The organism is Calderihabitans maritimus (assembly GCF_002207765.1).
Classification (GTDB): domain Bacteria; phylum Bacillota; class KKC1; order Calderihabitantales; family Calderihabitantaceae; genus Calderihabitans; species Calderihabitans maritimus.
The window spans coordinates 2,755-53,953 of record NZ_BDGJ01000087.1 but is presented as its reverse complement, the minus strand read 5'-3'; the positions used below and the strand labels follow the sequence as shown (position 1 = coordinate 53,953).

Sequence of the window (51,199 nt, the reverse complement as noted above, 5' to 3'; positions counted from 1 at the left end):
TTGATAGCCGGTCCCGAGAGACCTCCAAATATGTTGGCCAGTACCGGACGGCGAGAATTAATATCAATAGCCATCCCCAAAAGGGTGTTGATCATGGAAAGGACATCCGCACCCGCCGCGACACATGCTTCAGCAATAGCCACCGGATCCGTCACATTGGGCGATAACTTGGCAATAACCGGAAGAGAGGTATTGGCCCTGACTGCAGCAACCACCTCGGCTGCCAGGACCGGATCTACACCGAAAGCCATACCTCCCTTTTTCACGTTGGGACAGGAAATGTTAACTTCCAGAGCGGCTATTGTTTTTACCCGGTCTAAACGCCGCGCAATTTCAGCATACTCATCCACCGTGTTTCCCGCAATATTGACGATGATAGCCGTGTCAAAGTTTTCTAACCGAGGGAGGATGCAATTAATTACTTCTTCTACCCCCGGGTTCTGCAGGCCTATGGCGTTGAGCATTCCGGCCGGTGTTTCCACTACGCGGGGAGGGGGATTACCTTCTCTCGGTTCCAGGGTGGTTCCCTTAACTATCACGCCTCCCAAGGCATTCAAGTCGACATAAGTGGCATACTCTAACCCGTAGCCAAATGTTCCGGAAGCAGTAAGTACCGGGTTCTTGAGCTTCAAACCACCCAACTGTACCGCCAACTTCACCTTACTCATCGTCCCATAACACCTCCTCGCTGTCGAACACCGGTCCTTCCCGGCATATTCGGGCATAATTTTTGCCGTTTCTCCGGGTACGACAAACACAACTGAGGCAGGCTCCTACCCCGCATGCCATAGCCCTATCCAGAGAAACCTGGCAGGGAACATCCTTCCCCCGGCAGGCAACAGCCACTTTTTTCAGCATCGGCCAGGGTCCGCATGCATAAACCAGCGAAACAGCAATCCTTTCCAACACCTTTTCCAGCAGATCGGTTACGTAGCCACGATGTCCTTGACTACCATCATCAGTAGCTACCTGCACCTCAGCCCCTAAAGCCTCGAATTCCTGCCGGCAAAGCACTTGTTCACCGGTAGCTGCTCCTAAAAGAACGGTTAGCGAATAACCCCTCTCTTTCAAAGTCCGGGCCAAAAATAACAACGGGGCAACACCAATTCCCCCTCCTACCAGCACTGTCTTGGCCGGTTTTTCGGGTAGATAAAATCCTTTTCCCAGGGGACCCATAATATCCAATTGTTCGCCTTCCTTGATCTGGGACAGCAATTGGGTACCTTTTCCCCTAATCTGATACAGAAAACTAACCGTACCTGCTTCGGCATCGATATCATGAAAACTAAAAGGTCTTCGCAGTAGAGGGTCAAAGGTAGAACTGCAGCGAATTAGAGCAAACTGGCCAGGTTTCGCCTGCCGGGCTAGAGATTCTGCTGCAATTCTTACCCGGTAAAAGCCTTCCACTAATTTTTCGTGGGAAATTACTTTACCGGTTAGCAACTGAGACAATACCGGCACTCCTTTCTACCCCTATATATTCCTGCAGAGACTTGATCTCCAACTTTTCTCCTTTAGAGATCGAACGGAGAACTTGAAGTAAAATCCGGGTAGTGTCCAGGGAGGTAAGGCACGGAACACCGTGCTCCACTGCCGCCCGCCGGATCTTAAAGCCATCTCGTTCCGGCATTTTCCCTTTGGTTAAAGTATTGATAACGAAATGGATTTTGTCGGATCGTATCAAGTCAATGATGTGCGGTGATCCCTCCCGGATTTTATTGACCTGTTCTACTTCCAGACCGGCCTCCCGGATTTTTCGGGCTGTTCCGGCTGTAGCACAGAGACGGTAGCCAAGCTCAGCAAATCCACGGAGTAGTGGAAGCGCTTCTTCTTTATCCTTATCGGCAATAGTAGCCAAAATAGTACCCTGGAGTGGAATATCACAGCCCGCCGCCACCAGGCCTTTGTACAAAGCCCGGGACAAAGTCCGGTCTAATCCAATAACTTCACCGGTAGACTTCATTTCCGGACCCAGGGACGTATCAACCTGGTGCAATTTGGCAAAAGAAAACACGGGAACTTTTACCGCCACGTAATCCGGCGGTTCCACCAACCCCGTTCCGTATCCTTGCTGGGCTAACGACTGACCTAAAATAATGCGAGTGGCTATCTTTACCATAGGAATACCGGTAATCTTGCTCAAGTATGGGACTGTCCGGCTGGAGCGGGGATTAACTTCCAAAACATAAACTTTATTCTGGTGAACCACATATTGAATATTTAAAAGCCCCTTGATCTTCAATGCCCGGGCTAACCGGGTAGTGTACTCAACAATTTGACCGATAACTTCCGGTTTGAGGGAAAAAGTCGGATATACGGCAATGCTGTCCCCTGAATGTACCCCAGCTCGCTCAATATGTTCCATAATGCCGGGGATCAATACATCGTAGCCATCGGAGATGGCATCTACTTCAACTTCGGTCCCTACTATATATTTATCTATGAGAACGGGATGCCGTGGCGAAACCTTGACAGCTGAAATCATATAAGACAACAATTCTTCTTCGTTATATACGATTTCCATGGCCCGTCCGCCCAACACGTAGGAGGGACGTACCAAGACGGGAAAGCCAATTTCTTCTGCAATTTGCCTGGCTTCCTCCACGGAGGTGGCCGTCTTGCCGGCCGGCCTTGGAATATTCAATTGGTTTAGAAGTTGGTCGAATTTATCTCTATCTTCGGCCCGGTCGATATCTTCAACCGTAGTACCTAAAATTCGGAAACCGGCCTTGGCCAACGGCTCGGCCAGATTAATAGCGGTCTGTCCGCCAAACTGGGCAATTACACCTTCCGGTTTTTCATGTTCCAGCACATTAATTACATCTTCCGGCACCAGCGGTTCAAAATAAAGGCGGTCGGAAGTATCAAAATCAGTGCTCACCGTTTCTGGATTGTTGTTAATGATGACCGATTCTACCCCGGCCTCTCGCAATGCCCAAACGGAATGAACGGAGCAGTAATCGAACTCTATCCCCTGCCCAATCCGGATGGGGCCGGACCCTAAAACTACTACTTTTCTTCCCTGACCCGCTTCGGCTTCGTTTTCATCCTCGTAGGTTGAATAGTAATAGGGGGTCAATGCTTCAAACTCCGCAGCGCAGGTGTCCACCATTTTATAGACAGGGGTAATGCCCTGTTCCTTTCGAAGGGCACGCACTTCCTCCTCCGTTACTCCCAGAAGCTGGGCTAGCTGCGCATCGGCAAAGCCCATTCTCTTTGCTTCCCTTAAGATTTCCCGTGGCACCTGACCCTTTACCTTACGCAATTCTTCCTCCATAGCAACGATCCGGGCAATTTTATGCAGGAAAAAGCGGTCGATCCGAGTAACGTCGTGAAGCCACTCCACTGTCTTCCCGCGCCGCAACGCCTCCGCTACTATAAAAAGTCTTTCATCGTCAGCCGTCCTTAATCTTTCTTCGAGTTCTTCCGTAGAGAGTTTTCTCCAAGCATCGGCAATTAATCCATCGAGACCTACTTCCAGCGAACGGACAGCCTTCAACAGGGCGCCTTCAAAAGTACGGTCAATAGCCATAACTTCTCCGGTAGCTTTCATCTGGGTACCTAAGGTCCGGTCGGCAGAAGCAAATTTGTCGAAAGGGAAACGGGGTATTTTTACTACTACATAGTCTAAAGCAGGTTCAAAGCAGGCATAGGTTTTACCAGTAACGGCATTTTTGATTTCATCCAGCGTTAAACCGATAGCAATCTTAGAGGCAACCTTAGCAATCGGATAGCCAGTTGCTTTAGATGCCAGAGCACTGGAACGGCTGACCCTAGGATTTACTTCTATCACATAATAACGGAAACTGTGGGGATCAAGGGCGAACTGGATGTTGCACCCTCCCTCAATTCCAAGCGCTCGTATAATCTTCAAAGCAGCTTTACGCAGCATGTGGTACTCCCGGTCGGAAAGGGTCTGGGAGGGAGCCACTACTATACTGTCACCAGTATGAATACCAACCGGGTCTATATTTTCCATATTGCAAACGGTAATGCAGTTATCTGCCGAATCCCGCATTACCTCGTACTCAATTTCTTTCCAACCGGCGACTGAATATTCTACCAGTATCTGGTGGATGAGACTGTGTTTCAATCCCCTTGCCGCTATAGCTTTGAGCTCTTCTTCGTTATGAGCTATTCCCCCGCCGGTACCGCCTAGAGTATAGGCCGGCCGTACTATTACCGGGTATCCAATCTCCGCCGCAAAATTCAAAGCTTCTTCCACCGAAGAAACAATTCTACTTTCCGGAATGGGTTCGCCGATTTCTTCCATCAACTGCTTAAACATTTCCCTGTCTTCAGCTTTCTGAATGGCGGAAAGAGGGGTGCCCAGCAACTCTACTCCTTCTTCTTCCAAAACTCCTTGCTCGGCCAGTTCCTTGGCCAAATTCAGCCCTACCTGTCCCCCCAAGGTAGGCAGAAGACCATCGGGTTTCTCCCGGCGAATGATTTGAGCCACATACTCAGCCTTCAAGGGTTCCATGTAAACACGGTCTGCAATATCAGTATCGGTCATAATAGTAGCCGGGTTGCTGTTGACCAGCACCACCTCAAGCCCTTCCTCCTTGAGAGCCCGGCAGGCCTGGGTACCGGAGTAATCAAACTCTGCAGCCTGACCAATAATGATAGGTCCGGAACCGATTACCATGACTTTTTTCAGCTTCTTATTTCGTGGCATGCCCATCCACCTCCAATCCATTCTGTCTGCCTTCCGCCATCAACTGCATAAACTGTTCAAATAGATACTCTGAATCTGTCGGGCCCGGAGCTGCTTCCGGATGGTACTGGACGGAAAACACCGGCAGCTTCTTGTGTCTCAGACCTTCCACCGTTCCATCGTTGAGGTTGATATGGGATACTTCGACAATGTCTGGATCTAAAGTGTCAGGATCTATAGCAAAACCGTGATTCTGGGAGGTAATATAGACCCTGCCTGTACGGAGGTCCTTCACCGGGTGGTTTCCGCCACGGTGACCAAAAGGCAATTTATAAGTGTCAGCCCCCAATGCTCGCCCCAGCAACTGATGTCCCAGGCAGATGCCGAAGATAGGTTTTCGACCTAAAAGATTGCGAATAGTTTCTACCCCATACGGCACATCCTTGGGATCTCCGGGGCCATTGGAAAGCATGATACCGTCAGGATTATAGGCAAGAATTTCTTCCGCCGTAGTCTGAGCAGGAACTACTATAACCGTGCAGCCCAGCTTTTGTAACCAGCGAATAATGTTTTGCTTAACACCAAAATCCATTAGGACAACTCGATATGATTGACCCTGAATGATATAAGGTTTTTTGGAAGTCACCAAAGGTACCAACTGCTGTCCCGATAGACCGGGGGCATTACGAGCTTCTTCCACCAGAAAATCAGGATCCTGTTCACCTGTAGCTATTATTCCCCTCATGGTCCCGTAGCTACGCAGTCGTCGGGTTAGAGCCCTGGTATCAATCCCTTCTAATCCTATAATCCCGTATCTGGCCAAAAACTCTTCAAGCTTTTCTCTGCTCCTCCAGTTACTAGGAATAGTACAGGCTTCCCGCACTACAAAACCCCAGACCTGGGGTCGTTGGGATTCAAAGTCTTCATCGTTGATTCCGTAATTCCCCACCAGCGGATAGGTCAAAGTTACTATCTGGCCGCAGTAAGAGGGATCGGTAAGAATTTCCTGGTATCCGGTCATTCCGGTATTGAATACTACTTCTCCATGACGTTTGCCAGTCGCACCGAAGGCTTTACCTTCAAAAACTGTTCCGTCTTCTAAAGCCAAGTATCCTTTCATAATTCTCCCCCTCCTGCTATTACCTTCCCTTGTTCCATAACTACCGTTCCCTCTACAATAGTGACCACCGGCCAACCTTTGAGTTTCCACCCGTGGAAGGGAGAATTTCTGCCTTTGGAGTAGAAGCAGTTAACATCTACCCTCTTTTCCTTTTGAGGATCGATAATGGTTATGTCGGCAGGACTGCCCGTTTTCAAGCTTCCTCCCGGTAAACCTAAAATTCGTGCCGGAACCGAACTAAGCTTGGCAACTGCCTGCAACCAGTCCAGTTTGCCCGCCAGAATAAGCTTACTTACCACTAGCGGAACTGCCGTTTCCAGTCCCACCATACCGAAGGGAGCATAATCATATTCGCAATCTTTCTCTTCCCGGGTATGCGGAGCATGGTCGGTAGCTATCACATCTATAGTTCCATCCTGCAGTCCTTCAATAATTGCTTCCACATCGGCAGCCGTACGCAAGGGCGGGTTAACTTTAGTTGCAGTATCGTAACCCTGTACCGCCTCGTCGGTAAGAGTGAAATGGTGCGGAGTAGCTTCCGCCGTTACCCGGACACCGCGAGACTTGGCTTCTCGGATCAGCCTTACCGAACCGGCAGTGCTCACATGGGCAATATGCAGCCGGGCCCCCGTTAATTCGGCCAGGATAAGGTCCCGGGCAACCATTATTTCCTCTGCCGCTGCCGGTATCCCGTGTAATCCCAGGCAAGCTGAAACCCATCCTTCATTCATAACTCCCGCCCCTCTGAGGTTTAAATCCTCACAATGGGATATTACCGGCAGATTGAACATACGGGCATATTCCATAGCCCTCCGCATCAGACCGGCATTAGCAACCGGCCTGCCATCATCGGAAAGAGCTACTGCTCCTGCCTCTGCCAAATCGGCTATTTCCGTAAGCTCTTCTCCCAGAGAACCCCTGGTTATACTACCTATAGGGTAAACCTTGACCACACCCGTTTCTCGGGCCCGGATCTTAATGTATTCAACAGTAGACCTGTTGTCCGCTACCGGATTGGTATTGGGCATACAGGCTACGGCGGTAAACCCACCGGCAGCAGCAGCCCTGGTACCACTGGCAATAGTTTCCTTGGCCTCAAACCCCGGCTCTCGCAGGTGCACATGCATATCTATTAACCCGGGCGTTACGATACAACCGGAGGCATCCACTACCCGATCATCCTGTGCCTCTAGGTTCCGGCCTATCTCGGTAATCTTCCCCTTTACCACGCGAATATCCAACTGCTGGTCTATTTTTTGAACAGGGTCAATTACCCTGCCCCCCTTAATTAACAGCTTCACTGGTAGTTCCTCCTCCCATGAGCAGATAGAGCAAGGCCATGCGAACTGCCACTCCGTTGGTCACCTGCTCCTGAATGACCGATTGAGTTCCTTCAGCAACATCAGGGGTAATCTCAATACCTTGATTAACCGGTCCCGGGTGCATGACCAGGGCATCAGGTTTCGCCTTCTGCAGTCTCCTGGCATTTATACCGTAGAGGCGGGCATACTCACGCCAGGTGGGAAAGCGTCCTTCCTTCAGCCTTTCTCTCTGTATCCGCAGGGCCATTACTACATCAACGCCCTCCAGAGCCTCCTCCACCTGATAAAAGACCTTAACTCCCATTTTTTCCACTTCCGGAGGCATCAGGGTCACCGGCCCGGCCAACCGGACCTCAGCCCCCATTTTAGTAAGCCCCCATATATTGGAGCGAGCTACCCGGCTATGATAAATGTCGCCTACGATAGCAACCTTTAGACCCTTCAGCCGGCCCTTCTTTTCTCGAATGGTGAACATATCTAGAAGGGCCTGGGTAGGATGTTCGTGAAATCCGTCTCCGGCGTTAATGACGTGGCAATCAACTGTTTGGGCCAGCAGTTTGGGTGCCCCCGCGGCACTATGCCGGATAACGATAACATCCGCTCCCATAGCTTCAATAGTCCGTGCTGTATCCTTTAAAGATTCCCCTTTGACTACACTGCTGGTAGACACCGAAATATTAACCGAGTCGGCACTTAAATATTTGGCGGCCAGCTCGAAGGACATTCTGGTCCGGGTGCTGGGCTCATAAAATAAATTGACCACGGACCGTCCCCGCAAGGTAGGAACCTTCTTGATTTCTCGCCGCATAATGTCTTTCATGGGAACGGCAGTATCAAGTATGAGTTCAATTTCTTCGGCCGTCAGATCCCGTAGACCCAACAAATCTTTTCGTTGCCATCCAGCTATTTGCTTCCTTTCCAGATGCATCCCAAAATAAAACCTCCTTATCAACCTGTGAGGCCAATAAGGAGGCTATCCGCTCCACAAAAAAACCGCCCTGGATAACCGTCCTTATCAGTCTCACAGGACCGATTTAAAGGACTCTGCGGTTAATCATCGCGAAACTCTTCAATTATCACTTTATCCTGCCCATCAGTTTCTTTTAACAGTACTGAAACAATTTCTCTGCGGGAGGTAGGAACGTTTTTCCCTACATAATCGGCCCGAATGGGTAATTCCCGATGACCTCGATCCACCAGCACGGCCAGCTGTATTACCGCCGGCCTCCCCAAATCTATAATGGCATCAAGGGCTGCCCTCACTGTACGGCCCGTGTAGAGCACATCATCTACCAGTACTATCCTTTTGCCGGTAACTGGAAAAGGTACGTTAGTCTGATGAACCACCGGTTGATGGGCCGAGGTCGCCAAGTCATCCCGGTAAAGAGTTATATCTAGAATACCTATCGGCAACTGGACACCTTCTATTTTCTTTATGTTTTCTGCCAGTCGCTCCGCCAGAGGAACTCCCCGCCGTCTTATGCCAATCAAGGCTAGATTAGAAGTTCCCTTGTTTTTTTCCACAATCTCGTGAGCTATCCGAGTAATGGTTCGTCGCATTTTCTCCGCATCCATAATGCGGGCTTTTTCCACCAAAGGCATTTTCCTACCCCCAGAGCCACAAAAAAACCTGCTCGCGAGACAGCAAGCAGGTATATACTTCACCCTTCATACATCAGGCTGAAATATATCATCCTTGCCAGCCTCGCAGGACTAGCCTTAAAGGAATTTTTGCTATAGTTAGTATACTCTCCGGAAAGTGAAATGTCAAGGAATTACGTGCATCGATCCGTGTCAAGATTCAGTAGGTGCCCAAGAAAATTTTCTATACAAACGCCTTTTGAAGTGAAACTCCTCGAAGGTGCTGATGGCCGTTCTCCTCCGAAAACCCACTACCTCCCATGTGCTCCGGTCACGTTCATTCATCAGGCGGGTATCGATCTGTTCCAATGCCCAGGTGAAAATTTGGTTACAGACCTTCCGGGTGAGTTCCTGTATACCTTTTTCAAGTTCATAAAAGTGTAGCACGCACCAATTATTTTAACCACGCCGGTAAATACGCTTTCTCCGCCAAATTATCTTTTTCCTTTAGTTGCCCTCTTTCTTTTGCGCCAGAGGGTAGATGGATCTATTCCCAGAGCTTCAGCTGCTTCCCGTAAGGTACTGTATTTTTTTAGCGACAGTTGGATCAATTGTTCTTCCACCTCTTTAATCACCTCTTTGAGAGGTCCTACTTCCCTTACAACGGTATACTGCCCTTGGGCGAAACTACTTTTCTTTATCAAGAAACCGCCTTTTCGTATAGTTTCCGCCGTAATACTTTCTCCCGGTTTGGTCATAACAAAAAGTCTTTCCACCATATTTCTTAACTCACGGACATTACCAGGCCAATCATATTCTTCCAGGATCTTATACACATCCGGGCTACAGTATTTTTTAACACCGAACTTTCTTTGAAAATAATCCATGAAATAATCTATTAAAACCGGAATATCCTCTTTTCTCTCCCGGAGGGGCGGTACGTATACCGGTATAACATTTAGCCTGTAAAAAAGGTCGGCCCGAAATTTTTGGCGGGCAACCATTTCTCCCAAATCCCTGTTGGTAGCAGCGATAACCCGGACATCGACCTTTCGTGGTTTAGTGCCTCCTATGCGCATTACTTCTTTTTCCTGTAAAACCCGCAGCAATTTGCCTTGAAGGCTAAAAGGAAGGTCTCCGATTTCATCCAAGAAAACGCTGCCTTGATTAGCCGCCTCAAAGATACCTTCTTTTCCTTGGCGTAACGCTCCGGTAAAAGAACCGGGTTCATAACCAAAAAATTCTGCTTCCAACAGATTTTCCGGAATAGCCGCGCAGTTGATTTTTATAAACGGTCCATGCCGGCGACTACTGCTGGAGTGAATGACATTTCCTATCATCTCTTTTCCTACACCCGTTTCTCCTGTAATGAGAACCGTAGAATCGAAAGCCGCAACTCGTTCTATTAAATCCAGCAAATTTCGCATTGTGGAAGACTTGCCAATAAGCCCCTTTAGCGAGAGAATACTAGTGTCTATTGATTCCGGGAAGTCTCGCTCTTGTTGCGACATAAGAGAAAACCCCTTCCGCCCATCTCCGGCGCTATTATCTAGAGGCCAACATTTCCATAAAAGCGTCAATTCGATTTTTAACCAAACCGTCCACATAATCTCTCGGATCTGTCTGATCTGCCTCGAGAATTAAGCTGGGAATACCCATTTCTCGCTGCAAAAGGTTCGATAAATAAGTATTGGATCCGGTATAGACTTTACAGCTTCTGTTGACTAGAAATACGGCACCATCAATACTGTAATCTTTAGCTACCTGCAGTAACACTTCCCCTTTTTCACGAAAAGAAATGTTTAGCCAGTTAGAAATGGTACTTCGAGCCAAACTTTCCCATGGGTTTCCCGGATCCATTCTGGATTCCCAACCAAAAGTGGTGGTGTATGTTTCTGCCACCGCTAGCGCCTGGAACTGGTGAAAATAGTTGTAAAGCCCTTTGGTATACCAAGGAGGAATATTGTCCACCAGCAAGCGAAATTTCTCATGAGCCAGAACGCCCGTTTTTGTTTCCACCCGTTCTCTTACTTCCTGTAGCATTTTTTCGTAAAAATCGACCGATTCCCGGGTGCCTCTTAGCACAATAATGGGAAAGATGGTGGTCATCATATCCTCTGCTCCGACCGGGCAAGGTTTGGCCTTTCGCAACCGGTAAACTTCCTGTATTAACTGCGAAGCTTTATCTCCCAGCCATATGGCCTCTGCCAATCGGTCCATATTCAATCTTTCCCCTGTATGCTTCTCAATAAAACTGACCAATTCCTTCAATTGCTCCACCACAAAGTCAAGGTAATGCGGTTCAATGTGATTCCTGCGCATATCCCAGGGTATGGTAGGAGCTTCCAGAATGAAGGTGGGTACATCCAAATGTCTTTCCATAATTCGCCACCACTTGGGACGAGTGTGGCAGGAGTTCACCGTCAAAATTAGTAGATCAGGATCCGGCATTCCCCCGCCTGGTGGGGGTGGCAACTCGTCCTTTCCTACCATATAACCGAAAGTATTGCGAAAATAGGAACAAGTTTCTCGCGAATAGCCGTGAGCTTCCGCAATGGCACAAGCGTTTCCCGCAACTTGTTTGGCCCCACACGCTGCACTAAAATTCTCCGGGAAAACGGGTACCAGATTCATAGCCCAGAACAACTCCCGGGGATCTCCTACACCCGCCCAGCAGATAAGTTTTCCCTGTTCTTTTGCTTGCCAGGCTTCTTGATAGAATTGTTTTACTAACGGGTAGATAGCTTTGGTTACCGTTAGCGAAGGTATCGCTCGGTCGGTGCCTTTCTTCATAATGACCCTCCCCTGATAGTCTCGAAAAAGGCCTGCAGGCGCGTCCGGAGTTGCTGGGAATTGGCAGAACGGTCTACCTCCACTGTCATAACTGGTATTCCGGCTTCTCGGAGGCGGTTCAAAAGATAAGGGAGATCAAACTGATGGGGATCACAAAATTTTTGTAAACTAAAAATAACTGCCTCTGCATGATGTTGTTCAACCTTGGACAAAATATCTTGCAAACGTTTTTCATCTTCTCCTTTGGTGTGCATTACAGGACATGATAGATTTTGTAAATAGTAATCACTCAGGCAAAAGAGGGGATCGTCTGTTAACTCTATCTGCTCTCCGAAAAATCTACTGCCGGAGCAAAGGTCGTCGGAAACCACGGTACCCCCTGTCTCCTCTATTAACTGGTAGAGGGAAAGATCCTGCAGTACGCTGCCCGAAAGATGTATCCGCACTCTCTCCTGATCTCCGGAGGCGTCTTGTTTAGCCAGCAGGGGTGGTATTTGCTTCAGCATTTTTAAATTTTCTTCCGGCGGAATCACCTGGCCAATCAGGGCTATTTGCGCCGCTGTGGACCCGCTTAACTTTGGCTGAGGAAACTTTCCTCGCAATACCTCAATTTTTTTCACCATTTCCCGTATCTGGTTATAGAGTTCCACCGATCGCTTAATCTGGTCAGGAGTTATAGGGGTTCCAGTTATCGTCTCCAGACGATTTTTCAGTTTGATAACTTCCTTCCGGAAAAATATCCGGGCTGATCTTACCCCGGCATCATGAGGTCGGTTCAAGAAATGATAATGGGGCAATGCTACACTGGTTTCCAGAGCGTTAACTATATGTACTATCGTATCACACATGTTAACTCCTATTATTCCATCAAGACTGCTCAATTCTTTATTTAAACCTAATTCCAGCACGCTACGAGCATAATGACAGAATACTGGAGGAAAATGTTGGTGAGTTTCTTTCAGTTCTTGAAACGTGCCTAACAAGCGTATTGGTAATATGCCCGCTGCATGCAGGAGTTCCTTCGGTACTTTGCAAAAATAACCGAAAACTTTTTTGCCTTGCGATTGCCACTTATTTATAAAAGGATTTTGTACCGGAAGCAGTAGTTCCAAACTATAATTAGAAAGTACCGTATCTATCACCATGATTTCCGTCACCACCTAATTACCGGGGAAATTAGGCTTGCGTTTTTCCATAAAGGCCCGGATCCCTTCTTTAGCATCTTCGGTAGAAAATAGAAGTTCAAAACATCTTCCTTCAAGTTCTAAAGCCAAGGGAAGAGGTAATTCCATCCCTTGATTGACCGCCTTCTTAAGCAGTTGTAATGCGAACGCTGGCTTCTGGGCTAGTCTGTTCGCCATATACTTAGCCTCCTCCATTAGCCGATCAGGAGCAACCACTTTATTCACTAACCCTATACGGTAGGCTTCCTGGGCATCAAACGTATCGCCGGTAAATAAAAGTTCCTTCGCCTTGGTCATCCCCACCAGACGTGGTAAACGTTGCGTGCCCCCTCCTCCAGGAATCAAGCCCAGGTTGATTTCCGGTAAACCAAAAGTAGCTGTTTCGGAAGCGATACGCAAATCACATGCCAAAGCCAGTTCAAATACTCCCCCTAATGCCAACCCGCTGATGGCAGCTATAGTTGGTCCCGGAAATTCTGCTAATTGGTGGTATATAGGAAGAGCCTGTCGACTAAAGAAGTAGTGAGCCTTTAAAGAAGTAGGAGCTTCCTCGGAAATCATCTTCAAGTCGGCTCCGGCTCCAAAAACTTTCTCGCTACCCGACAAAATCAGTACTTTGAGGTCGTTATCTTGAGTACATTCCTTTAGGGCGTCCGACATTTCCTGAAAGACTTTAAGATTGAGCGAGTTCAATTTCTTCGGCCGGTTAAGGGAAATAATGCCCACCGCACCTTCTTTTTCGACTATAATACTTTCATACATGGCCTCAACTCCTTTCTCATACTTTAACAATTGCCGCTTCTCCCTGCGCCAGACCACCACATATAGCAGCTACTCCGTATCCCCCGCCCCTGCGAGCCAGTTCATAGACAAGGGTCATTAAGATACGTGCTCCCGAGGCCGTATTTGCGTGACCAATTGCTATAGCACCGCCGTTAACATTAATTCTTTCCTGCAATTTCACCATTCTGTTCTTATCTTCCCCGGCCAATATTTTACTGCTTACCAAAGTGACAGCGGCAAAGGCTTCGTTAATTTCAATTAAATTCATATCGGATAGAGATAAGCCTGCTTGTTTTAAGACCTTGTTCACGGCAGCAGCAGGAGCCTCCGCTATAAGGCGAGGCGGCAAGGCCACGTTGGCCATACTGACAATGGTAGCTAGAGGTTTTAGACCCAACTTTTCTGCTTTTTCCCTGCTCATGATCAGTATTGCTGCGGCACCGTCGTTGAGCCCGGGAGCGTTGCCGGCGGTGACCGTAGGACTGCCATATATGGTCGGGAGTTGCGCCAGCTTTTCCAGAGTGATGTCCGGGCGGTATTGTTCATCCCGTCTCAGCACGTCGCCACGTTCACCGGAATCAGGTAACTTCACCGGCATAATTTCATCTGCGAAACCATGACGAGAAAACGCTTCCCCGTAGCGCTGGTGACTGCGTAAAGCCCATTCATCTTGTTCTTGACGACCTATACCATGTTCCAGAGCAACTTCTCCCGCATCCACAGCTACCGGATTGTAATCTTTATATCCTAATTCATATAAAGGATCCTCTAAGACTACCGATCCCAAACGATGTCCGCGAAAACGAAGACCCCTCAAGATTAAGGGTTCCTGACTGAAAGTAGTCACACCTCCGCCTATTGATACATCGATGTCACCATATCTTATAGCCCGGTATCCCAGTTGTACTGCCGACATACCGGAAACACAGGCTTTATCAAGAGTACATGAAATTGTTTCCGGAGGCAGCCCCGCCTTCAATAGGGCCTGCCGGGCTATTACCGGAGTGTAAACATCTTTACACGCCGCCGTATCCCCAGCTCCCCAGTATATTTCCTCCACTAATTCTCCGGGTAAATTAACTCTATCTAACACTTCCTTTATGACAAGGGCACTTAAGTCATAACAATCAAAATTTTTCAGACTCCCGCCGTACCGTCCAAATGGGGTACGTACTGCACTTACGATAACCACTTCTCTTACTCCCATTAGCTAACTCCCCTTCTTTAGGCGGCTGAACGCCTAATTTCTTTCCACCAATTCCTCTTTCAGCCTGAGATAGATTCTCTCCACCGATGGAGGACACCCTCTAATTTTTATCGCATTGGGATGGTCAGCATTAGTCTCACATGCACACTTTCCTAAACAGAAGACCTTTTTGGCTTGGGGGCTGGCTACCGGTTCCCTGCCGGCACAAATTTCTACACCATCGAAGGTAGCCCCAGCATTTTCCCGGAAAAATCTATTTAAGGCTACAAAAATCCCCATGCCACAGCCGGAGCAATTGGAATTTCCAGGTGTTTCCATATGAACGCCGCTAATTTTGTAAAGATCTAAGAGCTCTTGTGGCCATTTACTTTGCCATTCTAACGGCTTGCGCAACTCCTCGATTCTCTCGCCTTTTACCTGAACACTCGCCAGATCAAGAGTCCGGCCCGTTAAACCAGCATAGACTTGAAGATGCTCTACATCATTAGGATTGATGCCCAGCAGGCTGGCTCCAACCGCGTCTAGGGCAAGAAGATCTTTTCCGGCCACCAGTACGTTCATGGAATGGACATCATTTCCAACCGGACCTTTTTGTAAGGCATAAGTCCCGTCAATTACCGTGAAGTCCACTCTCACTTTAGTGGGCAGCCAGCCAATAAATTTCTCCAACCCGTGGCGGTGAAAATCTTTTTTGGATTTGGGACTGAGCACACCCTTGAGATTTTTAATTCCCAGGGAGATTTTAGTTAACTGATGCGTTTTTAGTACCGGTAAATTTATCACGTAATCGGCTTCCAAGATTGGTCGCGCAATTTCAATTTTAACTCCTTCATATGTGTAAGTAACAAAGGGTCCATCGTTTAAGTCAACCAAGGGTATTTGCATACGTTCTGCCAGATCTGCTATTCCCGACCACTTGTAAGCTCTCGGTGTATTGAGAGATAAATCTTCCTGGACCGCCCCACCTTCAGCTATGATCACTTCCTTACTCCCCAAGTCTCTGACTAGATTTATCATTTGCTCCACCACTCTTGTGGTTGTAACCAGTCCATGGGGAGGTTGAGACCTGCGACCGCCGATTACTACATTGGGTTTTAAAAGAACTTTACATCCAGTTAAGTTCCGCAACCCTCCACATAAATCCACTAAACGTCTTAGAGTTGCCTCCTGTCCATCGTACCGAACCAGACCTACCGTCACTGTTTCTTTCCCCCTTGGTCATAACGGTAAAAACCTTGACCGGTTTTCTTACCCAGTTGTCCCGCTCTTACCATTTGACGCAGGAGTGGCGCCGGACGATATTTTTCCCCCATTTCCCTTTGCATGGCCTCCATAACATTCAGTAATATATCCGCTCCGGCCAGATCAATCAATTCTAAGGGCCCCATAGGAAAATTAGTACAAACTTTCATCGCCTTATCGATTTCTTCTGGACTATTGCCATCCATCACGCAATGCACCGCTTCATTCAACATTACGTCCAGGATACGGCTGACTATAAATCCTGGATAGTCAACAGCCACCACTGGAGTTTTTCCCAAGCTTTCCACAAATTTCTTCCCTATGGATAAGGTTTCCTCAGAAGTAAGGCGCCCGCCGATAACTTCTACGCCCTGCATTAAAGGGACCGGATTCATAAAATGTAGCCCTAAAACCCGCGAAGGTCTTTGAGTGACAGAAGCAATGGCAGTAATGGAGAGCGAAGAAGTATTACTAGCCAAAATCGTACTGGCTGAAGTATAATCATCCAATTGTTGGAAGATATTTTGTTTAAGTTTTAGATCTTCTGGAACTGCTTCTATTATCAGTTCCATTTCCCCACAAGAAGTTCTATCTAGACCCGTACTGGTATGAATACGTCCCAGTATTTTCTCTTTATCAGAACGAGAGATCTTTCCTTTTTCCACTTTTCGTTCCAAGAATGCTTCTATCCGTTCTAGGCTCTTGGATAATACCTCTTCTGAAATGTCAGAAAGAAGCACCTGGTATCCTGCTTCCGCTACTACCTGAGCAATTCCCGTGCCCATAGTACCGGCTCCTACTATCATGACCCTATTTATTTCCATCAGCTGACCCTCCAAAAAAAAAAAAATTAATCGCAGACCCCACCCAGGAAGGCGGGGTGTCAAGTTAAATTTAGTTATATATCTGTTATATATCTCTAGAAGTTTGCGGAATGTCAGTGCCGAAGAACTGCTTATGAGCATTATTGATGGTCTCCCAACCGTGGGTTTCACCATACCAACGGTCTTTAGGGATATGCCAGAACATGCATGCCCAGTCAGGACGGTAAAACATCTTGACCCAAACATCAGGACTGACATTGACGTTTACCAACGCAGTCTTGCCGGAATTAAAGGCACGTTCCAAAGCCGGCCAAAGCTCGTCTATCTTTTCTACGTATTCACCGTGGCAACCCACTTCTTCGAACATCCGGTCGTACCTGTAGCGGATACCCTTATCATTGTTTCTCCCATGTTTGTTTTGTGGTCCTAAAGTCTTCCAATCGGGACCGTAGGCAAACTTTCTTTCACCGGCAATCCAAACCCCATTATTATATAGAACGTAAACGATGGGTAAATCATAACGAGCAGCCGTTTCGATATCAAATCCTGCTATACCGATTCCGCCATCCCCGATATACGAAAGAACCGGTTTACCAGGTCGGGCAACCTGGGCGCCAATGGCCATGGGAATTCCGTGACCTACCCCGGCCCATTCCCCGGCATCCAAAATACGGCCCGAAAATCGAGAGGTAATCTTGTCCGTTATATAGTTGGTACCTGTATAAGAATCAAATACCACCGTGGCTTCCGGGATGACCTCGTTTAAGTACCTGGCCAACTCAGCGCCTATGGCCTGCGGGTGAATGGGAACTTCATTCCAAACTGCCTCTACCTCTCGTCGCTGCCGTTCTCTCCACTCCCTCCTGCCTTCTTTAATCTTGCCCAACCAAGCTTCTCTCTTCTTAATGGCCGTACCCCGGTCTTTTACACAATCTATCATCTGTCGCAGGACAACTTTGGGATGACCGATGATTTCCAGGGTGGTCTTCCGCTCTAAGCAAATTTCACTGCTGGCTTCATTAATTTGAATAAATTTGGCCGTATCGTTCCAGGCTCCGTATCCTTCCAGATAGCCCATTCTCAATCCTATGACCAAGATTACGTCTGCATTGCGGAGGAAACGTCCACGATACCCCCCTTCAATGTGTAAGTCATGATCTTCCGGCACCGCTCCCCGGGCAATACGACGGGTGTGTACCGGAATCTGGGTCAGTTCCACAAACTCCAACAGTTCATCCGCTGCGTCTCCCCAATGTATTCCTTCTCCGGCAACAATTACTGGTTTTTCCGCATTGAGCAACAGATCCACTGCTTCTTCTATCAGTTCTGGGTCCCCCGCCACTCTGGGTGCACGTCCTTCCCGCCAATCGGGGGTGTAACCAGCCTGCTGGTTAAACTCTACCGGTGTCCAGTTGAGAACATCCAAGGGTATCTCAACAGCTACTGGGCCCTGGGGGTATTCGGCAGCAATCCGAAAAGCCTTCTTGACATAAAAACCGATCATGTTAGGATTAACTACTCGAAAGCTGGCTTTGGTGATGGAACGGAACATCTCTGCTCCGTACCCTTCTTGCAGCGTCCACCGGTCATCTCCCAGTATAGGATGCTGACCCAAAAGACATACTACAGGGCTACGGCAGGTATAAGCTTGGGCTACAGCTGATGCCATATTGGCCATACCAGGCCCGGAGGTTCCTCCGGCTACCGCCGGTTTACGGGTTATACGAGCATAGGCATCGGCCGCGTACACTCCTCCCTGCTCGTGTCTCATATGATAATACTTACCGCCTTCCATACAAAACCAGTCATCAAAAGGCATGGTATGTCCACCATGAACGCCAAACATCACATCTACGCCTTCTTCTTTGCGTAGAATTCTCGCAATAACCTGTGATGGCCATACTTGAGGCATACTTTCCCTCCTTAAGCCAGATTTGATTTGTCTCCCTCGAACCGCATTCCCCCGCCAACATTATCGAAATTTTGTGACTTTTATCTTCCCGAGCCACCCCCTGTTCTGTTTTTGGTAACCTCTTTGATTAAAACGCTCTCTCTACTTTTTCTTATTTCAAGCAATTAGGATGCCAGTATTAGTATGGAAACATGCCCGGCATGATTTCGGAAAGCTAAATATGATAAGGCTTCATACCTTTGCAATTTTGCAATTCACAGAAGTAACCAAGCCATATTATTACTATCATTGCAATAATGCAATGAAAATAGTCCTCAAAATATACGAGTATGGTTACTTAGGGCCAAACCAAACACACTACCTCCTTCCTCCGTTTTGCATTTTTGCAATGTGTTTATGTTGTAGTTGCAATAGATTCCCAGCCATAGCACAAAAAAAGAGGGAAATCTTGTCGTGAATATCCCTCTACGCTCAACCATCTAGCCACTTGGTCTGGTGGGAGTCACCATTGAGGCTTGAAACAAAGCAAAAAAGTTGTGTTTATCTCGTGATAATGTCATCTTGTAAATATCTTTCCTTTTTTACCCTAACGCCGCAGTGCCTCCACCGGCGGTACCGAAGAAGCAGAAACAGCCGGATAGACACCGAATAATAGCCCGGAAGCTAGAGCTACTCCAATGGCAATTTCAATGGCCTGAAGACTCACTGCTGTTTCAAAACCGTACTGGGAAAAGATTTTAATACCCCAGATGCCGGCCGCGACCCCGGCAATAGCCCCAATCCCGCTCAAATAGAGGGCCTCAAGCAAAAACTGTACCAGGAGGTCGCTTTGTTTGGCCCCGAGGGCCCGCCGCACACCAATTTCTCCGGTACGTTCCGTTACCGCTACCAACATAATATTCATAATACCCAAACCACCAACCAGCAAAGAAACTGCAGCAATTCCCCCTAGCAGAAGAGTCATTACCCTGTTGGCCTTATCTGCTTCCTTTATCAATTGATTCAAGTTGGTGATGGTAATTAAATTCTTCCCTCCAGCCAGTACCGGAGGCGGTGTTGGTTCCGGCTCCGGTGGACCACCTGGCCGGGGAGGTAGCGGTTTGCCCGGCAGTCCTTCAGGAAGACCTTCCTTCCCGTTCACCGGTACTGGTGTTGGGGCACTCTGATCTAGTCCTAACTTGCGCCGAAAAATTCGCCCCAGTTGTACCACCGCCAGTTCCGCTTCCCTGGCCGAACCTGCCTTTCCCCAAATTTCTTCCACCGTCTTCTTCTCAGCGAACCTTTGTGCCGTTGTATAGGGAATAAGAACCTTATTGTCAATTTCCTCCGCATTTCCGGCACCTTTGGGCGCTAGCACTCCTATGATGCGGAAAGTAATTCCATTTAGAGTAAAAGTGTGGCCGACGGGATTACGCCCTCCCATCAGGCCCGTGCCAAAATTATATCCCAGGACAGCCACGGGTGAACGCTGCTCCACATGCCACTTGGTGAAGAAATGTCCGGCGATCAACGGGTGATCGCGCACCTCAGGAAACTGTTCGTTCACCCGGAGGATATCAACCATTCCCCTGGCTCGTCTCCATCGCATCAGTGATTGGGTATGAACCACTGGGGTAGCTTTCTCCAAACCCTCAACCCTTTCTACCAGTTCCGGTACCTCATCAGGTTCGAACTCCACGGACGGGTCTTCCGCTCTAATCACTATTACGTTGGCCCCCAAACTTTTAAACTGGTGCACCACAGCCTTCCGCGCTCCTTCACCGATACCCATGAGGCTGACTACGGAAGCAACTCCTATAGCCACACCTAGAATGGTCAGGGCGGATCGAAGCGGGTTGGCTAAAACCCCATGCCAGGCCATTTGGGCGCTAAACCAGAACCGAACCCAGAGGTAACGAAGCCATCGAGACAGATGCATCATCCCGGCCTCCCTTATCTGGAACCCGGCGAGGCAGTCTGGCCGCCACCGGTGCGGTTATTCCGTGACCCATTCTGCTCCTGATTATTTTCCGAGCTAGAGGGTAAGAAAGTATCATTGGACTGAATTCGCTGGCTGGGAAGAAGATCTGCGGTGCTACCGGTTATCACCAGTTGTCCCTCTTCCAGCCCGCTCTTAACCTCGGCCACCCGGTCATTCATCAGACCGAGCTGAACAGGAACTACCTTTACCATGCCGTCAGGTTGGAGTATTTCCACTTTAGCCTGACCGTCTTCCTCAAAAATAGCTTCCAGCGGAACCAACAGCACATCCTCCGCGCTTCCGGCATTGATGTAGGCTTTGGCCTGCATACCGGGTCTCAATTCCGGAGTGCCCTTAACTTTTATATTCACTCCAAACCGCGTTATTCCATTCTCATCCCTTCCCATAGTATCGACTCGCTCAACGACCCCTTCAAAGGATTTGCCGGGAAGCGCGTCGACAGTCACCTGTACCGGCGCCCCCTGCTGGACTAAAAGCACGTCCACATCATCTACCTGCCCCCATAAACGCATATCAGAAGTATTATAGATATGGCCAATCCATTCCCCTGGCTGTACCGTCTGCCCGGCTTGTTTTTCCAGGCGCGCCACGATTCCGTCCATAGGAGCACGGATCTCCAGTTGACTAAGCTGAGCCCGTAACTGCTGCAATTCCATTTCCTGCTCGCGAATTTGGTTTAGCTTATCCTCAATGTCTTTCTGAAGGTCTTTTCCAGCGAGAGAAACCAGCGGATCTCCAGCTTTAACCATTTCCATTTCCCGTACATAAACCCGGGTAGCGAGAGCATCGGCCCGGCTTATCACCCTTTCTTCCTTCACGAAGGCTTCTACCTGGGACTTGTAGCGCAACCACTTGATTCCGAAAGTACCGGAGCTATTTGAACCGGAATCCACAGCCAGCCCAACGTCAGCAACCATACCTGGCCGGATCAGTCCGGGATTCTCACCTTCTACAGTTATCTGATAGACATAACCGTATACTCCTTGACCGGTACCAGTTCCATAAAATCCGGAAAAAGCAAGCTTCGAGAGATCTTCCGGTATCGGGTTCGGATTGACATCGGTTACTTGAGCTTTTGTAAACCCGTTGAACTCAGAAAAACGCAAAAAGGCTTGCTGTCCCGTTCTAACCTGTTTAAACTCGGTAGGAGCTAGCTTCACAACCATCCGGAAGCGGGAATCGTCTACCACACGGGCTACTATCTGCCCCTGTTTTACTTCGTCCCCTTCCTGCACTTCCAAGCCTACTACCCGGCCGTCAATAGGAGCACGTAAAGTGATACCATATGCCGGATCAACCTGGTGGAGCTTTTCTACGGAAACGTCCATTAATTCCGCCAATAACTCACGGTTTGTTTGTAGCTGCTCCTCCAAACTTTTAATTTTGGTTTCCAGTTCCGCCGCACTCAGTCTAATTATCACCTGGCCCTGTTTCACCGGCGTCCCTTCTTCCACTAGTACTTCCGCGATCATATAACTATTAACACCGGGTTTCATAGGTCCGTAACCGCCAGGTACTTGAATGCTACCTCCACGGGAAGGATTAAGAGTCCCCGTTATCTCCACACCCACAGAAATATCCCCACGGGTTACGGGTTGAGTAGAGTATACTGGTCCCTGTGTCTCTTGTTCTGGTGGTGGAACTAATTGCCGGTAAGCATAGGTGCCTCCCCCGAAAACAATGATCAAAATTAAAATAATCATGGAAACTCGCTGGATCACTTCTCTTGCACCTCCGTCAATAAACCAGTAGTTGAAACTGCTGCTTCTCCAAATGCCACCTGAGGATCCTCCAGGATTTCTTCCCGCTCCACTTGCCCGTCTAGCAGATACACTATCCGGCGGCCGTAGCAAGCAATATCTTTTTCATGGGTAACTTGAACAATGGTTATTCCTCGTTCGCGATTAAGCTGTTGGAAAATAGCCATGATGTTGCGCCCGGAACGGGAATCTAATGCACCGGTAGGCTCGTCGGCCAGGATTACCTTTGGATCTCCGACTAACGCCCGGGCAATAGCCACCCGCTGTTGCTCTCCTCCCGAAAGTTGGGAAGGACGGTGGTGCCTTCGCTCTGCCAGGCCCACTGCTTCCAAAGCCTGTACTGCCCTGAAGCGGCGCTCTCGAGCGCCCATTCCACGATAAATTAATGGCAGTTCCACATTAGCTTGGGCATCCAGGTCAGGAATCAGGTGAAAACTCTGAAATACAAATCCAATGAAACGATTGCGAATATCTGCCAGCCGGCTGTCACTAAGGTTTTCTATGCGTTGGCCGGCTAACTCATAGGTGCCGGAAGTTGGCCGGTCAAGACACCCGATAATATTTAGCAAGGTGGATTTACCGGAACCGGAGGGACCCATGATGGACACAAATTCACCCTCCTCAACCGTTAAACTAATACCCTTCAGAGCGTTCACCCGAATCTGCCCTGATTTATATTGACGGGTGATTTCCTGTAATTTAAGTAATGGCAACAAAAGTACCGGCCTCCTTATGAAAACAATTCAGGTGTTTCTTTCTTTGACAAGGACTTTTTTCAATATTATCACGACGTTATAAGTCGTATTATGGTTAATATTGGCTATAAAGGTTAATAATTCCTGCCTTTTAAATGTTTTTCTTTTAAATAGACGAAAGGAACCAGTATTTGGTTCCCTCGAAATCTGACACAACCGTTTTTGTGGTAATCCGGCCTTTTTATTATCTACTCTTGAGTTTCGCCTTGGTTCTTGCCACCCGGTTGTCTTCATGGAGATGTTTGATTCTTGCCGCAACCGGTTTAAAATCCGGATGGTCCTCCAAGGCTTCCTTTAGAAACACGTTAAAATCCTCAAATACTTGCTTCAAATATTCCCGGTTCAGCGAATAATAATTCCAGTATGCTTCTTTTCTTTCCGTAACCAGCCCGGCTTCCTTTAGTACTCTTAGATGTTGAGAAATTCTCGGCTGACGCATGTCCAACAGAGCTGCCAGCTCGCAGACACAGAATGACTTGACAGCCAATAATTTAATAATCTTTAACCTAGTCATCTCTCCTAAAGCCTTAAATACCTTTTGATACCGTTCCATAAAACCCTCCGCATACATTTTTGTTAATATATTAACACTCAGGTCAAAGACCGACAACTTCTACCTTTTCCCTGGAAAAATTCTTGCCAAGTTTCGCCTCGTGTAGTATATTATTATCGTAAAATATATAAGTATTTGCGAATATACTAAAGAAAGGATGTGAGCGCATTGTTGTCTCACCTTGTTAGGCTACTGGTAGAAAACGTTTTTCGTATCAGTATTAACTCCCGTCTGGGCGAAAGTCTGCACTTTTTTATCTATGATTCTCTGAAGATACTTCTTCTTCTCAGCTTCATGATTTTTGCCATCTCGTATATTCGCAGTTTCTTTCCCCCGGAAAAAACCAGGCAGGTCTTGAGCAAGTTCGGCGGCTTCACCGCCCATCTAATGGCGTCCTTGTTAGGCATAGTAACTCCCTTCTGTTCCTGTTCTTCCGTACCTCTGTTCATCGGCTTTGTAGAAGCAGGAATACCTCTGGGAGTGACTTTTTCTTTCTTAATTACCTCGCCCATTGTCAATGAAGTGGCCTTGGTTATGCTCGTTGGGCTTTTCGGCCTTAAAATTGCATTAGTCTATGTAATTACCGGTGTGCTCATCGGAACCTTCGGCGGGATAATAATTGGCAAATTGGGACTGGAAAAATATGTAGAAGAGTACGTTTACCAGATTACCACGGGGCAAAGAGAAGAAGAAAAGATGACCTGGAAAGACCGGGTCCAGTTTGCCAAAGCCAATGTGAAAGATATTGTTAAAAGAGTCTGGCTTTTTATTCTAATCGGGATCGCTGTAGGCGCGATAATTCATGGTTATGTACCGGAGAATTTCTTGACTGAATACGCGGGAAGGGGTAACCCTTTGGCAGTATTTGTGGCCGTTGCCCTCGGTATCCCCTTGTATTCCAACGCAATCGGCACCATTCCAGTAGTAGAAGCATTGATCGGTAAAGGTGTGGCCATAGGCACTGCCCTGGCCTTTATGATGGCCGTTACTGCCCTCTCTTTACCGGAAATGATTATTCTGAGAAAAGTAATTAAGCCTCGTTTAATAGGTATATTTGTATCTATCACCGGAGTGAGTATTGTCATGGTGGGGTATTTGTTTAACTTTATTCTGTAAGGAGGCCAAAAGTGAGGAGGTGGGATAATGAAAATCAGGGTGTTAGGGGCAGGATGTAAAAACTGTGCCCAACTGGAGCAAAATGTATTCAATGCCGCTGCAGAACTGGGTATAGACGCAGACATACAAAAAATTGAAGACGTAGCCGAAATCATGAAATATGGCGTTATGTCTACACCGGCTCTTGTAATTAACGGTAAAGTTGTAGCCGCCGGCCGAGTCCTGAACACGGAAGAAATCAAACGCCTCTTAACAAAGCAATAAGTGGGCTTCCCTCTCGAAAAAGGTCTAGAAGAAGAGCAATTAACAACCGCGTCCCCACTCTATAGCAGGGACGCGGTTACGCTTTTCAAAATTTTTAGCTGAACAGTTCTTTGGTGATAATTTCATTTGCCTGTTGCATAACCCTGGCCTGGGCGGAACTAAGTTAAAAAATGTTCGTTATAAGCGGCTACAAGTCCGAAGCAACCACTCAACATCATGTCTCCATAGGGCACGGCAAAGTAAACCGGGAGTCCTTCAGCTAAATACCGGTTAGGACCTGTAACCACCCAAAATTCAAAACCCTCCTCCCCATTGTATTCTGAGCTGATATACGAACCGTGGCCACCGTCGCTGAAAACTTCTTCATGCGATAAAACCCCCCGGCGAAATCTGTCCAAGTAATCCCCCAACTTTTCCTTATTCATAAGACCGGTGTGGTGCTCAAAAAGTCCCATTACTCTCCTTTCCTTTATCAAAACGGCCACCGTATGCTGGTTTCCAATATTTACTACGATTATTCCTTCCGCAAGCCGTTTGGATACCTGAGGGTCACATAGAGCCCCCCAGATGGCAGCGCTGCCCGTATCCATTACCATGGCGCCCGGTGCATCCTGCTGCACCGCCCGCATGCGAGTTAAATAAGAAGGAATTTGCTGGTAGGCCAGATCCTCTAAACGTCCGCCATCCTCGATAAAGCGGCGCCAGTGACGGAAGCGGAACAGCCGATTGCTTTCTCCTATACTTTCTCCGTGATCCTGAACTGCAACCGCGTATTTTCGGGGAAGTTTTACTCCGTATAAACCCAGGGCCTCCTGCAGCGTATCAAGATCAACATCCCCCATGCGGATGGGTTTGGTACCCGGCGGCTGTTCTTCCACAATTTCTACTCCTAGAGCCTGTACTATTTCCAAATCATCTTTTATGGTTTTAGCCGCTAAGGGAGTTGCGTATACCTGCAGTCCTTCTGCCAGGTGACGGCGTATAGCACGAGTGCACGGGCCGCCCCCCATCAAGTTTCCATATAAGAAAACAGGCTCCCGATTCCTGGTTGCCTCTTCGATTTGTTGAGACACCAGGACGGTAGGAGAAGGCAGTACCAGTTTAACGCAATTTTCTATTCTTTTTTCCGGATCGTATAGAAGTATATCCTGAGTACCGCCACCGATATCTATCGCTAAAATCTTCTCTCCCCTCAACTGGGATCCACTCCTTTCAGAACCTTTTTTGTTGCGTTTTCTCTCTTTTTCCCGGTTATGCCCACTGTTCAACAAGCTTACTCCAATTATTCTCCTTTCCTGCCCCCACCCTATTCAACCCCCTTCCGTCAGTCATCGTCCCGGCCATTTTTCTTCTCCCATAGGCTGTGGGCCCACTGAAGAGCATCGTCCCTGGTTCGTACCAAGCCTTCAACCTGAGCAGCTTTAATTTCTTTCAATAACCATCCTATGGCAGGGCCCGGTTCCAACCCTATTTCGGTGGCAAGATCTTTTCCGTTGACCAGAACCGGTGGTTCTACATACCGGTCAAACTCGTGAAAATACTTGTGCAAAAAATTGAAAATGAACCGGCGATAGGAGGCAATTTCCTCCACCACGCCCGCCGCCTCCCTCGTAGCCGTTACGTCAGCCAGCGAAAGCAAGAGTACCCCGGGACTTTCCTCACCGGCCGACCGGAAGAAACGGTGTATTGCCCGGGCTGTTATTTCCGGCTCACAGTATAGACTAAGGGGCCACATATGTAAGCGGGTTATATGGGACCAGAAATTTTTTTCGCGGTTGCTCAATCGCAAGCGGTCTCCGTAGGTCTCCACATACTTCAGGGCAGCCCGATCATGTCCGGGAAAGGAAATCCGTCCATCCTCTCGCCACCGCTGGGTATCAATTTTCCCCACATCGTGAAACAAAGCTACCAGTTTAAGCAGGGTCCCTTTTTCAGCCGTGGCACTCACCGGCTGAGCCAAATACTGCTCCAGCGGCTGGACGATGGTTGGTGGCCACTCCCGCCGGGAGAGCATCGTCTCCAACACCCGGTAACACCGTAGACAGTGGAACCAAACATTTTCCGCATGATAATAATTCTGTCCTGTCTTCCGCATGGAACTAATTTCTGGAAAAATATGCTCTAGAACTCCGCTTTTCTCAGCCATATCATAGAGGTAATGGTAAGACTTCGGTATGCGTAACAAGGCTTCCAGTTCTTCTTTCAACCTCTCTCCGGCTACCGATCTGAGGTAATGACTGTGTTTTCTTATCAGGTCTTCCGTTGATGGATGTATATGAAATCCTTTTTGCGCCGCCAGGCGATAGGCCCGCAAGATGCGTAAAGGATCACGTCGGAAAACATCCGGGGATGTCGCCCGAACAACGCCGAGAGCCAGATCTTTTTGACCTCCTAAAGGATCAATGATATGATTCCACCATATTCCTCGGTTAAAATAATCTTCTAGTTTTAACGCCATAGCATTTATAGTAAAATCTCTTTGTTTGAGATCCTCTTCTAAAGTGTTCTCCTTCAAATAGGCTAAATCCAGGCGGCAATCTCCGCCTCCTTTGAGGGCAATTCTCTCTATACCTCTTGCCGGGTCAAGAGGAACCAGCGTCCCCTTCAGAGCTTGGGCCACTGCCCTTGTAAAATTACCTGCTTCCCCCTCCACCAAGAGGTCCACATCCCGGCTAGGTTCATTCAGACAGAGATCTCTCACTACTCCCCCTACCAAATAGACCTGGACGTCTTTCTCGCGCGCTATCCTTGACACCTGTTGGAGTACCGAAGTTAACTGTTCCATAGATACTAATCACCACCAGAAACACCCTCTCTGTTTCTACACTTACCGCCCTATCTCCTGCCTACTTAAGTTGGCAAAAAGAAAAGAAAGCGAACCGCTGAATTCGCTTTCCTTCAATCTTAATGAACCTTCGTCTGTCCAAGACGGTAAACTAGCCGGGCCATTACTTCTTTTTCCTCTTCGCTCGCTATTTCCCACATTTCTTGCATCAGAGCCTCTTCGGGACTGTCGGGCTTTACAAATTTTCCCAGAAGATTGCCCACGGCCATAATGCCTTTTACCATCTGTTCCTCCGTAAGCCCGTGTTTCATACCTTCTCTTATCTTCTCGGCCAGTTCCTGCGGGAAGTTTTCTGCCGCCATATTTTTCACCCCCACCATATAATATCTCCTAGCCGGAAAAAACTATTCCATGCTTTCTAATCCACCCATCTCCAGGCAGTGGGATAATAGTTTTTCAAAAATTTACCCGTTTGCTTTCCCCACCCCAGCGGAAAACCATCAACACATACCAGTGTCCACCCTGGTTGGCCCCTAAAAGATAGGGTTTCTTTCTTCAAGTAATGAATAACTTCTTCGGAATCTCCCCTTAAATCCAAGGTCCTTTGCACTTGCTCCTTCTTTAACCCTAGAGCCAAACCCTGTCCCGGTTCAAAGCGATTCTTTTTAAAGCTACCCAAATACCAGCCGGCCCGCAACAACTTGAACTGTTCAAAAAGTCCCGTTTCCTGAGGGGCAATATAGAGATGATTACCCATCAAATAAAAGTTCCCTTCCAATTGTACCTTCAAGTTATCCTTTTCAAATTCTCGGAACATCTCGAAATACTTGTTAGGCAGGGATCGTCCTGGCATTTTAGAGGGCGGCAAATTTTCTGCCTCCCCGCTTTCTTTCTTCAACATGGCTATAAAATGTCCTTCTCCTTTAACCCGGTGAGGCCAAAGGCGCACGCATTTTCGTAACTCTTCCCTACCGTTAACCCACTCAGGATTACCGGAGACAAAACCATATTCTTTAGGAATTTCCAAAAGACAAAATTCAGGATGCTCTCGTAAAAATTTTTCGATTACCCCTTCATTTTCTTCAGGAGCGAAGGTACAAGTGGAATACACCAATATTCCGCCGGGGCGAAGCAACCGCGCAGCCGCGCGCAGCACGGCCCGCTGTCCTCCGGCACACCGTTCTATTAAGCTGGGTCCCCATTTACCAATCACCGCCGGATCTTTACGAAACATGCCCTCTCCAGAACAGGTAGCATCCACCAAAACTTTGTCAAAGTAGCCCGGCAAGCGTTGAGCCAACCTCTCCGGCTGCTCATTAATCACCACAGCATTTTTGACCGCAAAAAGCTCAAGGACTTTGGCCAGAACCCGACTTCTTTGAAAGTTTATGTCATTGGCTACAAGCAGCCCTTCTCCGGCCATAGCTGCCGCCATTTGAGTGGATTTTCCTCCCGGAGCAGCACAAAGATCCAACACTCTTTCTCCCGGCTTAACCTTAAGTAAAGCGGCCGGGGCCATGGCGCTTGGTTCCTGAATGTAATACAGGCCTGCGTAGTAATAAGGATGCTTCCCTGGTCGGGCCTCCTCATTAAAGTAAAATCCATCTTCAGTCCAGGGAACCGGTTCCAGAGAAAAGGGTGTAATTCTTTTAAACTTTTCCACGGAAATTTTTAAAGTATTGACCCTAAGGCCGTAATGCCTTGGTTCCCTATAAGAAGCAATAAATGCTTTATATTCTTCTCCTAACAGTTGCTCCATACGTTCGAGAAACTTTTCAGGCAGCCTCACGTAGCCATTCCCCTATCCTTTAAAGCCTATCCGGAAGCCTTCAAATTTTCTTCTCTTAAAAACCTTCTCCAATCGCCATGTTCAATTAATAAACTCTCTTTCTTCAGTTGTGCCCTCCTGTCGGAACTATAAACATAGAGGTAGGCCCTGACCCGTTCTCCTGTATCCAGAAGTTCCACCTCCTGAATCACCCGATCATAAAGATTGTTGCCGCCCGGACCCCGGTAACCTTCCAATCTATCCAAAACAGGGAGAACTTGATATAAATCTCCCGGTACTATATACTCTCCAATAACCGTTCCTTCCCCCGGAACCATTGCCGGATAGCCTTCGGCAAGGTGGTAAAGAAGTCCCCTGGCTTTGGCCGGTCTGACCCGTGTCGATTTAGCCCGGAAGATATGCTTATGATTTTCAAAACCAGTCATCAAAGTACCATAAACAAATACCCCTTCGACCGGAGTAATCAAAAACAATCACCTCCACATTTCGATCCTCGTACTTTTGTTTTGATGTCCTAGAGTTGACCCTTTATCTTCTGTTCCCTAGCCAATTCTAACAGTTCTCGTGCCTTGTAACATTTCCAAGGAACCACTATTCTCCGCAGGTTGTCCTCTCCCTTCATCTTATTGGGAGATGTTCTTTCCAAAACCCTTAACTTAATGTCATCTCTTTTTTCCGTGAAACTAAGCGGTTGTTGATTGTGTTCTACCGCTTGTGTTTCCGAAGAATTTTTCCTCCCCATTAACCTACTGAACAGCTTCCAACCCTTATTCAGCATAAGAATCCCACCTATCAATAAGATTTAACTTACCACCTCCATTATACCTTAAGCAGGAGGAAAAATTTGTCATATTTAGGTTAATCAGGGGTAATAATTCTGGCCACTCGGGAATACGGATGCCCCTTAGCCTTAATTTCCAAGGTATTGAACCATCCGAAAGGAGTTCGCGATACCTGGTAACCTTTTTGCAGCAAGATTTCTTTAACCATATCCATAACCTTCACTGCCATTTCCGGGCGACTCAGTTCGGCAAAAAGGTGGGCAAAAGGATGCAGTAGCACGTTCTCGACCTTCAAGTTGGTAGCCGTAGCAGCTATTTCTGCGGCGGCTTTCTCCGCCACTTGATGCGGTGCTTTCTCATCCTGTTTTTCCACACTGGTCAGAACGACCAGGGCATTTTCTACCACCGTAACTGGAGGGTCCGGTGGTTCTACCACTGGCGAACGCCCTTTTTCCGTTAAGGCACTTTTGAAAAAATCTACGTGTAGCATTAGAAACCTCATTCTCCTCACTCCCATTCTCAACCCTTAAGACGTTTCTGGTTTGAAAGTAACGTTAATTTTCGCCAAAGAGATGGGGAACACAAGTCGGCCAACCTCACTTCCCAGTAATACCTCTTTCCCGTAAAACAGTTGGGCGGCCAATCATCCGGATTAACCTTCGGATCGCAGGCTTCATGAATCAATAGATCTTCTCCATGATATCCTGCGTCCAACAACCATTTCCGGACCAATTCGTCCTCTCCCTGATTTACAATTGCTTCTCTAAGCTTCCTGGCTTTCCTGGAACTTGGACAGCAAAAAAAGGACTGACACACCAGCGGACGGTACGGGTATACAAAACAGCGTCTTTCTTTTCGGTCTAAAAAAATACAGTAGCCGTCCTCGCCGGTCCTAAGCATAATATCTACGCTGGGTCCCTCAACAACCACGTAGCAGAACCTGTCCAATATGTAGCGCAAATCCACACGACCACCAGTCACTTTTTGCAAGTACTGACTGCGTTTTAACCTTAATATATCAATATAAGTGAGAGGAATTCTCTCCCCACAGCATCGATCACATCCTTCACACTGGCCACCGACGTTGCGCGAAAGATAAATCGAATCATTCATTGTCAACTGTTCCAAAGCATCTAAATAATCTTGAACCGTGGCTTCAGGGTCTGCGACTATTAAGTCGTATCCTCTTTTTCCTGCCAAGTCTATGGTAAAGGCCCTCACTCTCAAAATATTTCACCCTGTTCTCTTAATTAAACCGGTTTTGGCTTCTATTATACTGCTACCATCATGCTTTTACAACCAGAGTTAGTACCCCGGCGACGTGGTCTTTCTTATCCGGGTTCATGCGGAAAAGACTATCCTATTTTTGCTTCTCCCGCTCACCCAATAAAAAATACCGTTTACAGAAGGAAACCTGCGCTTTACAGAAAATTGTTTTATTTCTGATAATTATAATGTTAATATTTTTTATAGCAAAAGGTAATAAGGGGGGAATTCTGTTCTTAAAAACCCGTAATCATCCTTCTTTTTCGTTTGTAATCCAAATGATTTTCCCGGAGGTGATTTTCTGAGATGGAAGCTAAAACTCTTGAGGCCCTTCTCAAGGAAGAACGCGTTTTCTCTCCACCGGAAGAATTTGTTGCCCAGGCCAACGTAAAAGACGATAGTCTTTACAAAGAAGCGGCGGAAGATCGTTTAGGGTTCTGGGCCAAGCAGGCCGAAAGAATCGATTGGTTCCAAAAGTGGGACAAAGTACTGGATTGGGATAATCCTCCGTTCGCCAAATGGTTTGTCAACGGTAAACTTAATGCATCGTACAATTGCGTTGACCGTCATGTAAAAACCTGGCGCCGCAACAAGGCAGCAATTATCTGGGAAGGAGAACCCGGAGATTCAAGAGTTTTAACTTATCAAGATCTTTATCGGGAAGTAAACAAGTTCGCCAATGTCCTTAAAAGCCTGGGCGTCAAGAAGGGAGATAGGGTTACTCTCTATCTGCCTATGATTCCCGAATTGCCCATTGCTATGCTCGCCTGCGCCCGTATAGGAGCACCCCATAGCGTTGTTTTTGGAGGCTTCAGTGCCGAATCCTTGAGAGACCGCATTAATGATGCCGAAGCCAAGATTCTGATTACCGCAGATGCCGGGTGGCGTCGCGGCAACGTAATACCTCTCAAACAAAACGCCGACCAGGCTCTGCAGGAATGTCCTAGTATTGAAAAAGTAATTGTAGTCGAGCGGGTAGGAGAAAAATCAGGAGCCAACATGGTCGAAGGAAGAGACCTCTGGTGGCACGATTTGATGAAGGATGCTCCCGCCAAGTGCGAACCGGAGCCAATGGATGCCGAAGATATGCTGTATATTCTCTATACCAGCGGCACTACCGGCAAGCCGAAAGGCGTAGTTCACACTACCGGAGGATATTTGGTGGGAGTAGCAACAACCCACTATTACATTTTTGATATCAAGGAAGAGGACGTATACTGGTGTACGGCTGACATTGGCTGGGTTACCGGTCACAGCTACATCGTTTACGGTCCACTGGCCAACGGTTGCACCACCGTTATGTATGAAGGAAGTCCCGATTACCCGGATCGCGATCGGTTCTGGCGTATAGTCGAGAAGTACGGCGTCACTATCCTCTACACCGCGCCCACGGCTATCCGGGCTTTCATGAAATGGGGAACTGAATATCCTGGTAGGTGCGATCTCTCTACCCTGCGGCTTCTGGGTACGGTTGGTGAGCCGATCAACCCCGAAGCATGGATGTGGTACCATAAGTACATTGGTAGAGAACGTTGTCCGATAGTGGACACCTGGTGGCAGACTGAAACGGGTATGATCCTCATTTCTCCGCTGCCCGGAGTCACCAAGACCAAACCGGGAACCGCCACCATACCCTTCCCGGGAGTAGAGGCAGACGTGGTAGATGACAACGGCAATCCGGCTTCATCAGGCTATCTGGTTTTGAAGTCACCCTGGCCGGCCATGCTGCGCACCATCTTCCGTGATCCCGAGAGGTTTAAGAACCAGTACTGGAGCCGGTTTGAAGGAATTTACTTCACCGGTGACGGAGCCAAGCGCGATGAGGACGGTTACATTTGGGTCCTGGGCCGGGTAGATGACGTAATTAACGTCTCCGGCCACCGGATTGGAACTATGGAAGTGGAAAGCGCTCTGGTTGACCACCCGAGCGTAGCTGAAGCTGCGGTAATAGGTAAGACTCACGAACTCAAGGGTCAGGCCATATCCGCCTTTGTCACCCTGAAAGAAGGTGTTGAGCCCTCTGAAGAATTGGCAGCCGAATTGAAGGCTCATGTAGCCAAGAAAATCGGCGCCTTGGCCCGACCGGAGGACATCTTCTTTACTGCTGAACTTCCTAAAACCCGAAGCGGAAAAATAATGCGCCGCCTGCTGCGTGACATAGCCGAAGGTCGTGCCCTGGGAGATACCACCACCCTCGCCGATCCTTCGGTAGTGCAGGCCCTGAAAGAAAAATACGAGGAGAAGAGCTAGATATATTTTAAAAGGGTTCCTCTCGGCGAGGAACCCTTTTATTTTTCCTGGTCAAATCTGCCTATTCAACAAATGACAAGCCGGATTGGGCGAATCTCTCCATTTCTGAGGCCAAATATACTTTCCGCTATGCTGAGCGCAACCGGGTCAAAAGTTCCTGGAAATATTTCGGTAAAGGCGCCTCAAACTCCATGTAATGTTTGGTCCGGGGATGAAAAATGCCTAAAAGCTTGGCATGAAGGGCCTGGCCTTTTAAACCAAATGCCGGTTTGCGCGGTCCGTATTTCGGGTCTCCTGCCACCGGATGGCCCAGGTATGCCATATGCACTCTAATCTGGTGAGTTCGTCCCGTCTCCAGTTGAGCTTCGATTAAGGTAAAATCCCCAAAACGTTCGAGAATCTTATAGTGAGTGACTGCTCTTCTTGCTCCCTTGAAAACCACCGCCATACGCTTCCGGTCTTTGAGGTCTCTCCCTATCGGGGCATCGATAGTACCTGCCGGCTCCGCTAAATCACCGTGCACTAAAGCTATATACACCCGTTTAACCCGGTGGGCCTTGATCTGGGCTGCCAATTCCAGGTGGGCGGAATCATTCTTTGCCACCACCAGCACACCGGAGGTGTCTTTATCTATACGGTGAACAATTCCCGGCCGCAGGACCCCGTTTATACCTGAGAGGTCCTTACAGTGATACAAGAGAGCGTTCACCAGAGTACCGGAAAAATTTCCAGCCGCAGGATGAACAACCATGCCCTGCGGTTTATTCACAACTATGATGTCTTGATCTTCAAATAGAATATCCAGGGGAATTTTCTCTGGCTTCACTATTGGCTCTTCCGGCGGGGGAACAATTAATTTTATACAGTCCCCTGTTTTGAGTTTATAATTTGGCTTAACCGTTTCACCGTCAACAGTCACTTTTTGTTCCCGGATAAGGCGCTGAATCCAGGATCGAGATAAATCGGGAGACCGAGCAGCCAGAAAGCGATCTATCCTCTCTCCCGCCTGTTCCGTTTCAATCCGGTACTCCCTTATCTCTTCCATCTACTGCGTCACCTCTGCATCTTTTTACATCCCACCCGGTCTACTTTTCCTTATCAGGCATTCTCCATAACTCCCAGCACACCAGCGCTACTCCCAAAACAATAGCGGAATCGGCAAGGTTAAAAACGGGCCAAACTCTGAAATCCAGAAAATCGATCACATACCCATAACGCAAACGGTCTAAGAGGTTGCCTACGGCTCCCCCCAACTGCAGGGCCAGTCCCGATTTTAAAAGATAGCGATTTTCCTTAATCCGCCGGTAAAAAATAAGAATGGCCACCACAACCACAACTGTAATGGCTACAAAAAAAGCCGTCCTGTAAGCCAGCATGCCAAAAGCTGCCCCTGGATTATGAATATATGTAATATGAAAAATGTTGTCCAATACAGGAATGGATTGGCCCAGCTCCATTTTATGGCTAACTAAATACTTGGTTACTTGATCCAAGAGTAAAACTAATGTAGCCAAAGATAAAAACCGCACCTTAATACTCCCCTATCCAAAACCATTATAGCATAGCGAGAGGATTAACCGGGAGTACACCCTTCCCTACGGGAAAGGCTCCCTTGATGGACTGGAAAACAAATTCCTTAGCCCTGGCTACTGCTTCTTCTACCGGCAACCCCTGCGCCAATAACGCAGTCAAGGCCGCCGAAAGGGTACACCCGGAACCATGAGTAGCATTTATTTTAAGCTTTGGTTTAGTAAAGCGGTAGTAATTTGCTCCGTCGTAAAGAATATCAACAGCTTCTTCAGCTTCTTCCTCTAGATGTCCCCCTTTAATCAAAACAAATGATACTCCCATATCATGTAATATCCGGGCGCATTCTCGCATATCCTTTTCTGTCTTTATTTTCCGCCCCGTCAGGACTTCCGCCTCCGGTAAATTAGGCGTAATCAATAGTGCCAGCGGCAGCAGTTCTTTTTTGAGAGCTGCCTCTGCTTTTTCCGCCAGCAAAGATCCTCCTGTGGTAGCCACCATGACCGGATCTACCACTAACTGTTTCAATCCATAATCCTTCACTTTACGAGCTACAACTTCAATAATATCGGCATTAACCAACATACCAGTCTTGGCGGCCTCAATATCCATGTCGGAAAGCACCGCGTCCAACTGCCTGGCCACAAACTCGGCGGGAACCGGATGAACACCATGAACTCCTAACGTGTTCTGAGCCGTCAAAGCCGTAATAACGCTGGTACCGTATACCCGAAGAGCGGCAAAAGTTTTAAGATCGGCCTGGATCCCGGCTCCGCCGCCGGAATCTGATCCTGCTACGGTAAGAACCTTCTTCATTCCCCACCACTTTCCCTCATTAAACTGTGTTCTTTATCATATCACCATTTTATTTTCCTGTAAATACACAGCACTGCATGGAATTGTTCCCGCGGGGAACACTATGGGAGGAGGTGACTAAAGAATGCATCAAAGAATCTTTTGTGAAGCCGATTGCCACCACAACGATGGGGGACGCTGTGGTCTGCGACAAATCCGTATTATTACTCGAGGGCTGGACACTAACTGTCAGCAGTTTGAACGGCTGCTTCCTCCAAATGAAACCACCCGGGTTTTTACTTACGGTAAACCCAATGATACCGTTGAGCTAGGTCCTTTTGACTAATTCAAGATGATTCAATCTTCGTCTTCTCTCCTCAGCATGTCCAAACCGTCATCACCAATAACCAGTTCTTCCGGTGCTTCTTCGTTATCCTGTCCGTAAACATTCTCGTAAAAAATGCCGTCGGCCCCTTTAAAATACGGAATACCTTCTACATCTTGCACCACACCCCGGTCCTCGTCAAAGTCTGGATAAACGGCTGGATAATCCCGAGCATGAGGTGCATCCTGAGGTGTATCGGAAGTTCCGAACCGGGCTACGTCCTGCCACGCGTCTTCCCCGTCGTACATCACCTCATCTTCCGCATCTCCCAGTTCTGCCGGAGAAGAATCATGGGTAAAACCTCCGTAGGGCGGTACCACTACATCTTCTTCTATAGGCCGTGGATGCCGATCACCTTTTCCTTCAGACAGGCGGCGACAGTTCACGCATAGAGTGGTTTCAGGAACAACCTCTAACCTTTCCTCAGGTATAGGTCGGCCGCAGTTTTCACAATAGCCGTAGCGACCCTCTTCTATACGCTGTAGAGCGTCATCTATCTTCTGCAACTGTAGCCTTGCCCTGTCTCTTAAAGCTAGATCCTTGCTGCGTTCAAAAAGCTCATCTCCCAGATCAGCAGGGTGATTGTCGTATGCAGAAAGCTCCTGAACCGAGTCCCTTAAGGTTTTATCCAATCCACTTTCTTCTATTCCCTTTATTAAAGCCTCAGTTTCTTTTCGGGATTTCAACAATTTTTTCCGGTAATGTTCTAATTTCTGCATGTTCATTCCAATCTCAACTCCTTATTTGCCCATTCCAGTACTACTATTCTACAACTTTTACTACCCTGTCCAGGGATGCCCGAGCCGGGGGTTTGGGTTCTCTTTCTGCATAGCCAACCGGAATTAGAGCGACAGGTCTCTCCTGACGGCTGAGTTCTAGAACCTCCTTGACCCGCTCTTCGTCAAAGGCTCCTACCCAACAGCTTCCCAAGCCATAAGCAGTGGCCGCCAGCAGGATATTCTGGATAGCGGCGGCAGTATCCTGAAGACAATAAAGTTCCCTCCCCCGCTGTCCGTAACGTTCAGCCGAACTTTCCGGGAGAGCGCATACCACAATGACCACCGGAGCCCGGGCTACAAAGGATTGCCCGTAGGCCGCTTCGGCTAGTTGTTCTTTAACCTTTTGGTTCACAACCACATAAAACTTCCAGGGCTGTATGTTGCCTGCCGAAGGAGCCCAACGGGCAGCATCTACCAGTCTCCCTAGTGTCGCTTCGGGGATTGGGTCGGGCTTGAAATGTCGAACACTTCTCCGCTCTAATATGCATTCAATAACATCCTTAGTCACGTTAGACCTCCTTCCTAAAAATGTGATTTCTCCATTACCATTCTTACAATGGCGGCAATGAAATCACTAATTATGGGCAGGTTTAATACAATTATCTGCTTCAATATATATAATAGGACGCTGCTGAGAAAAGCTATTCCTATCGCCGTCCCTAGCCCTCTGGCAACTCCTACCATAAAGTTTATCATAAATAATCGCCTGGGTTTATGCAGTAATTCCACGTATTCAGCCAGCCGCATCTTCTCCAGGTAAAACGCCAGCTTTTCCACCTGACGTGTTAGGGCATCGATATCTTCTTCTAAAGCTTTTTCTCTCATCAGGACTCCTCCCAGGCAATCTCAGCGTCCTTAATTTTAAAAGCCTTGGATGCACCCAAGGCCGCATAATATCATGGTCTGTCTCCTCTGTCGGAAATCAGTTCTGCAAATCTCTGCTGAGATTTCATGGCGCCGTCGGCTGCAGCCATAAGAGCAGCTCTAACTTTAGGATTCTGAATCTCACTGGCCATAGTGATAAAGGTTCATTCGCTATTATTATTCTCCCGGGTTAGGGAAATTATTATCTCTTCCCTTAGTTGGTTAACGCCTGAATTGGCGCCGGGATCCGGCCTCCCCGCCGGATGAAACCATCAGATTTGAAGTGACTGACGGGCATTACCGGCGCCCGACCCAGCAGACCTCCAAATTCAACGTAATCGCCCACCTTTTTCCCCGGCACCGGGATAACCCTGACAGCGGTAGTTTTATTATTAATTACCCCAATAGCTACTTCATCGGCAATAATGGCAGCAATGGTTTCAGGAGAAGTGTCGCCGGGAATGGCTATCATATCCAATCCAACAGAACAGACACAAGTCATGGCTTCAAGCTTCTCCAAAGAAAGCGAACCTCTCTCCACCGCATTAATCATCCCGGCATCCTCACTGACGGGAATAAACGCTCCGCTCAACCCTCCCACATAAGAGGAAGCCATAGCTCCACCTTTTTTTACCGCATCGTTAAGTAAAGCCAAAGCGGCGGTAGTACCATGGGTGCCACAGCTCTCTAATCCCATGGCCTCCAGTATTTCCGCCACACTGTCCCCGATGGACGGAGTGGGGGCCAGGGACAGGTCGACAATACCAAAAGGAACGCCTAATTTCTTAGAGGCTGCCCTTCCCACCAACTCTCCCATGCGGGTGACTTTGAAAGCCGTCTTTTTGATAATTTCGGCCAAGGTCCCCAAGTCGGCCTGGGGATTTTTGCGTACCGCATTGAGTATTACCCCCGGCCCGCTGACTCCTATATTTATAACTGCTTCTGGCTCACCAATACCGTGAAAAGCACCGGCCATAAAGGGGTTATCTTCCGGAACATTGCAGAATACCACCAGCTTGGCACATCCAATACCCTCTTTGTCAGCTGTCAACTGCGCGGTCTCTTTTATTATGTAACCCATCTTGCCGACCGCATCCATGTTAATACCGGATTTAGTGGTGGCTACATTCACCGAAGAGCAGACTCGTTCGGTGCAGGCCAAGGCCTCAGGTATGGTATCTATTAAATTACGGTCACCGTTGGTAAACCCCTTATGAACCAGGGCACTGAAACCTCCCAAAAAATTAACTCCCACTTCTCTTGCCGCTCTATCTAAAGTCTGAGCTAACTGCAAATATTCCTCCTTGGGCAAACCTTCCGCTATCAGACTGATAGGTGTTACGGAAATGCGCTTGTTAATAATAGGAATACCGTAACTTCTTTCCAGCTCCTCTCCTACTGCAACCAAATTTTGGGCTAATCTAACAATCTTTTCGAAAATTTTTCGGTTCATTATCTTAATGTCACTATGAGCGCAGTCCCGCAGGCTGATACCCATGGTGATGGTCCGGATGTCCAGATGTTCCATTTCTATCATGCGTATAGTTTCCATAATTTCCTGATTACTAAAGGAAATTGGCATCTTCCCGGCTCCTTTCCCTAAATTCGGTGCATGAAATCAAAAATTTCTTCATGCTGGGCCGTAATCTTAACCCCTAACTCCTGTCCTTTTTCATCTAAACGTTTTTGAAGAGTAGCCAGGTCAACCCGGCATTTACTAATATCTACAATCATAATCATAGTTAAAAATTCCTGCAAAATGGTCTGGCTGATATCCAGAATATTGGCGTTGCATTCAGCCAGTACCGAAGTTACACCGGCTATAATACCCACCTTATCTTTTCCAAACACAGTTACTATGACTCGCTGGCTCATAATTTGATTTCCCCTTCTCCTGTTAATTTTTTTATAGCATTTTCTATTTCGGGGTAATATTAAAAAATCCTGCTACTAATGCAGGATTGTAACCGTATCTCCATTGGTTAACAGAGCGGCATTGGCCTCATCCGTATCTACATGCATTTCCAAGCGGTACTTGTCGCTAACCCGGATAATCACATTTTCCATAATTTGCGCCCTTTCTCCCGCTACACGGACTCTTACCCGGTCATCATTTTTTAGGCCTAGCTTTTCCGCCTCTCGGGTATGCATATGAATATGACGGGCCGCCAGAATAACTCCTTCTCCCAAGGCTACCACTCCTTTTGGTCCTACTACCGCAATCCCGGGCGTACCCTCAAGGTCACCGGATTTGCGTACGGGAGGCCGTAGGCCTAAGCGATAGGCATCAGTCATAGAAATCTCTACCTGGGTCTTGTCTCGTAACGGACCTACTATCCGCACACCCTCTATCACACCTCGTGGCCCTACCAGGGTGACTACTTCTTCTGCCGCAAATTCCCCCGGCTGTCCCAATTCCCTCCTGGCCTTAAGCCGGTGACCGTGACCAAATAGCATTTCCAGATCTTGTTGAGACAGGTGTACGTGGCGGTTGGAAACGCCCACGGGAATTTCAATCTCTAAGTATTCCCAAAGTTCATTTGTGGGCTCGCCAAAACGTTCCACCTCGACCATAAGAAAAAGCCTCCTTAAATTGGTCTAATCTTATTATTCCATCATCTTTAAGGAGGCATGCTGAATAAAATTTTGTTTAAAAGCCTTTATTTTCATTACGAAAAAATCCTTTTATCGTCGGGGTTAAAGGTAAATGGTTTTTCCCGTTTCCAATTTTTGAATATAACTCTTATAATCCTCCACCGACATAAGCTGTTTCGCCTCTAAGGCGTTATCCAATTCAATCTCCAGCAACCAACCCTGCCGGTAAGGATCTTCGTTTAATAATTCCGGGTGAGTAAGTAATTCTTCGTTTACATCGACCACTTTGCCGGAAACCGGAGCGTAAATATCGGCAATGTGACTAATGGTTTCGATAACCCCCATTCCCTCACCTCTCTGGAAAGACTGTCCCTCCAGCGGGAGTTCTACAAATACTACATCGCCCATTTTTTCCTGTGCATAATAAGTTATCCCTATCTTCGCCTTATTCCCATCCAGCTCAACCCACTGGTGTTTCCGGCTGTACTTTAATCCGTCGGGATACACTCTTCTAATCCACCTCCCTACCCCGATAGCTTACCCCAAAAAGCCCTTTGCCCATGCGGGCAAAGGGCTTTTTCTGATTAGAGGGCTTTGACCACGTCCGTACAGCGGCGACACAAGGTAGGGTATTCCTCGTGCTCTCCTACCGTCTCGCTGTAAATCCAGCATCGCTCACACTTCACGCCGGCGGCTTTACTTACTTTAACCTTCAATCCCTCAACCTCTTCTGCCTGGTAGACACCTTCCGGAACATTTTCTTCCGGTCCGTGAATCCTTGCCTGGGAGACTATAAAAATCATGGCCAAATCTTGAGCCGTTTCCTGTAAAAATTCGAAGAGTTCTTTGTTAACATACAGGTCTACAGCAGCGTCCAGAGAGTGACCGATAATATCTTCCCTCCTGGCCTTTTCTAAAGCTTTTGCTACTTCTTTTCTTATTTCAATAATCTTTTTCCATTTTTCTTCCAGTTCAGGTAAAATATATTCTTCTTTCATCACCGGCCAGCTACTTAGTTGCACACTTACCGGTGAGCCTTCAGGTTTGGGCATGTGTTGCCAGATTTCTTCGCTGGTAAAAGCCAGGATAGGCGTTAACAACCGGACCAGAGCATAAAGAATTTCGTAAAGAACCGTTTGGGCCGCCCTGCGGCCGGAAGAATTTGCTTTAAAGGTGTACAAGCGGTCCTTCAAAATATCGAGATAAAACGCACTCATATCTACTACACAAAAATTATGAATGGCGTGGTAGACAATATGGAACTCATAGTTGCGATATGCTTCCGTCACCCGGCCAATGAGCTTATGCAATTTGAGCAGTGCCCAACGATCTATTTCGGGCAAATCTTGATACGCTACCCGGTCCCGGGCAGGATCGAAGTCATACAAGTTTCCTAGAAGGAAGCGACACGTGTTGCGAATCTTACGGTAGGCTTCCGCCATCTGGCGCATTATGTTGGGCGATGCTGCCACATCCCGCCGGTAATCAGCAGAAGCTACCCAGAGCCGCAGGATATCCGCTCCCATCTTTTGAATGACCTCCATGGGGTCGGTAACGTTACCCAAAGACTTGGACATCTTCCTTCCCTCTTCGTCAACTAAAAAACCATGGGTCAGCACGGCTCGGTAAGGAGCTTGACCGGTAACGGCTACTGACGTAGAAAGGGAGGAATTAAACCAACCCCGGTGCTGGTCACTACCTTCCAGATACAGGTCGGCCGGCCAGGATAATTCCGGCCGCTGCTGCAGTACCGCTGCATGGCTCGAACCGGAATCAAACCAGACGTCCATGATGTCGGTTTCCTTGCGGAACTTGGAATGACTACACTTGGGACATTGCAGTCCTGGAGGTACCAACTCATCCGCTTCTTTCAAGAACCATATATTGGAACCATGTTCACGGAAAAGCTTCTGAAGATGTTGTATTGTTTCGTTGTTGATAATTACCTCACCGCATTCCGCACAGTAAAATATAGGAATTGGGACACCCCAGGTGCGCTGACGGGAAATGCACCAATCTCCCCGCTCGGCCACCATATTGTAAATCCTCTCCTGCCCCCAGGCAGGTATCCACTTAACTTCTTTGATGGCCTTAAGGGCCTGCTGCCGGAACCCGTCAATGGAGGCAAACCATTGTTCCGTAGCCCTGAAGATTAAAGGATGCTTACAGCGCCAGCAGTGAGGATACTGGTGCTTAATAAAACTCAGGTGCATGAGAGCCCCGGTTTCATCCAATGCCTTGGTAACCGCCTTGTTCCCTTCATCGTAACGCAGGCCGGCAAAAGGTCCGGCTTCCTCGGTAAATCTCCCCTCATCATCGAGAGGAGAGATGATCGGTAAACCGTAGGCCCGTCCGACTTCGTAGTCCTCCAGACCATGCCCGGGAGCGGTGTGGACACAGCCAGTACCCTGTTCCAAAGTAACGTGGTCTGCCAATATGACCAAAGAGTCTCGGTCAAAGAGAGGGTGACGGCAAACCACCTTTTCCAGCTGTTCTCCCCGGAAAGACTGAAGAACTTTGTATTTTTCCGCACCGATACGCTCCATAAACGGCCGGAGAAGTTCCTCGGCTAATAAAAGTTTTTCGCCCTGAACATCAGTTAACACATACGTAAACTCAGGGTGTAGGGCAATGGCTACGTTAGCCGGAATGGTCCAGGGAGTAGTTGTCCAAATAACGATATAACTGTTCTCTTCCTCAAATAAACCTTTGGCATCTTTAACGGGAAATTTTACATAAATAGAGGGAGATTTCTTGTCCATATATTCTACTTCCGCCTCGGCCAGAGCCGTTTGGCAGTCCGAACACCAGTAAACCGGCTTAAGTCCTTTATAAATATACCCTTTTTGGGCCATTTCCCCGAAAATCCCTATTTGAACAGCCTCATACTCGGGGTCTAGAGTCAGGTACGGGTTCTCCCAATCGCCTCTAACTCCCAACCGCTTAAACTGTTCTCTCTGAATATCAACATACTTTAAAGCATAATCCCGGCACTGGTTCCGAAACTCGGCAACACTGGTCTTATCCCTATCCAGGCCCAGATTCTTTATGGCTTGCTGCTCGATAGGTAACCCGTGGGTATCCCAACCCGGAACATAAGGAGCATCATAGCCGGTCATGGAGTAAAATTTGACAATCATATCCTTAAGGACCTTATTGAGCGTATGGCCTAAATGAATGTCTCCGTTGGCATAAGGGGGGCCATCATGGAGAATAAATTTAGGTTTGCCGGCATTTTTCTCCTGAACCTTTTGATAAATATTAATATCCTCCCAGAACTTTAAAATTTCCGGTTCCCTTTCAGGCAGGTTGGCTCGCATAGGAAAATCGGTTTTGGGCAAATTCAGCGTCTTACTGTACTCCATTGCTCAACACCTCACCTTAACGAAAGTTACTTCAACAAAAAACCCCTCATCCAAAAGGACGAGAGGTTATTCCCGCGGTACCACCCTTCTAGCCATACCCTCTATCCGGTATGGCCCCTCTGACTGGATAACGGCAGTTAACCGATAACCCCTACTCCCGAAGTTTCAGGGCATAACTCCCGGGTGATCATTTCAGCAAGCCCCTGGGAACGGCTTTCACTCTCCCGAACTCGCTGGACCAGGTCAGCCTGCCTACTTATCCCGTTCAACGTCTTTCCCTATATAGAGCAAGGTTTTCCCCAATTCAGTCCTAATTATAGCATAAACCGCGTGGAAGTCAAAGGGTATCGGTTTTAAGAAGTTTTCTGACTCGGGCACCTGTAATGCCTTGAATTTCAACTGTTTTGTTGCGTCCAGTATTGCCTGCCACCACCCTTACCGACGACTTAGGCACTTTGAGAAGGCCTGCGAAAAATTCCTCACATTGTCGATTGGCAGCCCCTTCCACGGGGGGAGCAGTCAATCTTACCTTTAGATAATCCCCCCACATCCCTGCCAATTCGTTTTTGGAAGCTCTTGGTTGAACCCTGACCTTAATGCGCACGCCGCCGGGTATATCTTCAATCGTACTCATCATCTACCTCCTGTTTACTCGGATTCTCTTGTTCTTCTTCCAGCAGCTCCAATTGGCTCAATAAAAAAGACTTAAACTTAACCCGAAAAGCCCGTGCCTGCTCTACCATTTTTCTATATTCCGCTTCCATCTGGCGAACTCTTTGCTCCGCTTCTTGAATAAGTTTATTAGCTTTCTCCTGCGCCTCGCGAAACATAAGGTCCGCTTCTTTCTCGGCATTTTTCTTGGCTTCTCTGGCGGCCTGTTCAGCCATTAACATTGCACCTTTCAGGGTATCTTCCAGTTCCCGGTAACGGTCCAGTTCCCTCTGCAGGGCCTGAAGCTGTTCTTTTAACTCCAGATTCTCTTTATAAAGGATTTCGTAATCTTTTATTACCCGGTCCAGGAAAGCATCTACCTGCTCTTCATTATATCCTCTAAAAGAACGACTGAACTCCTTCTCTTGAATGTCCAGCGGAGTTAAAACCATTTGCCCACCCCTTCCTTCTCCCGTAAAAAAATTTACCTCCGCCGGAACAAACCTTAACCGGCGGGGTAGAAAAGGTCCTCTGTTTCTTTAGAAGCCCAGTAAAATTTGAATTAATAGCCTCCGAGCTAGATCCAAAACGAGCAGAGCTAAAAGAGGCGAAAAATCGATCGGTATCGTTCCTCGGGGCATGATCCGCCGGAAAGGAGCCAGAATGGGTTCAGTAGTTTCATATATAAATCGAACTATCGGGTTATAAGGATCCGGTCTCACCCAGGATAGTAAGACCCGAGCTATAATTAACAAATCTAAAATGTTAAAAGCTATATCAATTACTGGTATCAAACTTCTCATTTCTCCCTTTCCTTTCTACTGCCTAATTCCCGGGACCGATTATAAGCTGCCATTACTGCGTTCATGATGCTTCCCCGGACTCCTCCTTCTTCCAAGGCATGCAGCCCGGCAATAGTGGTACCCCCCGGGGAAGTCACCATATCTTTCAGTTCTCCCGGATGCCTGCCGGTATCCAGAACCATCCTCGCCGCTCCTATCACGGTCTGCGCTGCAAGGGCAGTAGCAATGTCCCGGGGCAACCCTACCCTTACACCCGCATCACTCAGCGCTTCAATAATTAAATATATGTAAGCGGGGCCACTTCCGCTAAGTCCTGTAACCGCATCCATCATTTCCTCTGGCAAAACATAGGCGATTCCAACCGCCTCAAAAATCTTTTCCGCTAATTGGCGTTGTTGAGGTTTGACCTTTCTCCCCAAAGCTAGGGCGACAGCTCCTTCACCTATTAGGCAAGGAGTATTAGGCATAACTCGGACCACCGCAACCTCATCAGGCAGGATACTCTCCAAATGCTCTAAAGTTATACCGGCTGCGATAGAAATAATTAACTGATCCGGTCTCGCCTTGGCGGCAAGGGGAGTTAATACGTCTGGAAGAACCTGCGGCTTCACCGCCAAAATAACTGCCTGAGAACTGTTCATCACTTCTTCGTTGGAAACGGTAGTATGGATAGCAAACTTTTCCCTTATATGTCGCAGCCGCTCTTCGTTGATATCGCTGGCAATTAGATCATCGGGAGAAAAAACTCCTGCCTTTAATACTCCGTTAATCAGCGCTTCTGCCATAGCTCCAGCTCCAATAAAACCCAGGTGATAAAGTTGCAAAGCTTTTGCCCCCTCCATCAAGAGTTATCCAGCCAGGAAAAAACTCCTTTTTCCTTCCAGTTAGTAGTAATTGCTCCCGCGAGATCTACATTGCTGGGAACGAATAAAAAGATACTGTTACCAACTTTTTGCATACTCCCGCTGAGAGCATAGGTAGTCCCGCTTAAAAAGTCAATTATACGGCGGGCCAGTTCCTTGTCAACCTCTTCCAAGTTAACTATTACCGGACGGTGGCTTTTCAAGTGATCCGCCATTCCCTGTACCTGCTCAAAAGAAGTTGGTTTCGCTATTACCATACGCACATGTTTTTGCGTATGCAAATTGACAACGTTTCCCCTTTTAGCATAGGTAACTACCGGCTCCTGCCAATGCTCTAACCCTTCTTCTTCTTCCAGTTCTTCAATCTTTTCTACTTCGAAACCCATAAGTCTTAACACCTTATCTACTAACTTACCCATTTTTACCCTCCCCACCATACCTAATTCCGCGAACCAAAAATAGCACTGCCAATACGTACCATATTGGCTCCTTCTTCCACCGCCACCCGGTAATCGTTAGTCATTCCCATGGAAAGATAATCCATAGAAATTCCAGGAATATTAGAACCTTTAATTTCCTCGAAAAGTTCCCTCAGCCTGCGGAATACCCAGCGCACTTCTTCGGCATCAACCACATATGGCGCCATAGTCATCAACCCTTTTACCTTAACATAAGGAAAATCATTCATTTGGCGCAGGAACGGAATAACTTGCTGAACCGGTAAACCAGACTTTGTTTCTTCCCCGGAAACATTTACCTGCACCAAGACTTGCACAGGTCTTCCTAATGCTTCGGCTCGTTTATTTAACTCTTCAGCCAGAGACCTCCGGTCCAAGGAATGAATTAAGTGGACCTTATCTATTATGTACTTCACTTTATTAGTTTGAAGGCGTCCTATGAAGTGCCAGCGGACACGATCACCGATAACCTCATATTTTCTTACGGCTTCCTGGGCCCGGTTTTCTCCTATATCGGTCACGCCACATTGGATAGCCGTTTCAATTTCTGCTATGCCCACGGTCTTGGTGACAGCTACCAGAGTTATGTCTTCCGGGTTTCGGTTTGCTTTTAGAGCCGACTGTCGAATGTTTTCTAGAACTTCCTGCAAGTTTCTACTTATCTGGTTCATACTATACACGGCCCCCAAAAATGTTAATTTCTATAAACAAAATATTAATTCCTGCCCTCATGGATTAATCCTTAATGTTTCTAACAAATTTGTCAGCGGACCAGTTAACAACTCTGAACCTTCCTCTATACCATCAATGGCCACTTTTTCTCCTACCTCTCCTAGAACCTTTACCGGCTGCCAATAAATTCTTCCTGCCTTCATGACGTAGATACCTGCTTTCCCTTCTTTAAATACCAGTAAACTTCGCTCTACTATTATTCCCCGATAGCTATCAGTCACCAGCCGGAAGGATATATGCCTTTGGTTAAGCAGATGGTCCTGGTATGGCAGACGAACCAGCACCGTGGTATGTTCCGCTTCTTTTTCTAGACGTACTACCTCTGCTTTAACGGCTTCTTCTTTTCCCGGCAGATATAAACTGAGTGTATTACCTATTTCTACCTCAAACAATTTTTCCGGGTTTATTTGAAAGTACAGATATAAAGGTTTATGATTATCTACAATCCTGACCGCAGGATTGCTAAAGCTCGTGGAAGTTTGAGCCGTTTCCATAAAAGTGGCAAGTTTATCCAAGTCTAATTCATTCAGCATTTCCGGGCTTAAAACTGTTTCTAAACCGTCATAATAGTAGCTAACCACTCCCGCTCGGGAAGCAGTGAGCACATAAGATTCTGCGGTTCGAACCCCTTCCGAGCCAGGTAAAACTTCAGCTATGGCCGCACCCACTCGAACCCTCTGTCCTTCCTCAACCAAAGGCCTCAAGCGACCTTTAACCGGTGTCGTCACGAGGGTCTCCTGGCGTATCAGCAAGCCGTCGACCGAAATACTTTTTTCCAGCACTCCAAATTCCGCTATTTCAGTCTCCAGCAAGGAAGACCATATTATTCCCCGGAGCCAGTTGAACAACAACCAGAGCGCCACGCTTAAGAAAAACAAGTATGCCAGACGATATTCAGGCACCCCTTTGCTGCGGTAAAAGCGGGGCAATAGAAAAACCTCCACTTCAGCAATCTTCTAATCTCACCAGATTCGAGAAGGAACAAAATAATCCTGCTGTGAGCTAGAGGCTATCAATGGGTAGGTAGACCTTTCATCATGTTTTCCCCTATCTTAGTCCGACGATAGGTAAGATGATTTTTTATTTCCGCGTTGGCCTTAGCTGGGTCATCACTAAAACGGAGAGCTGCATCAAGACACCTCTCGGCAAACTCCTGTCGGTTCAGAATAGACCCCACATGATAGTAAACTTCCCGCCCTTTAGGGGTTAAGGTGAATCCCTTCCGGGGCAACAGGCCGTCCTTGCGAAAATCTTCTACGATACTATGCACTGTTTTACTCCAAACCCCGTTGCTCGTACGGACAAAATCATAAAACCCTACCGGAGACAGTTCTTTAAACTGATGACTATGGAGAACATGATCCTGCACCAAGTAAAGAAGATTATGCAACGTACGGGCAGACATTATAGGCAGAAAGATGAGCAACTGTAATAAAAATATATGCTTCACCGTGTAGTTGCGCATGCTGTCCCTCTTTTCTCATTTTCTCATCTCAGCATCAAAAAGGCGGCCATGCGACCTGTTAGTCCCTTTTCCGCCCGATAGGAAAAAAGAAGATCCCGGTTACAGGAGGTACAAATACCGCTGACCGTTATATTTTTCTCGGGGACCCCTGCTTCTACTAACATCCGCCGGTTGGTTTCCCAAAGATCTAATTTCCAATGTCCCTTACCGGCCGGTATGACGACATCCTGCCAGTAAGGAAATACCTCCCGGAAGCCTTCTATTACCCGGCCGTCTACTTCGTAGCAACAGGGCCCGATAGAAGGCCCTATAGCGGCCAGGCAGGAGGAAGCCCGCGTACCAAAGGCTTGCTCCATGGCGGCCACAGTCTTCCCCGCCACCCGCTTTACGGTTCCCCTCCACCCGGCATGGGAAAGGCCTATGGCCTTTTTCTCAAGGTCCAAAAGGTAAATTGGTACACAATCGGCATAATAAGTAGTAAGGGCAACTCCCGGTTCCCTGGTAATCAAACCGTCGGTATCAGGAATACAGCTGGAAAACTCTTTGGCGCCTCTTCCCCGTTCCCGGCGTCCTACCGTTGCTATACGGTCCCCGTGAACCTGGTTGGCGGCCACCCAGCTCTCCAAACTCACCCCAAGACTACTGCTGAAACGAATACGGTTTTCCAGTACATTTCCGGGCTCGTCCGCGGTATGAAAGCCCAGGTTCAGGGTAGAATACGGTTCGGGACTTACTCCCCCTACTCGCGTAGAAAAAGCGCTGATAACCAGTCCTGTTTCCTCCCACGCGGGAATATGAAAAAACTTTACGGGCCCAACTATCTTCAGACGAAAGCTTGCCGTCTTCACATCCTACACCCCATGCTTTTTTTAATATTAAGCCTTTTACAAAATAACCAAATTTAAAGAAAAAGCTACTTCCCCGCCCTGAAATTTCGCTGCCCTTACTCCAATTCTTTCAACAATCTTACATACTTCTTTCGTCCGTTTAAAAGGTTGAACAGCTTTTCATCCGCCGTCCAGAATTCACATATTTCCCTGGTTCTCTCCCCCACCACCTCAGCAACCGCCAGAAAAGCCGCATCGTAAAGAGTAGGCATATCAAAGTGGCGGCTGATTTTCCAGGCCAGGTCCATTATCGAGTCATCATTAAGGTACTCTATCCCCGGAAATTGCCGGAACTCCAACCATAGATCATCTGCTTCCTGAACGGCTAATTCCTCTCCTCTGCGCTTTTTTCTCAGGACTGTACCCACTTCGGCCCACGCGAATGCGGGAAGTACAATGAGCTGCCGGTGGTCTATAATCCTTTGCAGAAGTACCGTTGCTTTGTCACTATCTTCCTCCTCCACGAGCACCTTGATCAAAACCGAGGTGTCCAGGCAAATATAATTACTCATGACGGTTCAATCCTTCCCGGAGTTCACGGATCAGTTTGGTGGAATCACTTTTTATACCTGCCCTCTTCGCCACCTTGGCCCTCAACTGAAGCATCCTGTCCAGACTTTCTTTCCTGGTTTGTGTCAACACGTCCATTTCATCCAACTTTCGCGATCTTTCAAACGTTTCAGCGTCGACCAGGTAAGCAACCGGCTTTGACCTCTGGAGGATCACTGCCGGTTTTTTTGAGCGAATTACTTCCGCCAGAACCTCGCGAATGTTCCTCCGCAAATCTGTCACATTTACTATATGCATCGCAATCACTCCCAAATGTGTTTTTAAATACAATATAACCGGTTAAGAGGATATTTGCAACACTTTTCCAAAATCGGTCTGACCACCAAATACCTGGATAATCCTGCCACTCAATGCCCAATTTCTTCAACTCAACGAAAAACCATTTTGAACTATATTTTCCTGTAATATACTAAGTTATAAACCACCTTTCAACCGCTATTTTAAATTTTTGGGTAAGGAGAGGTGAAATCCAGTATGCAATTTTCTCCTGTTAGAGCGAGGAAAATTTCACTGGACATCTCCGAGGAGACTTTA

Annotated in this window: 53 protein-coding genes, 1 pseudogene and 1 other annotated feature; of the genes and pseudogenes, 4 read left to right on the top strand and 50 right to left on the bottom strand. The window is 47.6% G+C overall.

Translation table 11 applies throughout. The features are described 5' to 3' along the window. The 20 genes and pseudogenes from KKC1_RS07995 to KKC1_RS07900 form a co-directional block, all read right to left on the bottom strand. Positions 1-668 (bottom strand): dihydroorotate dehydrogenase (locus KKC1_RS07995; protein WP_088553943.1); only part of this gene is annotated, 668 nt, incomplete at its 3' end. Continuing rightward, positions 661-1,452 (bottom strand): dihydroorotate dehydrogenase electron transfer subunit, encoded by a 792-nt coding sequence (locus tag KKC1_RS07990; RefSeq protein ID WP_192868140.1) that lies wholly within the window; start codon positions 1,450-1,452, stop codon positions 661-663. The genes KKC1_RS07990 and KKC1_RS07995, both read right to left, overlap by 8 nt. Then, entirely contained in the window at positions 1,430-4,678 is a 3,249-nt protein-coding gene (gene carB / locus KKC1_RS07985; RefSeq protein WP_088553941.1) for a carbamoyl-phosphate synthase large subunit, read from the bottom strand. The genes KKC1_RS07990 and carB overlap by 23 nt, the downstream gene beginning before the upstream one ends. Next, positions 4,665-5,777, bottom strand: a complete 1,113-nt coding sequence (gene carA, locus KKC1_RS07980; protein WP_088553940.1) for a glutamine-hydrolyzing carbamoyl-phosphate synthase small subunit — start codon at positions 5,775-5,777, stop codon at positions 4,665-4,667. Before carA ends, carB begins: the two co-directional genes overlap by 14 nt. Then, the gene (locus KKC1_RS07975; protein WP_088553939.1) at positions 5,774-7,078 is read right to left on the bottom strand and encodes a dihydroorotase; all 1,305 of its coding nucleotides are present in this window, start codon (positions 7,076-7,078) and stop codon (positions 5,774-5,776) included. Before KKC1_RS07975 ends, carA begins: the two co-directional genes overlap by 4 nt. Further along, positions 7,062-8,027 (bottom strand): aspartate carbamoyltransferase catalytic subunit, encoded by a 966-nt coding sequence (locus KKC1_RS07970; protein ID WP_088553938.1) that lies wholly within the window; start codon positions 8,025-8,027, stop codon positions 7,062-7,064. Before KKC1_RS07970 ends, KKC1_RS07975 begins: the two co-directional genes overlap by 17 nt. 122 nt (positions 8,028-8,149) lie before the next feature. Continuing rightward, positions 8,150-8,701: a bifunctional pyr operon transcriptional regulator/uracil phosphoribosyltransferase PyrR gene (gene pyrR / locus KKC1_RS07965; protein WP_088553937.1), complete on the bottom strand. Its 552-nt coding sequence runs from the start codon at positions 8,699-8,701 to the stop codon at positions 8,150-8,152. A gap of 222 nt (positions 8,702-8,923) precedes the next feature. After that, positions 8,924-9,147: pseudogene (locus KKC1_RS07960) on the bottom strand (UPF0236 family transposase-like protein); the annotation flags it as partial. Between the two features lie 27 nt (positions 9,148-9,174). After that, positions 9,175-10,191 (bottom strand): sigma-54 interaction domain-containing protein, encoded by a 1,017-nt coding sequence (locus KKC1_RS07955; RefSeq protein WP_192868139.1) that lies wholly within the window; start codon positions 10,189-10,191, stop codon positions 9,175-9,177. Between the two features lie 34 nt (positions 10,192-10,225). Continuing rightward, positions 10,226-11,473: a 2-hydroxyacyl-CoA dehydratase subunit D gene (locus KKC1_RS07950; RefSeq protein ID WP_088553935.1), complete on the bottom strand. Its 1,248-nt coding sequence runs from the start codon at positions 11,471-11,473 to the stop codon at positions 10,226-10,228. Next, positions 11,470-12,618: a 2-hydroxyacyl-CoA dehydratase subunit D gene (locus KKC1_RS07945; protein ID WP_088553934.1), complete on the bottom strand. Its 1,149-nt coding sequence runs from the start codon at positions 12,616-12,618 to the stop codon at positions 11,470-11,472. Before KKC1_RS07945 ends, KKC1_RS07950 begins: the two co-directional genes overlap by 4 nt. Positions 12,619-12,633: 15 nt before the next feature. Next, positions 12,634-13,449, bottom strand: coding sequence for an enoyl-CoA hydratase/isomerase family protein (locus KKC1_RS07940; protein WP_202820004.1), 816 nt, complete (start codon positions 13,447-13,449; stop codon positions 12,634-12,636). After that, positions 13,436-14,647, bottom strand: a complete 1,212-nt coding sequence (locus tag KKC1_RS07935) for a thiolase family protein (RefSeq protein ID WP_088553933.1) — start codon at positions 14,645-14,647, stop codon at positions 13,436-13,438. Before KKC1_RS07935 ends, KKC1_RS07940 begins: the two co-directional genes overlap by 14 nt. Positions 14,648-14,680: 33 nt before the next feature. Continuing rightward, on the bottom strand, positions 14,681-15,847 hold the full coding sequence (locus tag KKC1_RS07930) for a DUF362 domain-containing protein (RefSeq protein ID WP_088553932.1): 1,167 nt from the start codon (positions 15,845-15,847) through the stop codon (positions 14,681-14,683). Beyond that, complete coding sequence (locus tag KKC1_RS07925) at positions 15,844-16,713, bottom strand: 3-hydroxyacyl-CoA dehydrogenase family protein (protein ID WP_088553931.1); 870 nt, start codon at positions 16,711-16,713, stop codon at positions 15,844-15,846. Before KKC1_RS07925 ends, KKC1_RS07930 begins: the two co-directional genes overlap by 4 nt. 85 nt (positions 16,714-16,798) lie before the next feature. Next, a complete protein-coding gene (locus tag KKC1_RS07920; RefSeq protein WP_088553930.1) occupies positions 16,799-18,625 on the bottom strand; it encodes a thiamine pyrophosphate-binding protein in 1,827 nt (608 codons plus the stop codon). Positions 18,626-19,211: 586 nt separating this feature from the next. Continuing rightward, positions 19,212-20,543, bottom strand: a complete 1,332-nt coding sequence (locus KKC1_RS07915; protein WP_088553929.1) for an ABC transporter permease — start codon at positions 20,541-20,543, stop codon at positions 19,212-19,214. Positions 20,544-20,557: 14 nt separating this feature from the next. Continuing rightward, positions 20,558-22,327, bottom strand: coding sequence for an efflux RND transporter periplasmic adaptor subunit (locus tag KKC1_RS07910; protein WP_088553928.1), 1,770 nt, complete (start codon positions 22,325-22,327; stop codon positions 20,558-20,560). After that, a complete protein-coding gene (locus KKC1_RS07905; protein WP_088553946.1) occupies positions 22,324-23,079 on the bottom strand; it encodes an ABC transporter ATP-binding protein in 756 nt (251 codons plus the stop codon). The genes KKC1_RS07910 and KKC1_RS07905 overlap by 4 nt, the downstream gene beginning before the upstream one ends. Positions 23,080-23,305: 226 nt before the next feature. Further along, positions 23,306-23,674: an ArsR/SmtB family transcription factor gene (locus tag KKC1_RS07900; protein WP_088553927.1), complete on the bottom strand. Its 369-nt coding sequence runs from the start codon at positions 23,672-23,674 to the stop codon at positions 23,306-23,308. Between the two features lie 159 nt (positions 23,675-23,833). On the opposite strand from KKC1_RS07900, the gene KKC1_RS07895 reads away from it, so the two are divergent. Beyond that, positions 23,834-24,790 (top strand): permease, encoded by a 957-nt coding sequence (locus KKC1_RS07895; protein ID WP_088553926.1) that lies wholly within the window; start codon positions 23,834-23,836, stop codon positions 24,788-24,790. A 27-nt stretch (positions 24,791-24,817) separates the two neighbouring features. Beyond that, positions 24,818-25,054, top strand: a complete 237-nt coding sequence (locus tag KKC1_RS07890; RefSeq protein ID WP_088553925.1) for a thioredoxin family protein — start codon at positions 24,818-24,820, stop codon at positions 25,052-25,054. A gap of 158 nt (positions 25,055-25,212) precedes the next feature. On the opposite strand, the gene KKC1_RS07885 is transcribed toward KKC1_RS07890, so the two are convergent. The 8 genes from KKC1_RS07885 to KKC1_RS07850 all read right to left on the bottom strand — a co-directional run bounded on the left by KKC1_RS07885 (position 25,213) and on the right by KKC1_RS07850 (position 31,631). After that, on the bottom strand, positions 25,213-26,322 hold the full coding sequence (locus KKC1_RS07885) for a DUF1786 domain-containing protein (RefSeq protein WP_238134238.1): 1,110 nt from the start codon (positions 26,320-26,322) through the stop codon (positions 25,213-25,215). 56 nt (positions 26,323-26,378) lie between these two features. Continuing rightward, positions 26,379-27,839, bottom strand: a complete 1,461-nt coding sequence (locus tag KKC1_RS07880) for a CCA tRNA nucleotidyltransferase (RefSeq protein ID WP_088553924.1) — start codon at positions 27,837-27,839, stop codon at positions 26,379-26,381. Positions 27,840-27,958: 119 nt separating this feature from the next. After that, positions 27,959-28,219 (bottom strand): DUF3243 family protein, encoded by a 261-nt coding sequence (locus tag KKC1_RS07875; RefSeq protein ID WP_088553923.1) that lies wholly within the window; start codon positions 28,217-28,219, stop codon positions 27,959-27,961. Positions 28,220-28,257: 38 nt separating this feature from the next. Next, positions 28,258-29,628 (bottom strand): RsmB/NOP family class I SAM-dependent RNA methyltransferase, encoded by a 1,371-nt coding sequence (locus KKC1_RS07870; RefSeq protein ID WP_088553922.1) that lies wholly within the window; start codon positions 29,626-29,628, stop codon positions 28,258-28,260. A gap of 26 nt (positions 29,629-29,654) precedes the next feature. Further along, a complete protein-coding gene (locus KKC1_RS07865) occupies positions 29,655-30,095 on the bottom strand; it encodes a gamma-glutamylcyclotransferase family protein (RefSeq protein WP_088553921.1) in 441 nt (146 codons plus the stop codon). 47 nt (positions 30,096-30,142) lie between these two features. Next, positions 30,143-30,406 (bottom strand): hypothetical protein, encoded by a 264-nt coding sequence (locus tag KKC1_RS07860; RefSeq protein WP_088553920.1) that lies wholly within the window; start codon positions 30,404-30,406, stop codon positions 30,143-30,145. Between the two features lie 80 nt (positions 30,407-30,486). Then, a complete protein-coding gene (locus KKC1_RS07855; RefSeq protein WP_192868138.1) occupies positions 30,487-30,912 on the bottom strand; it encodes a threonyl-tRNA synthetase editing domain-containing protein in 426 nt (141 codons plus the stop codon). Positions 30,913-30,929: 17 nt separating this feature from the next. Then, positions 30,930-31,631: a YkgJ family cysteine cluster protein gene (locus tag KKC1_RS07850; RefSeq protein WP_238134239.1), complete on the bottom strand. Its 702-nt coding sequence runs from the start codon at positions 31,629-31,631 to the stop codon at positions 30,930-30,932. 351 nt (positions 31,632-31,982) lie between these two features. Between KKC1_RS07850 and acs the strand changes: the two genes are divergently transcribed. Then, positions 31,983-33,926 carry an acetate--CoA ligase gene (gene acs / locus KKC1_RS07840; RefSeq protein WP_088553916.1) on the top strand — a complete coding sequence of 648 codons (1,944 nt, stop codon included), beginning with the start codon at positions 31,983-31,985 and terminating at the stop codon, positions 33,924-33,926. A 127-nt stretch (positions 33,927-34,053) separates the two neighbouring features. On the opposite strand, the gene KKC1_RS07835 is transcribed toward acs, so the two are convergent. Genes KKC1_RS07835 through thiD form a run of 3 tightly spaced genes read right to left on the bottom strand, consistent with a single transcriptional unit; the run spans position 34,054 to position 36,269 of the window. Then, positions 34,054-34,971 (bottom strand): RluA family pseudouridine synthase, encoded by a 918-nt coding sequence (locus KKC1_RS07835; RefSeq protein ID WP_088553915.1) that lies wholly within the window; start codon positions 34,969-34,971, stop codon positions 34,054-34,056. Between the two features lie 40 nt (positions 34,972-35,011). After that, a complete protein-coding gene (gene lspA, locus KKC1_RS07830; RefSeq protein ID WP_088553914.1) occupies positions 35,012-35,455 on the bottom strand; it encodes a signal peptidase II in 444 nt (147 codons plus the stop codon). Between the two features lie 25 nt (positions 35,456-35,480). After that, positions 35,481-36,269, bottom strand: a complete 789-nt coding sequence (gene thiD / locus KKC1_RS07825) for a bifunctional hydroxymethylpyrimidine kinase/phosphomethylpyrimidine kinase (RefSeq protein WP_088553913.1) — start codon at positions 36,267-36,269, stop codon at positions 35,481-35,483. A 124-nt stretch (positions 36,270-36,393) separates the two neighbouring features. Between thiD and KKC1_RS07820 the strand changes: the two genes are divergently transcribed. Beyond that, the gene (locus KKC1_RS07820; RefSeq protein WP_088553912.1) at positions 36,394-36,594 is read left to right on the top strand and encodes a DUF1540 domain-containing protein; all 201 of its coding nucleotides are present in this window, start codon (positions 36,394-36,396) and stop codon (positions 36,592-36,594) included. A gap of 11 nt (positions 36,595-36,605) precedes the next feature. Here the strand turns inward: KKC1_RS07820 and KKC1_RS07815 are convergent, their stop codons facing one another. From KKC1_RS07815 to KKC1_RS07725, 19 genes are all read right to left on the bottom strand, one after another. Next, positions 36,606-37,358 carry a TraR/DksA C4-type zinc finger protein gene (locus tag KKC1_RS07815; protein ID WP_088553911.1) on the bottom strand — a complete coding sequence of 251 codons (753 nt, stop codon included), beginning with the start codon at positions 37,356-37,358 and terminating at the stop codon, positions 36,606-36,608. 37 nt (positions 37,359-37,395) lie between these two features. Next, complete coding sequence (locus tag KKC1_RS07810) at positions 37,396-37,920, bottom strand: nitroreductase family protein (protein WP_088553910.1); 525 nt, start codon at positions 37,918-37,920, stop codon at positions 37,396-37,398. A gap of 14 nt (positions 37,921-37,934) precedes the next feature. Then, entirely contained in the window at positions 37,935-38,237 is a 303-nt protein-coding gene (locus tag KKC1_RS07805; protein ID WP_088553909.1) for a DUF5665 domain-containing protein, read from the bottom strand. Positions 38,238-38,490: 253 nt separating this feature from the next. Beyond that, complete coding sequence (locus KKC1_RS07800; RefSeq protein ID WP_088553908.1) at positions 38,491-39,858, bottom strand: PFL family protein; 1,368 nt, start codon at positions 39,856-39,858, stop codon at positions 38,491-38,493. Between the two features lie 17 nt (positions 39,859-39,875). Then, complete coding sequence (locus tag KKC1_RS07795) at positions 39,876-40,151, bottom strand: ACT domain-containing protein (RefSeq protein ID WP_088553907.1); 276 nt, start codon at positions 40,149-40,151, stop codon at positions 39,876-39,878. Positions 40,152-40,226: 75 nt separating this feature from the next. Further along, a complete protein-coding gene (gene pduL / locus KKC1_RS07790; RefSeq protein WP_088553906.1) occupies positions 40,227-40,850 on the bottom strand; it encodes a phosphate propanoyltransferase in 624 nt (207 codons plus the stop codon). A 123-nt stretch (positions 40,851-40,973) separates the two neighbouring features. After that, positions 40,974-41,378, bottom strand: a complete 405-nt coding sequence (gcvH, locus tag KKC1_RS07785; protein ID WP_088553905.1) for a glycine cleavage system protein GcvH — start codon at positions 41,376-41,378, stop codon at positions 40,974-40,976. Positions 41,379-41,455: 77 nt separating this feature from the next. After that, positions 41,456-44,236 (bottom strand): isoleucine--tRNA ligase, encoded by a 2,781-nt coding sequence (gene ileS, locus KKC1_RS07780; protein ID WP_088553904.1) that lies wholly within the window; start codon positions 44,234-44,236, stop codon positions 41,456-41,458. Between the two features lie 51 nt (positions 44,237-44,287). Continuing rightward, positions 44,288-44,514: a binding site (T-box leader), on the bottom strand. A gap of 59 nt (positions 44,515-44,573) precedes the next feature. After that, positions 44,574-44,870, bottom strand: a complete 297-nt coding sequence (locus KKC1_RS07775) for a DUF167 domain-containing protein (RefSeq protein WP_088553903.1) — start codon at positions 44,868-44,870, stop codon at positions 44,574-44,576. Further along, positions 44,857-45,339 (bottom strand): DivIVA domain-containing protein, encoded by a 483-nt coding sequence (locus KKC1_RS07770; RefSeq protein ID WP_088553902.1) that lies wholly within the window; start codon positions 45,337-45,339, stop codon positions 44,857-44,859. The genes KKC1_RS07775 and KKC1_RS07770 overlap by 14 nt, the downstream gene beginning before the upstream one ends. Before the next feature lie 87 nt (positions 45,340-45,426). Next, entirely contained in the window at positions 45,427-45,690 is a 264-nt protein-coding gene (locus KKC1_RS07765; RefSeq protein ID WP_088553901.1) for a YggT family protein, read from the bottom strand. Continuing rightward, positions 45,687-46,514, bottom strand: a complete 828-nt coding sequence (gene proC, locus KKC1_RS07760) for a pyrroline-5-carboxylate reductase (RefSeq protein ID WP_238134237.1) — start codon at positions 46,512-46,514, stop codon at positions 45,687-45,689. The genes KKC1_RS07765 and proC overlap by 4 nt, the downstream gene beginning before the upstream one ends. Positions 46,515-46,531: 17 nt before the next feature. Then, positions 46,532-46,972, bottom strand: a complete 441-nt coding sequence (locus KKC1_RS07755; protein WP_088553899.1) for a cell division protein SepF — start codon at positions 46,970-46,972, stop codon at positions 46,532-46,534. 20 nt (positions 46,973-46,992) lie between these two features. Next, positions 46,993-47,682, bottom strand: coding sequence for a YggS family pyridoxal phosphate-dependent enzyme (locus tag KKC1_RS07750; RefSeq protein ID WP_088553898.1), 690 nt, complete (start codon positions 47,680-47,682; stop codon positions 46,993-46,995). 57 nt (positions 47,683-47,739) lie between these two features. Continuing rightward, positions 47,740-48,672, bottom strand: a complete 933-nt coding sequence (locus tag KKC1_RS07745) for a biotin/lipoyl attachment domain-containing protein (protein ID WP_088553897.1) — start codon at positions 48,670-48,672, stop codon at positions 47,740-47,742. A gap of 83 nt (positions 48,673-48,755) precedes the next feature. Further along, positions 48,756-49,208: a helix-turn-helix domain-containing protein gene (locus tag KKC1_RS07740; RefSeq protein WP_088553896.1), complete on the bottom strand. Its 453-nt coding sequence runs from the start codon at positions 49,206-49,208 to the stop codon at positions 48,756-48,758. Positions 49,209-49,231: 23 nt separating this feature from the next. Continuing rightward, positions 49,232-50,056, bottom strand: coding sequence for a peptidoglycan editing factor PgeF (pgeF, locus tag KKC1_RS07735; protein WP_202820001.1), 825 nt, complete (start codon positions 50,054-50,056; stop codon positions 49,232-49,234). 95 nt (positions 50,057-50,151) lie between these two features. Continuing rightward, entirely contained in the window at positions 50,152-50,607 is a 456-nt protein-coding gene (locus tag KKC1_RS07730; RefSeq protein WP_088553895.1) for a type II toxin-antitoxin system VapC family toxin, read from the bottom strand. Continuing rightward, the gene (locus KKC1_RS07725) at positions 50,600-50,902 is read right to left on the bottom strand and encodes a type II toxin-antitoxin system Phd/YefM family antitoxin (protein WP_088553894.1); all 303 of its coding nucleotides are present in this window, start codon (positions 50,900-50,902) and stop codon (positions 50,600-50,602) included. The genes KKC1_RS07730 and KKC1_RS07725 overlap by 8 nt, the downstream gene beginning before the upstream one ends. Between the last annotated feature and the right edge of the window lie 297 nt (positions 50,903-51,199).

Excerpts from the sequence above, each read along its gene's own strand:
- carB (WP_088553941.1), bottom strand. The coding sequence starts at position 4,678 with ATGCCACGAAATAAGAAGCTGAAAAAAGTCATGGTAATCGGTTCCGGA.
- carA (WP_088553940.1), bottom strand. The coding sequence starts at position 5,777 with ATGAAAGGATACTTGGCTTTAGAAGACGGAACAGTTTTTGAAGGTAAA.
- KKC1_RS07970 (WP_088553938.1), bottom strand. The coding sequence starts at position 8,027 with ATGCATCTGGAAAGGAAGCAAATAGCTGGATGGCAACGAAAAGATTTG.
- pyrR (WP_088553937.1), bottom strand. The coding sequence starts at position 8,701 with ATGCCTTTGGTGGAAAAAGCCCGCATTATGGATGCGGAGAAAATGCGA.
- KKC1_RS07955 (WP_192868139.1), bottom strand. The coding sequence starts at position 10,191 with ATGTCGCAACAAGAGCGAGACTTCCCGGAATCAATAGACACTAGTATT.
- KKC1_RS07950 (WP_088553935.1), bottom strand. The coding sequence starts at position 11,473 with ATGAAGAAAGGCACCGACCGAGCGATACCTTCGCTAACGGTAACCAAA.
- KKC1_RS07945 (WP_088553934.1), bottom strand. The coding sequence starts at position 12,618 with ATGGTGATAGATACGGTACTTTCTAATTATAGTTTGGAACTACTGCTT.
- KKC1_RS07935 (WP_088553933.1), bottom strand. The coding sequence starts at position 14,647 with ATGGGAGTAAGAGAAGTGGTTATCGTAAGTGCAGTACGTACCCCATTT.
- KKC1_RS07925 (WP_088553931.1), bottom strand. The coding sequence starts at position 16,713 with ATGGAAATAAATAGGGTCATGATAGTAGGAGCCGGTACTATGGGCACG.
- KKC1_RS07920 (WP_088553930.1), bottom strand. The coding sequence starts at position 18,625 with ATGCCTCAAGTATGGCCATCACAGGTTATTGCGAGAATTCTACGCAAA.
- KKC1_RS07915 (WP_088553929.1), bottom strand. The coding sequence starts at position 20,543 with ATGCATCTGTCTCGATGGCTTCGTTACCTCTGGGTTCGGTTCTGGTTT.
- KKC1_RS07900 (WP_088553927.1), bottom strand. The coding sequence starts at position 23,674 with ATGGAACGGTATCAAAAGGTATTTAAGGCTTTAGGAGAGATGACTAGG.
- KKC1_RS07890 (WP_088553925.1), top strand. The coding sequence starts at position 24,818 with ATGAAAATCAGGGTGTTAGGGGCAGGATGTAAAAACTGTGCCCAACTG.
- KKC1_RS07880 (WP_088553924.1), bottom strand. The coding sequence starts at position 27,839 with ATGGAACAGTTAACTTCGGTACTCCAACAGGTGTCAAGGATAGCGCGC.
- KKC1_RS07875 (WP_088553923.1), bottom strand. The coding sequence starts at position 28,219 with ATGGTGGGGGTGAAAAATATGGCGGCAGAAAACTTCCCGCAGGAACTG.
- KKC1_RS07860 (WP_088553920.1), bottom strand. The coding sequence starts at position 30,406 with ATGCTGAATAAGGGTTGGAAGCTGTTCAGTAGGTTAATGGGGAGGAAA.
- KKC1_RS07855 (WP_192868138.1), bottom strand. The coding sequence starts at position 30,912 with ATGAGGTTTCTAATGCTACACGTAGATTTTTTCAAAAGTGCCTTAACG.
- acs (WP_088553916.1), top strand. The coding sequence starts at position 31,983 with ATGGAAGCTAAAACTCTTGAGGCCCTTCTCAAGGAAGAACGCGTTTTC.
- KKC1_RS07835 (WP_088553915.1), bottom strand. The coding sequence starts at position 34,971 with ATGGAAGAGATAAGGGAGTACCGGATTGAAACGGAACAGGCGGGAGAG.
- thiD (WP_088553913.1), bottom strand. The coding sequence starts at position 36,269 with ATGAAGAAGGTTCTTACCGTAGCAGGATCAGATTCCGGCGGCGGAGCC.
- KKC1_RS07820 (WP_088553912.1), top strand. The coding sequence starts at position 36,394 with ATGCATCAAAGAATCTTTTGTGAAGCCGATTGCCACCACAACGATGGG.
- KKC1_RS07815 (WP_088553911.1), bottom strand. The coding sequence starts at position 37,358 with ATGAACATGCAGAAATTAGAACATTACCGGAAAAAATTGTTGAAATCC.
- KKC1_RS07805 (WP_088553909.1), bottom strand. The coding sequence starts at position 38,237 with ATGAGAGAAAAAGCTTTAGAAGAAGATATCGATGCCCTAACACGTCAG.
- KKC1_RS07800 (WP_088553908.1), bottom strand. The coding sequence starts at position 39,858 with ATGCCAATTTCCTTTAGTAATCAGGAAATTATGGAAACTATACGCATG.
- KKC1_RS07795 (WP_088553907.1), bottom strand. The coding sequence starts at position 40,151 with ATGAGCCAGCGAGTCATAGTAACTGTGTTTGGAAAAGATAAGGTGGGT.
- pduL (WP_088553906.1), bottom strand. The coding sequence starts at position 40,850 with ATGGTCGAGGTGGAACGTTTTGGCGAGCCCACAAATGAACTTTGGGAA.
- ileS (WP_088553904.1), bottom strand. The coding sequence starts at position 44,236 with ATGGAGTACAGTAAGACGCTGAATTTGCCCAAAACCGATTTTCCTATG.
- KKC1_RS07775 (WP_088553903.1), bottom strand. The coding sequence starts at position 44,870 with ATGAGTACGATTGAAGATATACCCGGCGGCGTGCGCATTAAGGTCAGG.
- KKC1_RS07770 (WP_088553902.1), bottom strand. The coding sequence starts at position 45,339 with ATGGTTTTAACTCCGCTGGACATTCAAGAGAAGGAGTTCAGTCGTTCT.
- KKC1_RS07765 (WP_088553901.1), bottom strand. The coding sequence starts at position 45,690 with ATGAGAAGTTTGATACCAGTAATTGATATAGCTTTTAACATTTTAGAT.
- KKC1_RS07755 (WP_088553899.1), bottom strand. The coding sequence starts at position 46,972 with ATGGGTAAGTTAGTAGATAAGGTGTTAAGACTTATGGGTTTCGAAGTA.
- KKC1_RS07750 (WP_088553898.1), bottom strand. The coding sequence starts at position 47,682 with ATGAACCAGATAAGTAGAAACTTGCAGGAAGTTCTAGAAAACATTCGA.
- KKC1_RS07740 (WP_088553896.1), bottom strand. The coding sequence starts at position 49,208 with ATGCGCAACTACACGGTGAAGCATATATTTTTATTACAGTTGCTCATC.
- KKC1_RS07730 (WP_088553895.1), bottom strand. The coding sequence starts at position 50,607 with ATGAGTAATTATATTTGCCTGGACACCTCGGTTTTGATCAAGGTGCTC.
- KKC1_RS07725 (WP_088553894.1), bottom strand. The coding sequence starts at position 50,902 with ATGCATATAGTAAATGTGACAGATTTGCGGAGGAACATTCGCGAGGTT.